The following is a 56,804-nucleotide window of genomic DNA, read 5'->3' on the forward strand; positions in this document are numbered from 1 at the left end:
ATTGAGTACACGCAAACTGACGTCAGGACTGGCTCCCAGCATTTCATCAAAGCTGGGATCGGTCCAGAGGTTCAGGCGGACTACTTTTTTGGGGGTGGCGTTCATAAATCCAGGGTTCGGAAAGGACTATCGGGTTCCACGGGAGACTTCGCATTTCAGGCGAAGCAGTGCCGCGTCTATCCATGATATGTCCAGCGTATCGTTGGCGATATCCGCCATCATCTGCTCCTCGAGTTGATGCTTGGCCGCAGCCGCGTCGTAAACACGTTCCACATCGCCGTATGGAATGCTGAGCAGCCCGTCGTCATCGCCCACGATGAGATCGCCTGGCTCGATGACCATTCCCCCGAGGCCGATCGGCACATTGATCTCGCCCGGCCCGTCTTTGTAGGGTCCGCGATGGGTGACCCCCGCGGCATACACGGGGAAACTGCCTTTCCCTATTACACCGACGTCACGGATTGCGCCGTTGATCACGATGCCCGCCAGACCCTTTTTCTGAGCCGTACTGGTCATGAGTTCGCCGATGATGGCGTTGGTGAGGTCACCGCCTGCATCGACCACAATGACATCCCCGGGTTCCGCCATGGCAATGGCCTTATGCACCATCAGGTTGTCGCCAGGTCGGGTCCTGACCGTGAACGCCGGTCCGCAAAGATTGCCCGCTGCGTGCATGGGCCGCAAACTGGCCCCGCCTGCACTCATGCGCGTCATGACGTCGCTGATGTTGGCCACCGGAATGGCATGGAACTTGTTGATCCAGCTTTTATCGACGCGCCGTGTCAGGTCAAATATTCGGAAACCAAGCATGTTGTAAACCACTCCGATCATCGCTACGTTTGGCCAGGCTGTGGCCGTTCCGTGCCGCAACTCGTCGCAAGAGGGACGAGTCCAGATTAACGAAATTCTAGTAGTGCAACATGCGTTTTTATCGCAATAATTCTGCGGTCTGAACGCAAACAAATTGAGGTAGGCTGGTTGTCAGGAAAACACCTTGCTGGCGTGTTCAACCAGTGCTTGCGCAAGCGCGACGCGTGGCCCTTGCTTGTCCCAGATCAGTCCAATCCGCCGTATGGGTGTCCGCTCGGGCAACGGGATCTTGACGATACCAGTCTTTTGATACCAGATCGAAAATGAATCCGGCACCAGTGAAACGCCCACTCCACGCTCCACGAGCGAGACGATCGTAAGAAGACTATCGATTTCGATTCGTTGCCTGGGAACAATATGGTTATCCTTGAGATAACGGTCCACCAGCTTGCCGCTGTGAGCAGCCCGGTCATAGCGTATGAATGGTTCGTTAAGCAATAAGTCATGCGCATCGCGCCCGGCATACTGCGGAGGTGCGATAACGATAAGCGGTTCTTCCTGCAGGGTGAGCCATTCGCAGGTCTTGTTGATGGCAAATGGCGGCTCAATAACAATGGCGATATCCAGCTGTCCTGCGTGGACCTTTCTGCATAGCTCCGCGGACACCCCATAGGCAATGTAAAGGGACAGCTCGGAGTGCGTACTGCAAAAACCTTCCAGCACGACTGGCAGATGAGTGGTCAGTGCCGAAGGAAACACACCCAGCTTGAACTCTCCGGCCAATGTGCCGGTGCTGGCCACTGCCTGCAAATCCCTTGCATTCTGGATCAGCGCCTTGGCTCTATCGAAAACCCGCAAACCTGCCTCGGTTGGCTTTACCGTTTGGCCGGAGCGCTGTATCAAGGCACAGGCCAGTTCCTCTTCCAGGGTACGAACCCGAGCCGCGACCGCACCAGGTGTCATGTTCAGTCGTCTCGCCGCTTCAGCGATGGACTTGTACTCCACCACTTTGACAAAGCTCTCCAGGTATTCGGTATTCATGCCGCGCTCCTTCGCTTTCGAGCCACCGTAGCGACCCGTATTCCCGCTACCGGGGTGACAACTTTCCGACAATCTGGCGCAGCTTGTCTGCCACTTCCGTGCGCAGGCGCTTTTCCGGCAACACACTGGCGGGGCCGCCGCAGCTCATCACAAAGTAGCCTTCTCCCGTAATGGTCGTGAACGGGGCGGCCACGGCATTGATGCCCTCCTGCCAGTCGCCGATCGCGAAGCAGCAACCCGCAGCCTCCAGGTCGGCGCACGCGCGTTCCAGCATGGCGGGAGTGACCATGTCGCCACCTGGGCCAGCCAGCAATGCCACACGCTCGGCAGGCGTCACGGCGGCGAGATAGGCGCGGCCCATGGCGCTATCCGGGCCCAGACGGTGCCCCACCGGCAGACGCAAGTACAAGGCCGACGAACCATGGATGGCGTCGACATAGGTCATGGCGTGGCCGTCGAAGGCACCCAGGGCGACGGCGCCGCCGGTTTCGTGGGCAAGCTCTTCCATCAACGGGCGGGCAAGTTGGCGCACTTCCAGGCTGGCCAGCAAACCAAAACCCAAGGCCAGCACACCGTAGCCGGGCGAATACCGGCCTGTTTCAGCGTGATAGCGCAAATACCCCTCTTGGGCCAAGGTATAAACAATACGACTTATCGTCGATTTAGGCAGTCCGGTCAGTTGCGCAAGTTCCATGTTGCCCAGAGACTTCACCCCGGGCTCGAAACACCGCAGGACGCGCAAGCCGCGCGCGAGGGCTTCGACGAAATCCGCCGTAGGCTCAGCGCCCTGGACAATTTGCCGCTTGCGCCGGGCAGGACGCGCTTCAGGGTTATTGCCGGAACCGGCAACCGGTGAAGTTCCGACTTTTCCGGAAAAAGTTTGCATTTCATGTCCAGTGCTTTTATATTGCTTTAAAGAATGAAACTGAATTCCATTGTACGGGATTCAATCCATACCGAGCAATCCGAAGACGTACTTTTTCACGCTACATGCACTCGCGTCCTAAAAAGGAAAAAACATGTTCAAAGCAGGAACTCGAATTCTCGCGGCCGCCATCCTGGGGACAATCGTTCAGGCATCCAGTGCCGCTGTATTTCCCGAACGCCCCATCAAAGTGGTCACGCCATTCCCTGCGGGAGGCGCAACCGATGCGCTTGCCCGTGTCCTGACGGAACACATGAGCCAGACGCTGGGCCAATCCCTTATCGTGGAAAACCGGGCCGGCGCCTCCACCACCATCGGCGCTTCGTATGCCGCGCGCGAAAAGCCAGACGGCTACACCGTCCTTCTGGCCACGAACTCCACATTGGTTACCAACCGCTACCTGTACAAGTCGCTGTCCTACGATCCGGATGCCTTCGCGCCCATAGGCATGATTGGCATCGGTCCAATGGTGTTGCTCTCCAGCAAAAAACATGGCTTCAAAACAGTGGGGGATGTGGTCGATCATGCAAAAAAGAATCCGGGCACGTTGAGCATTGCATCGTTCGGGGCTGGAACGTCCTCACATCTGACCTCCGAGTATTTCCAGAAACAGGCAGACATCAAGATGCTGCATGTGCCGTTCAAAGGTTCCACCCAGGCCCTGCCTCAACTGATAGGCGGCGATATCGACCTGTTCTTCGACATGGTCGCCACTGGAATGCCCCAAGCCCAGGCCGACAAGGTCGACGTACTGGGCATCACCAGCAAACAACGCTTATCTTCCTTGCCGGGCCTGCCCACCTTGAGCGAGTCGGGCTATCCCGATTTCGACATGACGGCATGGTTCACGCTGGTTGCGCCCCAAGGTACGCCGCCTGACGTCACGGCGGTTCTGCGCAAGGCCTTGCAATCGGCCCTGAAAGACAAGGCCGTACGCGAGCGCCTCCTGACCATGGGTATCGAACCTGGCGACGGTTCGGCCGATGCAATGGCCAAGCAGGTCGAGACCGAGAAGCCGATCATCAGCGAACTCGTCAAGCGAGCCAACATCGTCGCTCAATAATCAATCAGGGGGCTCGCCCCCATCCTTATTCTTGTTTGCAACACGGAGATATCCATTGCCCGCCGATCACTACTGGGACTTCCCCCACCTGAGCCGCCGCATGCCGGTACTTGCCGCCAATGTCGTCAGCACGTCGCAACCCTTGGCGGCGCAGGCTGGCCTACGCATGCTGCTGGCCGGCGGCAATGCGGTCGACGCCGCATTGGCAGCGGCAATCACCCTCACTGTCGTAGAGCCCGTCATGAATGGGATCGGAGGCGACGCGTTTGCGCTGGTGTGGAATAAAGGCGAACTGCAAGGGCTAAACGCATCGGGTCGCTCACCGGCGGCCTGGACCCCGGAATATTTCGACGGTCGCGACGCCATGCCGGACATCGGCTGGGATACGGTCACCGTTCCAGGACAGGTGGCCGGATGGGTCGAGCTTTCCAAGCGATTCGGCAAACTGCCATTTGCAGACCTGTTCGTGCCGGCCATCACCTACGCGGCCAACGGCTTTCCGGTGTCGCCCACTATCGCCCGCCAATGGGCGCTGCAGGCGCCCAAGCTTGCGGGCCAGCCCGGCTTTTCCGACGCGTTCCTGCAAGGCGGCATTCCCCCCAAGGCCGGCGAGATGTGGCGTTTCCCTGCGCAGGCCCGTACGCTGGAGCGCATTGCCGCCACGCTGGGCCAGGATTTCTACCAAGGCGAACTGGCGGACAAGATTGCCGCCTTCGCCGCCAAAACCGGTGGTGCACTGACTGCTTCCGATCTTGCGCAGCATACTTGCGAATGGGTAAAGCCTATCTCCATGCCTTACCGCGGCGACTACATGTTGCACGAAATCCCGCCCAACGGACAGGGCATTGCGGCCCTGATGGCACTGGGCATGCTTGACGCCTTCGACCCGCCGCAGGAAAACGACCCCCGCAGCCATTTCCACCTCCCCATTGAGGCGGTGAAACTGGCCTTTGCAGACTTGCATGAGCATGTCTGCGATCCAATCACAATGGGCGAGCTTACGGCAAAAATGCTGGATCCCGCGTATCTGCGCCAGCGCGCGCGCCTGATTGATCCGCTGCACGCATCGACCCCGGTGGCCGGTGTGCCGGAACAAGGCGGTACCGTCTATCTGACGGCGGCCGACAGTAGCGGCATGATGGTGTCTTTCATCCAGTCCAACTACCATGGTTTCGGGTCCGGAGTCGTGGTGCCTGATACGGGCATCGCCTTGCACAACCGCGGCCGCGGTTTCTCGCTGGTCCCGGGCCACCGCAACCAGGTCGCGCCAGGCAAGCGGCCACTGCACACCATCATTCCCGCATTCATCACCCGAAAAGGTCAGCCTTTCGCCAGCTTTGGCGTCATGGGCGGCAACATGCAGGCACAAGGACACGTCCAGATGATGCAGCAGCTCGTGGACCTTCAACGTAATCCGCAAGCAGCCGTCGATGCGCCGCGTTTCCGTGTGGAAACCGGGCCACGTGTGATGCTGGAGTCCCATGTGCCTGAATCCGTAACGGCTGCCTTGCGAGCCAGTGGCCACCGCATCGAACCGCAAGGTGCCGACAGCTTGGAGTTTGGATCCGCGCAGGTCATACTGCGACAAGAACATGGCGCTTATGTCGCCGCATCTGATCCCCGCAGAGACGGGCAGTCTGTTGGATATTAAGGAGATAACAATGAAACTGAAGACACCCCTGCGCCACAGCGTCAAGCGCCTGGCCTATGCGGCAGCGCTGACGCTGGCCACAATGGCCACAGCGCACGCCGCCTATCCGGAACGGCCGGTCACCCTGATCGTGCCCTACCCACCCGCCGGCACTACCGATATTGCCGCGCGCACCATGGCCCAGGCCATGGAGGCCAGCCTCGGACAATCCATCGTGGTCGATAACCGCGCTGGCGCGGGGGGCAGCATCGGCATGGGTATCGTGGCCCGCGCCAAGCCTGATGGCTACACCATAGGAATGGGAACGATCGGGACCCAGACGATAAATCAGTTCCTGTACGCCGATATGCCCTTCGATCCCGAAAAAGACTTTGTCCCGATCGCGCTGGTCGTTACTACTCCGAACATCATTGCCGTCAACGCAAAATCCGATGTAAAGAACCTTGCCGACCTGATTGCCAAGGCCAAGGCGGGCAAGAACGAAAAGCTGACGTACGCAACGCCAGGCATTGGATCATCAGTCCATCTGACAGGGGCATACCTCGAGCAAGCAGCCGGCATCGAAATGCTGCACATCCCGTTCAAGGGCGTTTCCGGCTCGCTGCCCGCCCTGATTGGCGGACAGGTCGACGTCTTGCTGGACAACCTGCCCAGCACGTTGGCACAGGTGCAGGATGGCTCGAAGATTCGCGGCATTGCGGTCACGTCCGCCGAGCGCCTGGCATCAGTACCCAACATCCCGACGGTGGCTGAATCCGGTATCGCCGATTTCAATGTCACTGCCTGGTTTGCTCTCTATGCACCCAAGGGCACGCCCAAGGAAGCCGTCGACAAGCTGATCGCCTCCGCAAAAAGCGCACTCGCAACACCCGAGCTCCAGGCCAAATTCACGGCGCTGGGCGCCCAGGCCGGCACGCTCGTGGGCGACGAACTGGCCGCCTTTGAAGCCAAGGAACGCGAACGCTGGAGCAAGCTCATCAAAGACCGCAACATCCAGCGACAATAGTTTCGAATTTCACAAGTTAAAAGGTTTATCCATGAACGGTGCAGACAGTCTTTGCGACACTTTATTGGCCAATGATGTAGACGTATGCTTTGCCAATCCCGGCACATCCGAAATGCATTTTGTCGCGGCCCTCGACAAGAAACCCCAGATGCGTTGCATCCTGGGTCTGTTCGAAGGGGTCGTTACGGGCGCCGCCGACGGGTATGCGCGCATGGCCGACAAGCCGGCCGCAACGCTGCTGCACCTGGGGCCCGGCCTTGCGAATGGCCTGGCCAACATTCACAATGCACGGCGGGCAAACACGCCAATGGTGAATATCGTCGGCGATCATGCTGCGTACCACCTGCAATACGATGCACCCCTCACCACCGACATCGAAAGCCTGGCCAGGCCGATGTCAGACTGGATCCATCGGATCCGGTCTGCTGACGACGTCTCGCCTGCCGCCGCGGCAGCGGTAGAGGCATCGCGCAGCGGACCGGGCGGAATTGCCACCCTGATACTGCCAGCCGATGCAGCATGGACCGATGCCCCGTCCACCGTACACCGTGCCGCCCCGCCCGCGCTCACCCCGGTCGAGGATGATGCGGTGCGCGCGGCAAGCACGGCGCTGCGTAATGGCCGAAAAACGGTCATTCTTCTTTCGGGCAAGGCCCTGCGCGGCGAGGCGTTGAACACCGCCAGCCGCATTGCTGTCAAGACAGGCGCTCGACTGATGGCGCAACAATCGAACGGTCGCGTGGAACGCGGCGCCGGACGGGTCATGATAGATCGCGTTCCGTTCAGCGTTGACCTGGCATTGAAGGCCTTTGAAGACACCGAGCAACTGATCTTAGTCGGCGCCAAGACTCCCGTCGCCTTTTTTGCCTATCCCGGCAAACCCGGTGTATTGGTGCCACCAGCCTGCGACATCATCCCTCTTACCGGCCCGGGCGACGACCTGGCGCAGGGCTTGCAGGCACTGGCCGAGGCGGTTGCCGCGGATAACACCATTGCGCCTCTGACCTCGCAACGCACGGCCGCGCAGTTGCCAAGCGGCGCGCTGAATGCCGCCGCCATTATTCAGGCCATAGGCGTACTGAGTCCCGAGAATGCCATCATTTGCGACGAATCAGTCAGTTCGGGGCGCGACTCATTCAAATCCACCTTCGGGGCTGCGCCGCACGATTTCCTTCAAATCACAGGCGGTGCAATCGGCATAGGCATCCCGTTGGCAACCGGCGCAGCGGTGGCCTGCCCCGACCGCAAGGTGATCCTGATGCAGGCCGACGGCAGCGGCATGTACACCTTGCAGGCGTTGTGGACCCAGGCACGCGAACAACTCGACGTCGTGACCATCATCTTCGCCAATCGCAGCTATGCCATCCTGCACAACGAGCTCAAGATGGTGGGCGCAGGTGAACCCGGTCGCAATGCACGGCGCATGCTGGACCTGGACAATCCTACTTTCGATTGGGTTCTTATGGCGAAGGCGTCGGGCGTGGACGCCGCCAGGGCGACCGATGCCCGATCATTTATTGACCTGCTGCGTTCGGCTCTGGCGCGCAAAGGTCCTTTCCTGATCGAAGCCGTCATCTAGCTACCTGACGGCGCCAAGACGCGCGCCCTGTCAGGATGACGGTGCCCAGCCTTGCGGAAAGACCGGCAGCGCGCGCTTGTGAGCCGAATTGCGGTAGGTGCGCACTATGGTCTCGTACGCCTGTTCCGATACGTCTTTGCCCTCGAGGAAATCGTCGATTTCACCATAGGTGACGCCAAAGGCGTCCTCGTCCGGTTTCAGGGGTGCAAGAGTCTCAAGATCGGCTGTGGGCACTTTATGCACCAGGGAGTCCGGCGCACCTAATTCGTGCGCCAGCGCGCGCACGCGTCGCTTGTTCAAGCCGGCCAACGGTGTGATATCGGCCGCGCCATCCCCGAATTTGGTGAAGAACCCCATCAAGGCCTCGGCCGCGTGGTCGGTGCCGACGACCAACCCGCTATGCGCGCCGGCCACGGCATACTGCGCAATCATGCGCTGACGCGCCTTGATGTTGCCCAGCAGGAAGTCCTGGTGCCCCTCATCGCGAAACGACACTTCGGCGCTGACCAGTTCCGCCAGCATGGCGTCGCTGGCTGGCTTGATATTGACCGTCAGTATTTGATCCGGCTGGATCACGTCGAGCGAGGCCTGTGCGTCTGGCTCGTCGCGCTGCTCGCCATAGGGCAAACGCATTGCAATAAAAGTAGCGGAGTGTCCTCGCTGGCGTGCCAGCGCGGCGGCGCGCTGCGCCAGGCAGCCGCCGACCAGAGAGTCGACGCCGCCGCTGATGCCGAGAACAAGCGTGTGCAGGCCGGTCGTGATCAGGTAATCGGCAAGAAAACCGACCCGGCGCTCAACCTCGTGCCCGGCATCGAAGTCGCTGCTTACAAACAGCTCGGTAATTATGTCGCGCTGGATGGCGCGATGTTCGGGAGTCAACACGATTCTTCCTTTCCGGTTTGGAGTATCAGACAAAGGGGATGGGGCAGATGCGCGTGCGCAGAAGGGTATGATACGCCAGGTCGAATCAGGATTTATTCAAATAATGAGCTCCACGCCTTCGGCGACCCTTGTGCTGGTCGCCACCTTGACTGTGCAGTCGCTGGTGGCCATGGCCTTGCTGACATTGCCAGTCGTCGCTCCCGCCGTCGCCGGATCCCTCGGAATTTCCGCCGCCTACGTAGGCCTGTATATCGCGCTGGCCTATGCCGGGGCCATGACCGCCAGCCTGCTGGCGGGCGGTGCCGTCAGGCGCTTCGGTGCCATTCGTTCCAGCCAGATAGGCCTGCTCTTGTGCGGTACGGGCGTGGCGGTATGCACAATCGAATCCCCGGTCGCCATGGCGATCGGTGCAGTGCTGGTTGGCATGGGGTACGGACCCATCACGCCAGCGAGTTCGCATCTCCTGGTCAAAAGCACTCCGGCGCATCGCATGTCGCTGGTCTTTTCCATCAAGCAGACAGGTGTGCCATTGGGCGGCGTGCTGGCGGGCATCATCGTTCCCAGTCTGGCCGAAGCGACAAGCTGGCAGTGGGCCTTTCTGGCCGTGGCCGCTGCCAATCTACTATGCGCCATGGCAATACAACCCTTGTGTGCCGCGCTGGACGCCGACAAGGATGGCAAGCAACGCATTTCGGTGGGTAACGGGCTGGCCGGGCCGCTCAGACTGGTATTCAGCCATCGCAGCCTTACCGTACTGGCTGCCGTTTCCTTCCTTTTTTCCATTACACAGCTGTCGCTGACGACCTATCTGGTCACTTTTCTACATGAAGACTTGGGCATGGGTCTGATCGTCGCCGGCTTCGTGCTGGCCATTGCACAGGCGGCGGGTGTGGCGGGCCGCCTGTTATGGGGCTATGTGGCGGACCGCTACCTTGGACCGTCCAATATGCTGGCCGTCCTTGCCATACTGATTGCCCTCTGCGGCATTGCCACGGCACTGCTCCAATATACGGACTCGATGCTGCTGCTCATCGTGGTGCTATCCGTCTTCGGCAGCAGTGCGGTTGGGTGGAACGGCGTCTACCTCGCCGAAGTGGCCCGGCAGGCACCGAAAGGACAGGCCAGCATGGCAACCGGCGGCACGTTGGCCATGACCTTCCTGGGCGTCGTGATCGGCCCGCCTTTGTTCGGTCTGGTGGCGGGCACCTTTGGCAGTTATAGCCTGGCCTACGCAACATTGATCATTCCCGCGGGACTCTGCCTGTGGCTGTTGCTGCGTTACCGATCTGCCTTCGTCACGTAGCCAACGCGTAACGATGGGCGCCCTGCGTCAGCATCTGTGCCAGATGGCGGGCGGCAGGCCCCGCCGCCGCGCCATTGCCGAATGTCAGGTACAAGGACACACGGCGGGTCTGTCCTTCGTTCAGTGGCAAGGGCCACAGACTGCCTTGTTCCAGCTGCTTTTGTATGACATGTCGAGGCAGCCATGCGAAACCAAGACCATCGGCCACCATGGCGGCCGATGTCTCCATGCCGGTCACGGTCCAGCGGTGGCTGGAACCCAGCCAACCTTCATCGCGAGGTTGCAGCGTACCGGAATCGCGCAACACGATTTGCATCTCGCGCTTCAGGTCGTCGCTGGTCAATGGCCTTCCGATCCGATGCAGAGTGTGGCCGGGATGCGCCACCGCAACGAACTCAACATCCAGGAGCAGGTCTCCGAGATACCCTGACGGTACACGCGTACCAATCAGGACGTCGGCACGTTGTTCGAGCAGGGCCTCATCGGCGCCCGATAGCACCACCTCACCGAGCTGGATCCGCGTCTGACCCACCTCCTGGGTGAACTGGTTCAGGGCTTGCAACAACAGAGCCGTAGGAAAGGCCACGTCGACCACGACACGCAGTTCCGCCTCCCACCCCTGTTCCAGGCGACGGGCCAATTGTTCCAGCTTGTGGGCATCAGCCAGCAATTCGCTGGCTTGGCTCAGCAAGGCTTTACCGTTGGCCGTGAGACGCGCCTTGCGTCCTTCCATGACGAGAAGGTCGACACCGATCTGGTCCTGCAATCGCGCCGCCATGTAGCTGATGGAAGACTGGCTTCGGTGCAGGGCCTCGGCCGCTTGGGCATAACCGCCATATTCCACGATGGCCTGCAGTACACGCCACTGTTCGAGTGTGGTCCTGAGCATGCGCATGATTATCCCCAAGTCGAAAAAAACATCTATTTTATCGATACATACGTAGCAAATTTTGCGTTTATTTATCTAAAAACAAAATAATATAATAGAGGCATTGGAGCAAGTCTCCTTCTTTCCTGGAGCACCTCATGCTGGAAATTCGCAAAGCCTCTGATCGCGGCCATGCTCGACACGGCTGGCTGAACAGTCATCATACTTTTTCATTTGCCGAATACTACGATCAACAGCACATGGGCTGGAGCCATTTGCGCGTTATCAACGACGACACGGTGCAGTCCGGCGAAGGCTTCGGCACGCACGGTCACCGCGATATGGAAATCATTTCCTATGTGCTCGAAGGCGCACTTGAGCATAAAGACTCGATGGGGTCCGGGTCGGTGATACGACCCGGCGATGTGCAGGTCATGAGCGCCGGCACAGGCGTGCGCCACAGCGAGTTCAACCATTCCCGGACTGAACCTGTGCATTTCCTGCAAATATGGATAGTCCCGAAGTTTTCGGGCTTAAGGCCCAACTACCAGGAGAAGCACTACAACGAGGCGCAGAAACGGGGCAAACTGTGTCTGGTGGCTTCGCCCGATGGCAGCAACGGTTCACTGGCAATTGCACAAGACGCCCGGATGCTCGCGGGGCTGCTGGACGGCAGTGAACGCGTTGACTACGCGGTCGCCCCCGGACGACATGCCTACCTGCATGTCGCCCGCGGTGCGCTTACGCTGAACGGACTGGCCCTTGAAGCGGGCGACGGCGTAAAGATTGCCGACGAAACCCAGCTTGTGCTGGCCGACGGCAACAACGCCGAAGTGCTGTTGTTTGACCTGGTCTAGCAGACCTGGTCTAGAACTTGTCCAGGACGGCGCCGGTGCTGGCGGTAGACGCGTTGAAGGCAAATTTAGCCTGTACCCCTCGTGTATACCGAGGCGCTGGCGCCTTCCACTTGGCCAGCCGCGCCGAGATTTCGTCTTCCGGCACATTCAGCTGCAGCAACTGTTGATGGGCATCGATAGTGATGGAGTCGTCTTCTTCCACGATGGCAATAACGCCGCCTACCGCCGCCTCGGGTGCAACGTGACCAACCACCATGCCCCAGGTACCGCCCGAGAACCGTCCATCGGTGATCAGGCCAACTGAATCACCAAGGCCTGCGCCGATAAGTGCGCCAGTGGGCGCCAGCATTTCGGGCATGCCGGGGCCACCCTTGGGGCCCAGATAACGCAGCACCATGACATCGCCGGCTTTTATCTTGCCGTCGAGTATGGCCTTCAATGCCGATTGTTCGTCATCGAAAACACGGGCCGGACCGGTGATGACCGGGTTCTTCAAGCCCGTGATCTTGGCCACGGCGCCTTCTGGCGAGAGGTTGCCTTTGAGTATGGCCAGGTGCCCTTCCTTGTACAGCGCCTTCTCGATAGGGAAGATGACTTTCTGATCCGACCGGGGTGTACCCGGAATGTCTTTGAGTACTTCCGCAATGGTTTCGCCGGTTATTGTGATGCAATCGCCATTGATCAGTCCGGCGTCGAGCAGGATCTTCATGACCTGCGGTACGCCGCCAGCCTGATGGAAGTCCACCGCCAGGAAGTGCCCGCTGGGTTTCAAATCGCAAATGACCGGTACGCGCCGACGTACGCGTTCGAAGTCGTCGATGGTCCATTCGACGTCCGCAGCGTGGGCAATGGCCAGGATATGCAGCACCGCATTGGTGGATCCGCCAGTGGCCATGATGACGCTGACCGCATTTTCGATGGATTTGCGCGTAACGATATCGCGCGGTTTGAGATCCTGTTGTACCGCTTTCAACAAAACGCGGGCGGACTCGGAGGCCGATTCGGTTTTCTCGTCGTGCACATTGGCCATGGTCGACGAGTAAGGCAGGCTCATGCCCAGCGCTTCGAAGGCCGAACTCATGGTGTTGGCGGTATACATTCCGCCGCAGGAACCGGGACCGGGAATGGCATGCAATTCGATCTGCTTGAGCTCGTGGTCGCTCATGCGGCCCGCGGCGTTCTCACCCACGGCTTCGAACACGCTGACGATATTCAAGTCTTTACCGTTCAAGCGGCCGGGAAGAATGGTGCCACCGTATACATAGATGGCCGGCACGTTGGCGCGCAGCATGCCCATCATTCCACCCGGCATATTCTTGTCGCACCCGCCGATGACGACCACCCCGTCCATCCATTGACCCTGCACACAGGTTTCAACGCAATCGGCGATAACTTCGCGCGAGACCAGCGAGTATTTCATGCCCTCGGTGCCCATGGCCATGCCGTCGGAAATAGTGGGCGTACCAAACACCTGCGCGTTGCCGCCGGCGGTCTCGATGGCTTCTATAGCCGCATCGGCCAGTTTCTGCAAACCGCTATTACAAGGCGTAATAGTGCTGTACCCGTTGGCCACGCCTATCATGGGCTTGTTGAAGTCTTCTTCTTTGTAGCCCAGCGCATAGTACATGGATCGGTTCGGGGCCCTTGCGGCGCCCTGGGTGATGTTTGCAGACCGCAGAGGTTTGGTTGTGCTCATTTCTTTCCTTTCTGTATTGGAACCGTGCACGGCGTAGCGTGAGTCGAAACGAAGAGTTTACCTCCTAAGTCGGCCAGCGTCGCCGCGATTGCGCGAGCTGCATAGATGGGAACCGACGAAAACTTGATCCAGGTTAAGGATGGCTGCCATCCCTTGTGTAATGATCCGCAATCGTTAATCATTCTCATTTATATTATGTTTCCTGTTGGAAAGTTTGCAGGACGATTTGCGAAAGCCTTGACGTTGATCGTGTTCTACGCTGCCGCAGCCAAGCTGCCAGCACATGCTGCCCCATACCAAAAGCTCACCTTGGCAGGTCCCACCGCCGTGGTCACTTTCCCGCTCCTGCACATGGTTGAGACGAAGGCCCTGGGGCAATACACCGACAAGCTCGAGTTTCGCCTTTGGCAAAGTCCCGATCAGCTACGGGTGCTGCTGGCAAAGAAAGACATCGATTTCAGCGCAGCGCCCAGCAACCTGCCGGCCCTCATGGCCAATCGCGGAGATCCCGTGCGGCTGTTGAACATATCCGTATGGGGCATACTTTGGCTGGTCAGTCGCGATCCCGACATCCATGGTTTTTCCGATCTCGCGGGCAAAGAGCTGCTGGTTCCCTTCCAGCGCGACCTTCCTGCTGTGTTGCTCGACACCTTGCTGGACGCCCAACCTTTCGAACCCGAAAAGTCTCCGATCCTGCGCCGCACACGCGATTCGCAGGACGCCATTGCCCTGATGCTGACGGGCCAGGGGCAGCACGTCCTGCTGGTCGAACCCACCGCCTCGTTGCTGATGTCGCGCAATGCACAGCAAGGCGGCGCCCCCTTGTACCGGGTCCAAAGCCTGGAAGCCGCATGGCAACAAAGCTTTCCTGACCAAGCTGAATTGCCGCAGGCCGGCGTCATGGTGAACTCTCATAGGGCACATGACCTCGAACTGAGCCGTGCGGTCGAACAGGCCTATGCCCATTCTGCCGCATGGTGTTCCAGTAACGCCCTGGATTGCGCCAAAATGGTTCACCGCCATATCCCCCATCTGCCGGTGCCCGCCATCGAAAGCGCCATCAAGGTCACCCGTCTGGATAGCCGGCCCGCCAGCAGCATACGGCCACAGCTTGAAGACCTGTATCAGCTGCTGGGCAAGCAGAATCCGCAAGCCATCGGAGGCCGTCTGCCCGACCCAGGGTTCTACGGTCCATGATTCCATCCAACTTGCGTAAACCGGAGCGCACATCCCGGGGCTGGTCCGCGCTTGGCATACTGTTGATACTGGTGGGCTGGCAAATCGCCGCCCACTACCTTGGACCCATGCTCATGGCCACCCCTGCCCAGGCGCTGCAGGCGCTGGGTGCGCTGGTCAACAGCACAACATTCTGGCAGAACGCCAATGCCAGCCTGACGCGCATCGCGCTGGGAGTCGGCACGGGTTGCGCTATCGGCTTCGGCTTGGGTGTTTTGGCGGGCCACAACGCAAAGTTGCGCGGATTGCTCGAGCCGCTGCGCTGGCTCCTGATGGCAATGCCGCCGGTGGTCGTCGTGGTCCTTGCCATGCTTTGGTTCGGTCTGGGCTCGTCCATGGTCATTTTCATCACAGTCTTGATGATGGCGCCCGGCATGTACGTGAACACGGTCAAGGGCATGCAATTGGTCGACCGCTCACTCGTCGAAATGACCCACGTATATCGCTATGGCGCATGGATGCGGCTGCGGCATCTGTATTTGCCCGCGCTGGCTGCCCCGCTGACGGCTGCGCTGCTCATTGCGACCTGCGGCGGCGTGCGCCTGGTCGTCATGGCGGAAGTGCTGGGCGCGGAAAGCGGAGCCGGATTCGCATTGGCCAATGCCCGCAGCACTTTCGACAGCGGCGAACTCTACGCCTGGGTCATTCTGATTCTTGGGCTGGTCGCCGCACTGGAATTCATGCTGTTGCAACCTCTGCAACGGCGTCTTACACAATGGCAAGAACCCCGGAAAGAGCATGCTCGAGCTTAAACAGGTATCCCTCAAGTTCGGGACTAGCCAAATCCTGAACGCCATCGATTTTCGTCTGCAACCAGGCGAACGCGTCGGCGTGCTGGGATCGAGCGGAGCAGGAAAAAGCACACTGCTTAAGCTGGCTGCAGGGCTTTTGAAGCCCAGCCATGGCACCTATCTGAACGCCTACCGCCATCCCCTGTTGGTATTCCAGGAACCCCGCCTGCTGCCATGGCGCAGTATTCATGACAACATCGAAATTCCACTCCTGGCGGCGGGGGTTCCCAGGAAAGAAGCCCGGCTGCGCGCCATGCACTGGCTCGAACGCGTCGACCTGCCGGATGCAGGCAAGGCATGGCCCGCCGAGCTCTCGGGCGGCATGGCGCAGCGCGCCGCACTGGCACGCGCCTTTGCCCTGCAACCCGACCTTCTATTGCTGGATGAACCGTTCAGTGCGCTGGACCCCGCGCTGCGCGTCGCCCTGAGCCGCCTGTGTAACGAGTGTGTCCGGGACACCGGCGCGGCTTTGCTATGCATCAGCCACCACCCGCATGAGCTGGTCGAAATGGTCGACCGCTGCGTGTTGATCGCCGGCGGCAAGCTTCAGGCCTTCGACTTCGAGGATGCCAGAAACAGTCAGTCGCGCGCGGCAACTGCACACCTTCTGCATCAGACCTTGCTTCGTCAAGAAACACCAGGAGCCGATCAGACCAAAAGGACAGTCGCGTGAGCTACCCGGTACTCTTAACCATCCACTTGTTTGCCGCCATCATGTTCGTTGGCACGGTTTTCTTCGAAGTGCTGATCCTGGAGAACATACGCAAGCATCTACCGCGCGAAACGATGCGCGCCCTGGAAATCGCCATCGGCACACGCGCCCGAGCCCTGATGCCCTGGGTACTTCTGGTGTTGTACAGCGCGGGCATCGGCCTGGCCTGGCACCATCGCGCCGCACTGGACCATCCATTCGATAGCAGTTTCGGCTTGTTGCTTACCGTAAAAATCGCCCTGGCCCTCAGCGTGTTCGGCCACTTCATCACCGCCATGACCCTGCGCCGCAAAGGCAAGCTGCGCACTGTCCATTTCCAGCGCATTCATCTCAGCGTCTTCTGTCATATGGTCGGCATCGTGGTGCTGGCCAAAGCCATGCTCTACCTTCACTGGTAATTCAAATCCCTCTAAAAACGAGAAAACGCTATGCCTGTTATCCCGCTATTCCCACGCTTCGCCTTCAGCATGGCCCTGAGCTCGCTCTGGCTGTCCTGCGTTCATGCCGACCCGGTCACCACGCTGGCACCGGTCGTGATCTCCGGCCAGGCCGACGCCTCGCCGCTGCAGCCCGGGTTCAAAGAAGAGCAAGCCAGGCTGGCCCGCGTGGCGGGCGGCACCAACCTGATCGAGCCACAGAAGGAAGTTCGCCTGGTCACCCTGCGCGATGCGCTGGACTTCCAGCCCGGCATCGTTGTCCAGGACTTCTTCGGCGGCATAGACCAGCCTCGTCTGAACATTCGCGGCTCAGGTGTGCAAAGCAATCCGGTTAATCGCGGGGTGCTTCTGATGCAAGACGGCCTACCCCTGAATGAAGCCGACGGATCATTCGTCATCGGCCTGCTCGAACCCCGCAACGCACGCCTTATAAGCGTGCTTCGGGGCGCCAATGCCCTATCTGCAAGCGCAACGACGCTTGGCGGTGAAATGGACTTCCGGTCCTTTACCGGTGCGCAGAACAACGTCCTTAGTGTCGAGGGCGGCAGTTTTGGTCGGCTGGGTCTGCATGGCGCCAAGGGGTTCCAGGGCGACCAGCTGGACGGACGCCTGAGCATCAGCCACGACAAGGCAGAAGGCTATCGCCATCATTCCGACTCCAAACGGACCAGCGTCCAGGGCAACTTCGGCGTACGTGGCGATATTTTCGAAAATCGTACATATCTTTCATATACCGATCTTGATTTCGACATCCCCACCGTCGTTCCGAAAGACCGCATGTATCAGGATCCCCGCGAGGTCATGGGTGATCGCCCCGGCGACGCCCCCAATGTCTACAATACCAACCCTCATCGCAAGACCGAACAGGTACGCCTGGCCAATCGCACTTATTGGGGAACAGATGACGTGAACCAAACCCTGGGCGTCTATTGGCAGAACACGGACGATACCTTCACGGAGCCTTCTGGTTCCACCAGAACGGATAGCAACACCTACGGCGCCCAATGGCAACTGGGTGGCAAATGGAATACCGTGGACTACCGCATGGCGCTGGATTGGGCGCGCAGCGACATGGACCGCGATCTGCATAGCATGAACCCCAGGTCCGGCGCCCGGATCCCCGGCTCGACACGAAACTATGATCTGCAGGCCGAAAACCGCAGCGCACTGGTCGGATTGCAATGGCATGTCACACCGGAATGGAGCGTGGTCGGCGACCTGAAATACACACAAGCCGTGCGCGATGCCCGGAATCAAGGTAATGGGCAAAGCCTGGACCAGGACTGGTCATACGCCAGCCCGAAGCTAGGTCTCATCTGGGCCCCGAGCGACAAGCTGCGCCTGTTTGCCAATGTCAGCCGCAGCAACGAAGCGCCCACCTATTGGGAGATCATTGGCAGCAGCGGCATGAACAAGCTCGACCTGCAACGCGCTTCAACGTATGAGATCGGCGCCGACGGCAAGTTCAACAGCGGCGATTACGCAAGCAACTGGTCGCTTACCCTATACCGCAGCAACGTCAAAGACGAACTGATGAGCTTCACGGATGGTTCGGGTTACGGTCCCAGCACCACCATCAACTATACCGACCGCAGCCGCCACCAAGGCATTGAAGCAGGGTTGAACGGCACGCTTCCAGCGCCTGGCGCTGGCGCTTTCGATTACCGCCTGGCCTACACGTTCAGCGACTTTCGCTTTCGCGGCGGCAACTTCAACGGCAATCAGATCGCGGGCGTGCCGCGCCATCTGATCAGCGCAGAGCTCTTATACCGCATAGGCGGCCTGCGCTTTGGTCCGAATCTGCGCTGGATGCCCACCGAGACCGAGACCAACCACTTGAATCTGGACGGCACGCAGCAGGACCCGTACGCCCTGCTCGGCTTCAAGGTGGCCTACGAACATGACAAGCACTGGAGCGCATGGCTGGCCGCCGACAACATCACGGACAGGCAATATGCCAGCAGCTACGTCATCCGGGCCACGCCACCCTCGGCAAATGCGCCCGGCTACCTGCCTGGCAATGGGCGTAGCGTCAGTGCCGGGCTAAGCTACAAGTTCTAGACAACGGTGGTGCCAAATCAGCGGCATTACCGCATAATGTCTTCCGGAAGCAGCCAACCAGGGAGGACGCCTTTACCCTTGGCCTTGCGCGCGAGGTGGCCGCATCGCATATAACCGGCACCGTGGTGCAATGCGCGGGCGCACTGTAAGCCGACAGAATTGCACTATATTGTTGGGCATATCCACATTCTTGCCTGCCCGCCATGAGCTTACCCGCCGTAGAAGTCTGTCCTTCCATCGAACTCCGTGACGGAGACCTCGCCCGGAAGCTGCCCGTCACACACAACAACGAAGCCAGCACCGCTTTCTTCATCCGCTATGAGGGGCAAGTACACGGCTACCTGAACCGCTGCCCTCATATGGGCTCGGAGCTGGACTGGGAAGGCAGCGTTTTCACCCGTGCGGGAGACCAGCTGATGTGCGCGCGTCACGGCGCCACGTTTACACCCGACACCGGTGTATGCACGGGAGGGCCCTGCAAGCCTAGCAAGCTGCTTGCATTGAAGACATCCGAAGACCAACGCGACGGCCGGCAGACCGTACTCTGGTGGCCAGAAGGAAAGACCATTCCCAGGAACTGATTGCGGCATGCAATGCGCGGCATGCAATGCGCGGCATACATTGCCTCGAACATAACGATAGCAACAGGAGACTCAGTGAAACAGGCTGCTTCATCAAACATGGAATCCTCCCCTCTGCGCAGCGACATCCGGCTGCTTGGAAAAACGCTGGGCGACGTTGTCAAGGAATGCGAAGGCAAGGCTATTTACGACGTCATCGAGAAGCTGCGCCGCGCCGCGGTCAAGTTCCGCCGTGAAGGCAACGAAGTCGACAGCAGAATCCTGGAGCGGCAGATAAGCAGACTCGCCGACGGTGAAGCCAACTCCGTGGCCCGCGCCTTCAGCTATTTCCTGCACCTTTCCAATATCGCCGAGGACCGCGACCAGAACCGTCGCCAGCGCGAGTACGAATTGCACGGCGCCACACCGGCGCGCGGCAGCCTGCAACATGCCCTGGACCTGCTCAAGGAAAACGGCATAGGCAGCCGCAAGGTGCTGCGTTATCTTGAAGAAGCGTGCATTGTGCCGGTGCTGACCGCTCACCCGACTGAGGTGCAGCGCAAAAGCACACTGGACCTGCACCGTGAAATAGCCCGTCAGCTTGCGAACACAGGCGCCACGCTGACACCTTCCGAAAAACTGCTGACCGAGCAACGATTGGCCGGGCTGGTTGCCGCGCTGTGGCAGACCCGCATGTTGCGCAAGCAGAAACTGACGGTGCTCGACGAAATTGACAATGCCCTTACCTACTACACCAGCACATTCCTGACGACGATCCCGCGCATTTACCAAGACCTTTCGACCCGACTGCGCCGACCCGGACGTACCGTGTTCGACATCAACACGGCGCCGTTGCCAGCGTTCCTGAAGATGGGCAGCTGGATCGGCGGTGACCGCGATGGCAACCCCAACGTTGATGCCTCCACGCTGGAACAGGCTCTTTTGAGGCAATCAACGCGGGCCTTGCAGCACTATCTCATGGAAATTAAAAACCTCGGCACCGAGATTTCCATTTCACAGTCCCTGGGCACAGCCAGTCCGCAGCTGCTGGCGCTGGCGCAAGCCAGCCAGGATCCATCCCCACACCGCCTGGACGAACCATACCGGCGCGCCTTCATCCACGTCTATGCACGGTTGGCGGCCACCGCGCTGGCGCTTACCGGCCGCCAACTGGCGCTACGGCCCACCTACCCGGCACCGGTCTATCCCGACCCAATGGCCTTCCAGACCGACCTGCAGGTCATTGCCGACTCACTGCACCAGCACCATGGATCGCTCATCGCGGCCTTGCGCCTGTCGGGCCTGCTTCAGGCCGTCAGTATTTTCGGCTTTCATCTAGCGACTGTCGACTTGCGGCAAAGTTCGGACGTGCACGAACGCGTGCTTACCGAATTATTCGGGGCAGCCGGCGTGCAATGGAACGGAAAGGCCGTTGACTACGCTGCGATGTCCGAAGACGATCGCAATGCACTGCTGCGCCACGAGCTGCGGCAAGTCAGGCCACTGGTATCGCCCTGGATCTCCTACTCGGCCGAAACCGAGAAAGAACTGGCCATTCTGCGCGCCGCAGCCACCATCCGCCAGACATATGGCAAAGACGCCATCCGGCAAACCATTGTGTCGCACACCGAAACCCTCAGCGACCTGCTGGAGGTGCTGGTATTGCAACAGGAAACGGGACTTATCTCGCCCGCCTCGGGGGGCGCCAGCCACAAACCCCAGGACGGCCTGATGGTCGTCCCGCTGTTCGAAACCATCCCCGACCTGATGCGCGGATCCGACATCATGGCCGACTGGCTGGATCTGCCCGAGGTCGCCACACGGGTGCGCTACGCCCAGGACGGCATCCAGGAAGTCATGCTGGGCTACTCCGACAGCAACAAGGATGGCGGCTACCTGACCTCGAACTGGGCCTTGTACCGCGCCGAACGGCAACTCGTGCGCGTTTTCAAGCAACGAAAAATCCGCTTGCGACTGTTCCACGGCCGCGGCGGTTCGGTCGGCCGGGGGGGCGGATCCAGTTTCGACGCCATCCTCGCCCAGCCGCCGGGTACGGTCCATGGCCAGATCCGACTCACCGAACAGGGCGAAGTCATACAAACCAAGTACAAAGATCCTGAAGTGGGACGCTGGCACCTTGAGAATTTTGTGGCCGCAACGCTGGAGGCCAGCCTTGCTCCGAATTCCGCAGCATCCAAGACCGAAGACGACAATATGGCGCAGTTCGGCGCGGCCCTTGAATTCATGTCGGATGTCGCCCAACACAGCTATCGCGATCTGGTCTACCAGACGCCGGGTTTCAATGACTATTTCTTCGCCTCCACGCCCATACTGGAGATCGCCGGCCTCAATATCGGATCCCGGCCGGCATCCAGGAAAGCCAGCCAGAAAATCGAAGACCTGCGCGCCATCCCCTGGGGCTTTTCGTGGGCACAGTGTCGCGTGATGCTGACTGGCTGGTACGGCGTCGGTACGGCGTTGCGAACCTATCTTGAAAAAGGGTGTGAAGGCAGCCCGGCGACGTCCGGCGAACGAGTGACCCAGTTGCAGCAGATGGCGCAGGTCTGGCCTTTTTTCAGGACCTTGCTCTCGAATATGGAGCAAGTGCTGGCCAAGACCGATCTGGGCATCGCCCGGCGCTACGCCGACCTGGTGCCCGACAAGAAACTGCGCGACCGCATTTTCGGTCGGATCGAACAGGAATTCGCCCTGACGCTGGAAATGTTCCAACGCGTTGCCCAACACGAACTGCTGGACCAGGACGCCTTGCTGAAGGCCGCATTGGGAGAACGCTTCGCCTACATCGATCCCCTCAATCACCTGCAGGTCGAACTGCTACGGCGCCACCGCTCGGCCCGTCCAAGGCGGGACCGGGATGACGATGGCGAAAGCCGTACGCAGCGCGCCATTCACATGACCATCAATGGCGTTGCGGCGGGGTTGCGAAACTCGGGATAAAAAGGTCCGCGCCAGCTCGCGACGACACAGACGCCACGGACCGCTTAAATCATGCTCTCGCCGTCCTTGCCGGCAGCGCGCAGATCTTTGATCAGCGCGACAATCAACACAAGAAGTACAGCCGCGGAGATTACGGGCCAGATAAGGATGTACGTAGTTAACACTAGAGCTGACATATCTATTTTCCTTTAAGCGTTGGAGGGGAGGGGGTCAGCCACAGGGCGAAACGCCGGCTCGACCCCCGCCGCGGCGTCTTCGTCGGTATGGAACGACGTGACGCGTATGGCGAGCTGATCAAAATCGAAGCGTTCCTTGCTGCGCCAGCTCATTGCCGTACACACCATGGCGCTGACGCCGTAGGCGGTCAGCGAGCTCAACAAGACGGCATAGTCTCGAAGGAAACCTAATGTGTATGGCAGCGAGCCAGCGATGACGGCGACGCCAACGATAATGGAGATCTTGCGGTTGAAAAAGGCGAACGTCATCAGCCCGACGACAACACCTGCACCGACCGAGGCGCAGAATTCAAAGAAAGACGCCACGGTGCCGTGTATGGGGATAAGCTGGAATCGGGAGATGGTGAATAAGGTCACGGCGCAGATAACCGACGTCGTAAAGGCCTTATTGGTGACACGATTCCAGTAAAAACTGATGATGACGGGAAACACGATGGCGCCCCACAACGCCCCGACGAATACCAGCATGACAAGAATGTCCAGCCGCAGGCTGGCGAATACCACGCCCAGCATCGTAGCCACGATCATGGTAGCGCGGCCCCACCACAACATGCGTTTGGGGTCGGGCTTGCCACGCGCCAGGTTCTTGCCATAGATGTCGGTCATCATGATGGACGACAAGGCCGACAGATCGGAATCGGCCGTGGACGACAGCGAACCAACCACAAGAATGAAAAACAGCGCAATGCCGAAAGGCGGCAAATAGGTCGACGCCATCTGCGGAATGATGTTGTTCATATTGCCATCGGCGGGCACCAGGCCGACAAACAAGGCAAGCATGCCCAGCATGCCCAGGCCGATCACCACGGCACCATAACCGACCGTCGCAGTGAGGAACGTGGACTTTATCAGGTCTTCCCGCACCGCAAACAAGCGTTGTGCAATCGTTTGATTGCCGATGGCATAGGCCAGCACAGCAACGAAGTACGGCGCTCCTTGCTCGAGAAGCGCTTTGGTCGAGAAAAAATTCGACTGCTGGTCCGTCAGGTTCGACATATTGGCCATCAGCATATCGGTGCCGCCGGCGTTGAAGAAGATGATGGGAATTATCACGACCGCCGCCAGTATCATCGCAATCAGTTGTGCAAAGTCAGTCATTACCGATGCCCTGAAACCCGACCACAAGGTGTAAGACAGCACGCCCAGTCCGGCGATCAGCACGCCCTGTATGAAACTCAATGGGCTCAGTATTGAGACGAGCGCACCCGCGGCGGTGAAATTGACCATCAGGCTGATGCAACTGCCAATCAGATTGGAGCCAGCCATGATCAACTGGCTGGAAGTGCCATGCCGGGCCTGGATCACCTCGGCCAGCGTATGCGCCTTGGGCGCGAGTTTTCGAAAACGCTTGCCGAAGGGATAGATGAACATGATCATCAAGGCGCCCCACAGACCATAATGTATAGGCCCTGAAAGCCCGTACTTATAGCCGGATGTCGCACTGGCATAGAAAGAGGCTGCCCAGATCCAGGTGGCTATCATGCTGGCAGCGGAGAGCCCGAATCCCACGGCGTTGTTAGACACCATGTAGCCGTCTACGTTTTCCTTCTTCTTGCCTATTAGCAAAGAAAGAAGGAATGTCGCCCCGTAGAATCCGAATAGCAATAAAAGTGCCGTAGAGGTCGACAGCTGAAAGAATGCAGTTTCTTGCATGCGTGGTGATCCTTATATGTTCGTAATCTATCTGTTTCGTGAAGTACAGTGATCAAAAAAAAAGGCCGTTTCCCATTTAAAAAAAGGACGGCATGAATGCCGGCAGCTGTCAGGCAGCCGGCGCTGGAATTGCAGCAACGAGCAGCAACGGTACGCTCACCGCCACCGAATTGATTGGCGTTGCGAGATCGACAAGGTGCAAAGTTGGTTAAGCAGCGACCAACTTGATGGGTCCGCGGCCAAGCTGGCCGGGCATGGTGTTTCGGCTGAAAGCCGGACCGCTGTGCAGCGGCCTGATGAAGAACTGCTTCAAACGTCAAGCCGCAGTTTAACGTGTGCAGCGCACTGCGTCCACAGCGGGCCAGATGACGGTAGTCGTTCGAGCCGCAAAAACCGTATGATGGGCTAACGGAAAATTCTTTCTAAAAGCGGGAATCGCAATGACAGACTCCATCACCATTGCCACCTTCCTTGATGCCATGCAACCACCGTCGGCCGTCACGGCCGACCGGCGCCACGCGGCCATGCCTGGCATCACGGGCGAGGGCAGTTTACCTTCCGCATTTCCGCTTACCGCCTTCGCCGTGGCCGCCATTGGCACCGCCGCACTGGCTCTTGCCGATTACGTAGACACGCGCTTCGGCCATTCTCCGGCAATCAGCATAGACCGGCGGCTCGCTTCATTCTGGTTCGGTACATCGCTGAGACCTCAAGGCTGGCAGATTCCCGCGCTGCGCGATCCCGTCACAGGCGACTATCAGGCTCGCGACGGGTGGGTACGGTTGCATACCAATGCTCCCCACCATTTGGTTGCCGCCCTGTCAGTACTGGGAACACGCGCCGATCCGGGCGAGGTGGCACGGACGATAGCGCATTGGCACGCCGCCGAGCTTGAAGACGCCATCGTCCGTGCAGGCGGCTGCGCCGCCACAATGCATGGCAGGGACGACTGGCTCAGGCACCCTCAGGGACAAGCAGTACGGGGCGAGCCCGTCATCCATGCCGAAGAGGCGAGCAAAGGACGGACGGATCAGGATACGACGTCCCTTGCACGCCCCCTGGCCGGCGTCAAAGTGCTGGACCTGACCCGTGTGCTGGCCGGTCCAGTCGCCACGCGATTCCTGGCGGGATACGGTGCCCAGGTGCTACGGATCGACCCGCCATTCTGGACCGAACCGGGCATGGTGCCTGAGGTCACGCTGGGCAAGCGTTGCGCACAGCTCGACCTGCGCAAGGCCGCAGACCTCGCCCGCCTGAAAGAACTGCTGGCTCTCGCAGATGTCGTCGTACACGGCTATCGCGGCGATGCGCTTGACGGCCTGGGACTGGGCACACAGGCGCGCCATGCCCTGCGACCAGGACTGGTGGACGTGAGCCTGAACGCCTATGGCTGGACGGGACCGTGGCGCTCGCGTCGCGGCTTTGACAGCCTGGTGCAGATGAGTGATGGCATTGCCAGTGCCGGCATGCGCTACTTCGGCCGCGACAAACCTACTCCCTTGCCCGTACAAGCGCTGGACCACGCCACTGGCTATCTCGTGGCGGCGGCGGTCCTGCGTGGACTGACTCGGCGCGAGCAGGGTGGATACGGTTCCGTCAGCAGGCTGTCCCTGGCACGCACTGGCGAACTGCTGGTATCACAACGAGGCGGCGCATTGACGCAGACAAGAGGGGAAGATCATGCGATGGAACCGGAGACCGCCGCCGATCATGCCGTCGATATAGAGCAAACCGACTGGGGCCCAGCAAGGCGGCTGAAACCGCCTTGCGAACTGGAAGGCATACCCATGCGGTGGGACCTGCCGGCAACGGCGCTGCGCAGCAGCGCCCCGCATTGGGCGTAAGCTGAGCTCAGCCGTCTGTACGCGGCGATTTCCCTGGAAACCGCTACCACCGCGCCCCGAAAACTTCGCGCAACTCGGTGATCTGCAAATCCGTCAGTGGCGCCGGCGCATTGATCGACTGGCGACACGCCAGCCACAAGGCGGCTGTTTCCTCCAGCTCTTCCAGGGTGGCCATGGCCGCCGCAGGGGTGTCGTGCCATACGTTGGGGCCCAGCCTCTCGAGCATCACCGATCGTATCGGGCAACCACGCTGGCCGTATGCCGTAATGGCGGCCTCGACCAGATCGGCGCAAGCTTGTGCGCCTGGCCGGTGATACGGAATAAAGGGTACGTGACCCACCTTCATGACGAAGTAAGGTGTCAATGCGGGAATCCATTCCGGCCCGGTGGCTCCTTGCAACGACAAGCCGACGCAGGCCGTGCTATGGGTGTGGATGACGCACGCGGTATTGGCGTCGAATGCGCGGGCGCCCCGGTAGATTTGTCGATGCAAGAGGATGGTCTTGCTGGGGCGGTCGCCACTGACATGGACTCCGTTCTGGTCCAGCTTCGACAATGCGGCCGGATCCAGAAAGCCCAGGCAGGCATCAGTGGGTGTAATCAAGAAGCCGTCATCGAGCCGAAGGCTGATATTGCCAGCGCAAGCGTGCACATAGCCGCGGTCGAACAGACTCTTGCCTATCCTGCACATCTCGTCCCGCGCTTTACTCTCGTGCATCAATGCTCCTCACTCGTTGACAACGACAAACGCTTTTTCAAAAAAATCTTCAGTGCCGAAATTTCCTGACTTGAGCGCAATATGGATGCCAGCGCTACCGCCCACCGTCGTTCGCGCGTGGCACCATGGCACGCCCGGGTCGATCTGGCGGCCTATCTGAAGTTGCGAAATACCCAGGGCCTGCACGCAGGCACCGGACGTTTCGCCGCCGGCCACGATCAACTGCCCTACTCCACCTTCGACCAGACCGCGTGCAATCGCCGCCATGGCATCTTCTATCATGGCGCCTGCTTCGGCCGCGCCCAGCCTGGCCTGCACGGCTTTGACGGATGAAGAATCAGCCGTGGAATAGACAAGCACGGGACCGGCATCCAGCAAGGGCAGTGCTTGCGCCAGGATACGGCCCACGGCATCATTGTCCGCCGCCACTTCTTGCGGGTCCAGCGCGAAAGCCGCGTGACCCGCCTTGATGAAGGATGCCACCTGCGCATTGGTGGCAACCGAACAGCTGCCGGACACGATGGCACGCGCACCCTGGGGCGCGGGCAGTGCGCAGGCTTGGCTGCTGGACGCAATCCCGAAATTCTGCGGCAGTCCGATGGCCACACCGGAACCGGCTGTCAGGAGCGGCAAGCGCCTGAGCGCGGGACCGATATTCATAAGGTCCCGGTTACTGAGCGCATCGACAATGGCGATTCCCACGCCCTGGCTGCGCAGCAAATCCATATGCTGTTCCACAGCCGCCGCGCCCTGCTGCACGATGGAATAATCGATCAGGCCAACCTTGCGCTGGCACTGTGACTGCATGACGCGAACCAGGTTTGGGTCCGTCATGGGCGTGAGGGGATGATTCTGCATGCCGCTCTCGTGCAGCAACACGTCGGCCACAAACAGATAGCCCTTGACAACGGTGCGCTTGTTGTCCGGAAAAGCCGGCGTTGCAATGGTGAAGTCAGTCTCCAGCTCGTCCATGAGCGCTTCGGTCACCGGTCCTATATTGCCCTCTTTTGTGCTGTCGAACGTAGAGCAATATTTGAAGTAGATCTGCTGGGCGCCCTGCGCCTGCAGCCATCGCAGCGCAGCCAGCGTATCGGCAATCGCTGCTTCGGCCGGAATGGTTCGCGACTTCAACGCGATGACCACGGCATCGACGTCGGCTGACAAGGGATGACTGGGCACGCCTATCGCCTGCAACACCCTCATTCCGCCCTGGACGAGGTTATTGGCCAGATCTGTGGCGCCTGTGAAGTCGTCGGCTATGCAGCCCAATTTGATGCTCATGTCGAATCCGTATTAGGGTTTTACAGGCACGAACCGGCGACGCCCGCGTCGAAATTTGGGCAACAGTCCCCAGCCTCCCAGCCCAAAAGCCAGGACCATCAGTGTTGAAACCAGGCCATTGCTAAAAAAGATGGAGAACAATCCTTGCGAAAGCAGCATGGATTGGCGAAACGCGTCTTCCATTTTGTCGCCTAGCACCATGGCAAGTATAAGCGGCAAAGAACGGAATGGTGGTCAGCGGCAGGATGGCGGCGTGACGAAGCCGAGACCAGGCGATATCGCTACGCGCGAAACATCGAGCAGTCGCGATGGAGCAGGGCCGTCGCGGAAAACGAGCAAATCATGGAAGCGCTGATGCGTCGGGATGGAACGCTACTGCGGGAACTTTTGCGATCCCATCGCAGCAAAAGGATGGGAAGTCACCCGCGCGCTGCTGGCTGCCGAGCTTCTTTGAGACGGAGCCCGACGATCATGAGGCTGGCCGTCCACGCCCAGCCTCTTTCACCGCGACTGTTCAAGAGCCGACTTTGCAGTCCTTGACAATGATGTTACTGACAGCCGTGTTCTGGCCGTTTACCATCTGCGACGCATCCTGTGTAAGCATAGTGCCGTTAACGCCACTCACGTTGTCAGCATCGAACTTCTCGGTCGTCCATGTGTAGCCATTGCCACGGAAGGTGTTGCCCACCATGTCGGCATTGTTGGTCGTTGCACGCGTCAAGTCCACCACCTGGTTTTGATACACCACCTTGGCCGCCAGCGGTTCCTTGCCCTGGAAGGTATATTGCACGCTCAGGGGCTGATCACCGCCGGAGCCGCAGCGATACTCGACGGTTTTCTGCGACAATTCCCGTGCGTCCTCTGGCGTTCCGCAAGCCACTAGGCCCGCACACAGGACCACACCGCTTAGTGCTAATAGATTACGCTTCATGGAAAATCCTTTAAAGTTCCAGGCACCGTGCCTGCTCGTGAATTTTTTATACCATTGCTTCACGGGACGCCTGTAAGCGCAGGTATCCAATTGAGGCGTCCTAAGACAGAATAAAACGGATTACGCGCGATGCTTTCAAAACCAGCCAGCCCGATACCGCCAGCCGATCACCAACCGTATGACTATCGCTTGCCCTCGCCGGCGGCAGCCTCGTTTTGTCTCGCGTTGCATCAAGTATCAATACCCTGTTGCTCGCGTGCCCCACTATTGAACAAACGACAACTCAGGGCGGAAAGCTGAACGATGTCTTTTTTATCAAGCCGGACTGCGGTCCGCATTGCGGCTGGCGGATACCTTCTTTTGTGGACGGTACTGGCGATCCGGCCCGCACACCGTGATGACTGGGTGCTGGAGAACGTGCTCGTGCTGGTCCTCGCGTTCCTTTTGGCGGCCATGCGCCGCTGGTTCCGCTTCTCGAACGCGTCGCTGCTGCTGATTTTGCTGTTTCTGGCACTGCACACCGTCGGGTCGCACTACACCTACGCAGAGGTTCCCTACAACCTGTGGTGGCAGTCGCTGACGGGGCATACCTTGAACAGCGTGCTGGGGTGGGAACGCAACAACTATGACAGGGTCGTGCATTTTTCCTACGGCCTGCTGCTGGCCTATCCCATACGGGAATTTTTCCTGCGTGTCGTGGAAGTACGAGGTTTCTGGGCTTACGCCCTTCCGCTGGACTTTACGCTGAGCACCTCGGCACTGTACGAATTGATTGAGTGGGGCGCGGCAACGATATTCGGCGGCGAGCTAGGCATGAATTATTTGGGTACCCAGGGCGACGTGTGGGACGCACACAAAGATATGGCCCTGGCAGGACTGGGCGCCCTGATTGCCATACTGATCATTGCAGCGCTTACTGCGAAGACACGGCGAGACTTCGCGTGGGAATGGTCCCAGCAGATGAAAGCTGGCCGTGCCCCAAACCCTATGTGACCCAGGGTCTTAAATCGCACATACTTATCGGCCATACGGCCTATTTTTGCTAGCAGATACGTCAAGGGGTCAAATTGCGTTCGAACGCGTGCGCTTGGCAACCATAGTCGCAGGCCAGTGCACCGGCTATCGCCTTCATCATGCAAAAAAACTAGGGCAATTCTGTGCAGAGAACGACGAGGCCGGTGGACTGGATGTGCCTTTTCGTTTTTTTTAAAAAGGTAATTCACCCTCGCGGTCTGGCTGGCTGGCGCCCACATGTATACGATTGCCCATCAGTTCTCGAATTGCGGCAGCTCGCTGACCTTAGGAAAATAATATGGAATCATTTGATGTGGCCGTCATAGGCGGCGGTAACGCCGCACTTTGTGCGGCAATTGCAGCATATGAAAACGGCGCCAGTGTAGTCGTACTCGAACGGGCACCCAAAGAGCATCGAGGCGGCAACTCCGCCTTCACCGGCGGAGCCTTCCGCATTGCCTATCGCGGCGTGGACGACTTGCTCACCCTGGTTCCCGACCTGCACCCGGACGAAATCAGCAACAGCGACTTCGGTACCTATGACGAAGATCAATTCTTCGAAGAAGTCATCGCCATGAGCGGGTATCGGGCGGACGCGGATGTGCTGGAAACGGTAGTGTCGCAAAGCCTTCCCACCATGCAGTGGTTGCGCCAGCATGGCGTGCGATTCATGCCCATCTATGGCCGCCAGTCCTTCAAGGTGGACGGCAAACAGAAATTCTGGGGCGGCCTGACCGTTGAAGTGTCCGGCGGCGGCCTGGGTTTGATGGAAAGGCTCTATGCCAAGGCGGAACAGCTCAATATGGATCTGCGTTACGACGCAAGGGCCACAGCCTTGAGTCGAGAGGGCGATGCCTGGATCATCGAGTCCGCCACAGGCCACGCCAAGACGTCCATCCGTGCCAAATCGGTCATTCTGGCCACCGGCGGTTACCACGCCAACGTACTATGGCGCGCCAAGTACCTTGGGCCCAACTGGGACTTGGCCAAGGTACGTGGTTCGCGCTACAACACCGGCGACGGAATCAGCCTCGCATTGGACGCTGGCGCGACACCGCATGGCAACTGGACCGGCTGTCATGCCGTCTTCTACGACTTGAATGCGCCGCCCTTCGGCGACATCAATTTACTGAATCAGCAAAAAAACTATTTCACACTGGGCATCGTCGTCAATGCCGACGGCAAGCGCTTCGTCGATGAAGGGCTGGATTTTCGCAACTATACGTATTCGGGCATGGGCGCCCGCGTATTGGCCCAACCGGGCGCAGTTGCCTGGCAAATATTCGATGCCAAAAGCATAGACCTGCTTCCGGACGAGTATCGCGTGAAGCATGCCACCCGCATCACCGCCGATACGCTCGAAGAACTGGCGGCCCGGCTTGACGGCATCAACCAGCGGGCCTTCCTGCAGACAGTGCAAGATTACAACCGCTCGATCGATCAGGCGGTTCCCTTCAATCCGGCCGTCAAGGACGGGCGATCCACTGCAGGCCTGTCGATTCCAAAATCGAACTGGGCGAATCCGATCGACACCGGCCCATTCGTGGCATACGCCGTCACCTGCGGGATCACCTGCACCTACGCCGGTGTCAAGGTGAACACTCAGGGACAGGTCCTGGACGATAGCGACCACGCCTTGCCGGGCCTCTACGCGGCCGGTGAAATGGTGGGCGGGCTTTACTATGTCAAGTACGCCGGCGGCGTCGGGCTGACGGCAGGCTCTGTGCTGGGCCGGATTTCAGGCAAGCACGCCGCCACGCATGCCGGCTCCGTGCCGCCAGCCGTATAACCAAGGGGTTTCACTATGGATTTGCAGACAGAGCTTGTTATCGTCGGAGGCGGCCTGGCGGGTTTTTCGGCCGCACTCGAGGCGGCGCGATTGGGACACCAGGTCATCCTTCTGGAGAAACAGGCGGAAACCGGCGGATCTTCCGCCATGAGCGGAGGATGCCTGGCATTTGCCGGCACGGATCTGCAACGTGACAACCACATCGAAGACTCCAGCGAGCTGCTGTTCAACGACTTGCGCGAGGTCGGCCAGTTCGAAAACGACGAGTCACTGGTGCGTGTCTATGTGGACAATCAGCTCGATACCTATGAATGGCTAAAACAGGCCGGCGTGCAGTTCGGCCGGAATATCGAAGCGTCCTCGGGTCAGTCCGTGCCGCGGGTGCATAACGTGGACCCCGCCGATACCGTGCGCACTATCGCCGCACGTGCCAAGGAAACCGGCATGGTGAACGTGCTTGCTTCGGCGGCCGCACAGCGTTTGATACGCAATCCCCATACCGGCCGCGTTGAAGGCGTCAGCGTCCTTCACGACGGAAATACGTTCACGGTCCGAGGTAGCCTGGGTGTGCTGCTGGCGAGCGGCGGTTTCTGCCGCAATGCCGAATTGGTCCACAAGTACGCGCCTCAATACGACGACGCCGTATTCATCGGAGGCGAAGGCAATGTCGGCGATGGGCTCAAGATGGCCTGGCAAATCGGTGCCGACAACCGGGACATGATTTACATCAAGGGTACTTACGGCAAACATCCCACCGATGAGACCAACCACCACAGCTGCCTGGCCGTCTACAAAGGCGCCATCGCCGTGAACCAGGATGGGAAGCGGTTCGTGGATGAGTCGATCTCCTATAAGCTGCTGGGTGATGCCTGCATACGCCAACCCTATGGAACCACGTATCAGATCCTGGACCGCAGAATCCTTGAAAGCGGCGATAACCTGACACGCATTCTTGACCTGGAGCGACGGCTGGAGGAAGGCCTGATGATAGAGGCCGACACACTGGAACAACTTGCCGCGCTCATTGAGGTGCCGGCGAAAGCCTTGCTTGAAACCGTCACATCGTATAACGCCTATGTCGATGCAGGCACAGACCCCGAATTCGGACGCCAGCATCTTGTCCACCAGTACGGCGACCTGGTCCGTATCGAGCAGGGTCCTTATTACGCCTACCCGTCCACGGCCGCCGTGTTTGGCACCTATTGCGGCCTGTGCATAGACCGTGACATGCGTGTGCTGGACGTCTATGGCGATGTGCTGGAAGGCCTGTATGCCGCCGGAGAGATCGTGGGCGGCCTGCACGGCGCGGCCTACATGACAGGCACGGCGCTGGGCAAGGCCGCCATCTTCGGCCGCGTCGCCGCCCGCACGGCGACCGCCGCGGCAAGTTAGGGAGACGCGCTACATGCATATCGCCGTAATGATCGCGGGCGTCGCCGACCCCAAGCGCCCTATCGAGCGGCCATCGTCGGGCAAGTGGGCTGATATCGTCCATACGCCAACCACGCCATTCAAGCTGAGTCCATTCGACGAAGCGGCCCTGGAAACAGCGCTCAAATTCCGCGACCGGGATCCAGGCACCCTGATTACCGCCCTGGTCACCGATGGGTCGTCCGACCTTGCATTGATGCGGGCCGTCGCAGCGTATCGCATTGATTACGTGAGGGGCCTTTGTCCCCCGGTGGGCCAACGAGGCAATCCGGCATGGTTGGCGCGCCACGCGCTGGCCGCCATGCACCAACCGGACAGGCCCGTTGATGCACTGCTGATCGGCCGCGAACACGGCGACATGGACGATGGCATGACGGCGGCATACCTTGCTGAATATTGGGCTTGGCCGTTCGTAAGCCAGGCCCTGCACGCCCGAAGTATCGACGATGGAAAACTGCAGTTCGAGCGCGTCTCGACCGGGCAGGACGAATCCATCGTGGTGCCCATGCCCGCCTGTGCCAGCATCAGCAACGACAAGAACAATCGCTTGCGCCACCCGCTCATGAAAAACGTGATGATGGCCAAGCATCAGCAGTTCATGGTGATCGCACCGGACACCACGGATGCAGATACCGCGATTGCCGTCATGCACTGCGAACCGCCCGCCACCTCCCCCCGCGGCCATACCCCGTGCCGACTGCTTCAGGGTTCAATTGCGGAACAGGCCGGCGCACTGGTCTCCTATTTGAAATCGTCGTCATCCTCAGCCGAACCCCATGCAAACTGACCCGCCTCGCAGCGTTTACGCACTGATTCCCATCACGCCAGTCATGACGACTGCCGACTATGCCCCGTTGGGCGTGGCACGCGCGGTGGCACAACGTTGCGGCGGCAGTGCCCGAGCTGTCCTGATCGGCGATGCGCCCGACGCCATTGAACATGCCTGCAGGCTGGGCCTGGACGCTGTCTGGGTCATCCCCCCGACTGCGGGGCCATTGCAGCCCCATCAGATCGCCGAAATGTTGGCCGACGCACTGTCTTCTTACGAAGCCGGCCACTACACGAACGACAGCCTGTTTTTGGTGGCAGCGGGCTCAGTCGGCGAAGAGATCGCAGGCAGACTGGCGGCCAAGCTGAAAGCCGTCCCCCTGGGCAAGTGCAAGCATTTCGCGTTTGACCCCGAGGGCAGGATGTCTGTGCAACGCAACGCGTTTGGCGGACGCCTGGAAATGACACTGGATTGCCACGAGGGCCCCTTCGTGGCCGCAGTACGAAAAAGCGACGAGGACAGCGCCCCTGAGATACCGGACACCGTCGACACCGCCGTACACCACCTTCCTTATCGGGAACCCAAGCAAACCGCCTACGACATCCTCACGCAGCCGCGTGCCGAGGAACACGCCGGCCTGGAAGGCGCCAGGCTTGTCGTCTCAGGGGGACGCGGGATGGGCAATGACACAGGGTTCACGGCTCTCTATGAACTGGCGGCACGACTGGGCGGAGCGGTGGGCGGTAGTCTTCCTGCCATCGACGCCGGATGGGCTCCGGTGGCGCGCCAGGTTGGGCAATCGGGAAAATATGTGTCGCCGGAAATCTACCTTGCCATCGGCATTTCCGGTACCCCGCAGCATATGGCGGGAATCGATCCTCATACGAAGATCATTGCCATCAACAAAGATCCGGACGCCGCGATCTTCAAGATGGCCCACATAGGCGTTGTGGCGGACTGGCAGGAATTGCTCCCGGCGCTCACGCACGAGTTGGACAAGACAGGTCACTGACAATGGGCGTTTGAGCTCAGTCGGAGGCCGGGCCGCCGGAGAACTGTTCTTCTCCACGACTGAACGCGCCTGTCGACGCGCGGACATGGTCGACCATCGCATCGGTGGGCTTCGCGTACAAAAGCCGCCTGCTTACATCGAAACATCCCGCTGCGCGGCCGCCGGCAAAAAACGCGGCATGATGAGCGAGCGCGCTTCGTGCAGGGCAGGATCAAAAAAAATCCGAGGGCGAAGGCATCATAGCCCGCCTCCTGTGCCACTACCGCCGCCTCGCAAACCTGCTGTGCATTGAGCAGCCGCAGCCCCGCCCTGCTGTTCACGTCCATGGGTGCTGTGGCAGGTGGATACGTACCGGGGCGCAAGCCATGGACCACCACGGAAACATCCGGCCCAACGACAGCATTGGCGTGCGATTGCAAGGTTTCACCGTACAACGGAAACTCATTAAGGTCGGTAAAACTTGGTGCCATAGTCTCAACATTGTCTCCTCGCTGACGGCAATTATTATCGAAGGCCAGGACTTTCTGGCCGACTATCATCATAGTCGGGACGCAGCAGCCCAACATTCGGAAAATATGAAAAGCGTTTTCGTCCACGACGATTGCCGCCGCCAACCCCGGTCTATAGAATCGTCTACACCGTGTCGCCTTGAGGCTCACGTCTAAAGCCGCCACCCCAGAATAATTATCGAGAGACACTCAAATGTATAGACACACGTCGAAATCTCGCCATCTCGCCAAGCACGGACTCGTATTGGCCGCGCTTGCCCTCTGCCCGCTCATTATGCCGGCCCCCGCAATGGCGGAAAAATTTCCAAGCCGACCGGTCACGATGGTTGTGGGATACCCACCAGGAGGATCCAACGATATCGTCGCACGCATCGTCGCGCCGGCACTAGGCGAAGCGCTGGGCACAACCATCGTCGTCGAGAACCGGGCCGGCGCAGGCGGCATCATAGGCGCTGGCCATGTCGCCAAGGCGAAACCCGATGGCTATACTGTGCTGCTCTCCAGCGTCAGTCCCGTGGTGCTGACCCCGCAGACCATGACCAAGGCGCCATTTGATTCCATGAAGGACCTGACCGCCATCAACACCGTTGGACTCACACCCGAGGCAATCGCCATCGGACCGACGTTGAAAGTGAAAAGCCTGAAGGAGCTCCTTGATCTTGCACGAAGCAAGCAAATCACGCTGTCTTCGTCGGGAGCGGGCGGCCTTCCACACCTGACGATCGAGTTGCTTAAGCAGGCATCCAAGGGCAACATCGTCCACGTCCCCTACAAAGGCGCTGGTCCTGCCGTTACCGATACCTTGGCTGGCCACGTGGATGGGATCGTCATGGACCTTCCCCCTCTGTATGCGCTGATCAAAGACGGTCGCCTGAATGCGCTTGCGGTTACCAGCGAAGATCGGGTGAGCTTCCTGGCCGACGTTCCGACGGCGCGGGAAGTACTTCCCAACTTTAATGTAGTGAACTGGATTGGCGTATTCGCCCCGGCGGGAACTCCTGCTGATGTTCTCACGCAAATAGACGAAGCAATTAAGAAGACCATTGCACGGCCGGATGTGAAAAAGCAACTCGAAAACGTCGCCGTCGTGCCATCCGTCCTCGCGGGGCCGGAAGCATTCCAGAGCTTCTTCGCCACGGAATACAAGCGTTGGGGCGCAGTCCTCAAAGAAGCGGACGTTGCAATGAGTAATTAGTCCGGCGCTGTCCTTGCAAAAAAACCCCTTGAGCCTGTGTACCAGGCGGCTCAAGGGGTTTTTTATTAGGTGTACAGGTTAAGGGTTGGCGAATACCACGGTATCAGTCGTTTCGGTTTTGCAAAAGCGAGCAATGCTCTGGATAGAATTGGCGTGCTCTTCGGCGCTGTGGGCGGCGCAGGCATCCTCCAGCAGAATGATCTCGTAATCTCGATCATGTGCATCGCGAACGGTGGCCTGTACGACCGCCTGTGTTGATACGCCAGAACAATAAATGCGTGTTACACCCTGCGCGCGGAGTTGCGCTTCAAGCGTAGTGGAATAAAAGGGGCTCACGCGATGCTTGACCACATCGATATCGCCGGGGAGCTTTTCGAGACCTGGATGGATCTCTGTACCCCACGTGCCCAGTTTGAACAAGCCGCCCTTGGGTGCACCTGAGAAGATCGGGGACGCAGGCGGACATTCCTGATATTCGGGTGAAAATCCAACGCGCACGAAACCGACCAACACACCGGCCGCGCGGGCCTTCCTGATCGCGCCTGCCGTCTTGGCAATGATGTTGCGCTCGCGGACTTGTTCGCCCATCGGCCCCTTGCCGCTGGGGCCATCATCGTGCACCAGGTCATTTTCCATATCGAGCACCAAATAGATAGAACGAGGCTGTTGCATAGTGTTTTTTCTCACAAGTTGTTGATTAAAAAAGTGTTCAGTCGCACCAGATGCCGCCATTGACATCGAGCGTTTCCCCAGTAATGAAAGCGGTATGCGGCGATGCAAGGAACACAACGGCCGATGCAACTTCGTCGGCCGCTCCCATGCGACCGACCGGTATCAAGTCCTTCAGGGACTGCGGAAAATTTGTTGTCATTGCCGAGGCCACCGGCCCGGGCGCGACGGCGTTCACCGTAACCCCGGAATTGGCCAGTTCTTTGGCAAGGAAAGCGGTCATGATGTGCACGCCGGCTTTGGAAACGCCATATGCGACATTGCTGGCGCGGTCCTGTTCGCGCGGGTCCAGCCACGGACGAGGATTCCCGCCATTCTTGCCGATCACCGAACCGAGATTCACAATACGGCCAAAGCCCTGGCTGCGCATGTGCGCCATTACCGCCTGGCAGCACAAAAACGTGCCTTTCAAGTTGATATCGATGACCCTGTCCCACTCTTCCTCTTGAATTTGCTCGGCGCTTCCCGTCGATACGACGCCCGCGACATTCACCAGTATATCCAGTCGTTCGTAGCGCCTGATAATGTCATCGACACAGCGCCTGACGTCGCTGCGTGTCGTCACATCCAGGGCAACGTACTCGATTCCTGGCGCGGTCTCGACGGAGTCCTTTATAGAGATGTCGGCAGACACAACACGTGCGCCGCAGGTTGCGAGAGCCTGCGAGACAGCCCGGCCTATCCCGCCGCTGCCACCGGTGACGAGCGCAACGCGGCCCGCCATAAGTTCAGAACTGTACATACCACTCCTTGTCGGCAATAGGAATCAGGTCGCAACATGGCCGGAGAGCACGTTGCATGCTGGAACAGGAGTCGCTCATACCGGCGTACCGCCGGAACACAGGACTGCCTGCTTGACTTGCCCGGCGATTGCTGCATTCCATGCCGATTCGGCCACGCCGTCCAGTCCAGCGTAGCGGAAGCACTCGAAGAACTTAAGCCTGACCGCTGGCGCATCCATGTGCAGGTCCTCGAGCGCGAAAACATGACGCTCGACCCCGTCACCGCGCTCGAGGGTAAGCACCGCGGCGGGGTGGCCCGGATTATCCGGAAGATTCTCTTCGATTTCGATGCGCCCGGCCATATCCAGGACTTGCGGGTCACCCATGATTTTTTCTCCCAGGCCTTCCAGAGTCGGCGCGCCCCGCACGAGCGCAAACGCGGTCATGAAAGGAATGCTGTACTTCGCATCCTGCAAGGTCACGGGACGCTGGCGTTGTGGCAAGGGACGACAAAGGCGCGCGGCGGACGCGTTGACGGCAACACGCACACGCGTGACCTGCGACAGACCACCTTTCTTGCGCGCCGCAAGCGCGACGGCCACATAAGGATGTGAGAGCCGACAGCTTGGCCAGGGTTTGATATCGACGTCACAACAATGCCATCTGGAAAAGTCCAACAGGGCCGTACGTTGTTCCGCCCGCAACGGCCCCCCCAGGTAGAGGCGAAAAAGGCCGGCTGCGCCATCGAGCGCGCCCTCGGGGCCTGTGACGCCCGCTTGCGCCAGCAGAGCTGCCTGCAAGCCGCCTTGCGCGGCAAAAGCGGGATACACGGCGCGCGCCGTGGCCCCCGTCCCGAAGCCAGCCTGCTTCCCGCCCGCCGCCTGCATATAGGCCAGGCCTATGCCCGAGACCAACTGGCTTTGTGAGAACCCCAGCGCAATACCGGCGGCAACGCTGGCAGCGACGTAGCCAAGCAACTGGGTCAGGAACCATTCCGATCCGGGTCCGTCGCCCTTGGGCGCGCACACGACGCCGAGGCGACAGATCAGCTCGCTGCCTATCGCGACCGCGTCGACCAATGTCTCGTCGGTGGCCCCGGCGATCTCCGCCGCCGCCAATGCGGCGGGTACGATCACTGCAGCCGGATGAAGTCGGCCCGTATCGTGGATATCGTCGTAGTCCAGAATATGAATCAGCGAGGCATTGATGAATGCCGCCGCGGCCGGCGAGGCCGTGCCACCGCCTATCAGGCTGCAGTCGCCCTTGCCTGCCAGGAGCGTTTGCGCGGCGGTGACTTGCCGTGCCAGTTCGGTCGCGCGCGCCGCTGTGCCTATTCCCAATGCATCGGCAATGTGCAGGCGAGCACTGTCGCGTACCGCCGGCGATAGCCCATTGGCGAGTTCGCGGGCAACGCTCTGCACAATGGCAACGCTGAGCGCAACGTCCATGGTTTCCCCTTTGCCGCCGGCCATCATTGCGGGGAATCCGCAATATGTTGGGCTGCGAGCCTGCCGAATACCAAGCCTTTCAGCACCGACGTAGCACCTGTGTAGTTCGTGTAATACATACCTACCGTCTCGCCAGCGGCGTACAGGTTGGCCATAGGCATGCCGTCGGTATCAAGAACCTGCCCCGCCGAATTGATTTTCAATCCGCCGAAGGTGAACACGTTAGCCGAAATAATGGGATAGGCAATGAACGGGCCGTGCTCCAGCGGTCTTGCCCAGTTCGACTTCGGGGGCGTCAAGCCCTGCGTTGCAAGACCGTCAATATGGAGCGGATCGTACTTGCCGTCTGTGGGGCAACATTCGTTATAACGTCGGACTGTTTCGGCCAGCGCCCCAGCCGGCAGCTTTAGCTTTTCCCCCAATGCTTCAAGGGTGGCGCCTTCGATGGCGGGCTGGTCCGTCCGGATGGCCAAACGGTAGTTAGGGACGTCCTTCACCTTTTCGTCGAGGATCACATACGCAATGCCTTCTTCCTGCTCGTAGATCCGGCGGGTGACGCGTTCATAGTAAGCGTCTACGGTCCCCGGGCCTTCATCTGTGAAGCGCTTGCCGCTCTTGTTGACCAGTATTCCGTATGGGAAAATAAACACGGCGGGTTCGGAGATGCCGGAACGCGGATCTACCGGTTCCGCGTGGTAGCTCCCGAATTCACCACAAGCTGCCGCCCCCGCATCGAGCGCCATTTCTATGCCTTCACCACGGTTGTAGTAGCCGCCTTTGCAGACCGGCCTGATATATACCGAGCGTGGACCCAGATATTTGGCCAGCATCTCCGGGTTGCCCTCGAATCCGCCGCAGGCCAATACCACTTGTCCCTTGAAGCGTATGCCGCCCTCACCCTGCGTTTGGGCGACAATGCCCTGCACCGTCCCGACCTCGTCCGTGATCAGGCGGCGCGCGGAGGTGTTATAGAAGAACGTAACGCCCAAGGCCTCGGCACTCGCGGCGAGCGCTTCGACAAGGGCTTCGCCGCCACCCACCGGCAATAGCCGGGGCTGTGTCTTGGTAAGGAATGCCGTGGGCAGAAAGTCAAACTTGACACCCAGCCCTTGAAGCCACTGTATGGTGCCCGGAACATGATCGGCAAAGCTGCCGATCAGTTCTGAATCGGGTATGGCAAGCGATCGAGTGATGTGAGACCACGAAGCGCTGTCCTGGCCCATTTCGGCCGTCATGTCTGGATCGACATAAGGACCGACGTTTTCGGCCAGGTGCGTTTCAAAATCGTCGGCCACCTCATCGATGGCCTTCATTCTAAGGTAGGCTTCGGTAAATCGGCTTTGCCCGCCCCGCTCCTCCCGGGAAGCGCGTTCCAGCACTGCCACGGTCAGTCCCTGTTCCGCTGCGGACACGGCAGCCGATAAACCTGCGACGCCACAACCGGCCACCACCACATCAAAAGACTTCTCCATTGGTCCACCTTATAGAATAGTTACTGCCGTATCACACGGTACACTTGAAGAGTTTAGGGCCTCGCGCCCGATTGATTTAGGCGCTCGCGCCTAATGATCTATTAGAAAAAAGTGAAAGGAGGCGTCATGGACAGGCTATGGGGAATGGAAGTGTTTCTGCGGGTGACAGAGTGCGGCAGTTTTTCCCGCGCCGCCGAATCCCTGGACCTCGCAAATGCCACCGTGACGTCCAGCCTGCGCAACCTGGAAAAACATCTTGGCGTTACGCTGATCCAGCGCAACACGCGTCATCTGCACCTCACGGAAGAAGGACGCCTGTTCCTGCCCCGCTGCCAGGAAATATTGAAAGCGGTTGCGCAGGCCGAGTCCGACGTCAAGCTCAATGCCACCGACATCGCCGGGCCGCTACGCATCGAGGCTCCCTTCGCCATCGGGCAAAGTCTGATCTGTCCCGCGCTCATCGAGTTCACCAAGCGCCATCCCGATTTATCGGTTTCCGTCACGCTGACGAATCACCCGCAAAAGCTGATTGAACGCGGTACCGACGTGGCGATACGCATGGACAGGATTGAAGATGCGGATCTGGTGGGGCGCCCTATCTATGAAGCGAGGCACATCATTTGCGGCGATCCCGCCATGGTCAAAGCGATGAACGTGTCGCATCCGAATGACATCGACCCAAAGCGCTGCCTGGGGCTATTCGAAGAAGGCCACAACGCGCCTATTCCCTGGACGCTCAGCGATGCGGATACCGAATGCACGATCCGGCCGCAAGGGGTACTCAATTTCAACAACACGCAGGCGCTGGTCCAGGCGTCCCTGCAGGGTATGGGCCTGATTCATGTACTGGATATTTTCGTGGCCGATTTAATCAGCCAGGGAAAGCTGGTAGAACTCTTTCCCGAATGGGACACAAAAGTCCGCACGTTCCATGCGGTTACGGTCAAGTCACGCTTCACGTCGCCTAAGGTGCGCGCCTTCATCGACTACCTGCTCGATGTATTCGACGCGCGCCGCAGGCCTAGTGTCAAGACACTTGTCGAAGTGGGTCCAGTCCGTAAAACGAAAAAATCTCATTGACCCGGTCCATCTCTGGAAGCTTGTGGTAATACCCGGTACGGCACGGCTTCGTGCCGCAGAATTTACGCAGGTCCGCCATCGCTTCGGCCTGCTTTATCCATGTAGCCAGTGAATCCAGAACCGGGACGCCGTCCACTTCGGACAATCCATTTTGCGCCAACAGGATATTCATGGGCGCCTCACCCGGAATAATGACTTCGGCGCCTTTGGCAATCAGTTTTCGTGCTGCGACACGGAAGCGTTCAATAAGCTCTGTGGGGTCTTCAAAACCCTTCAACACGTCGTTGAATGTGAAACCTACTGGCATCGCACCGGCAAAACGCGAGGCCAGGCCGTGTCCATGTGCGTTCTGCTCGATCAGGTCATTAAGGTCGTCGATAAAGACCAGCACCCCGAACTTTCTTCCCAGCATGCAGGCGGTCAGCATCGCGGACTCGCCATAGGCAACGACCGGTATATCGACCAGACCGCGAATCTCGCGCAGAGCCGGTTCCGGCAAGGTGCTGATGGCGAACACATCATAGTCCTGACGCTGCGCCTCTACGGCCGCCATCATGAACTGCAACCCATGTATGTATTGCAGCGACGCATGGCGTATGTCGGAACCGGGGTAATTGGACCGGTATGTTCCCGGGTGCATGCCATGCATGTCTATCTGCGTACCAGGACGCGCAATGCGCGAGAAATGCGCTTTCAGGGCGTCGTTATATGCGCCCAAATCACTCAATACCGTAAAGCTCTGATGCCAAATTTTCATGAAACACACCGAAATTTGATTAAAAGAAGATAGGCTCGCGCCAGGTGCCCTGCGCCAGGTTGCCCTGCGCCGGGTTGCCCCGCGCCTCAATTCACTTCGACTTTTGCGCGGTGAATTACGTCTGCCCATTTCGCGACTTCTGACTTGAAGAAGGTCTGGAAGTCGCGCGCGGAGGATCCAACCGGTTCGGCACCCACGCCGCGCAACGTGGCGCTGACCTCAGGCGTCCGTACCGCATCGCTGGCAGCCTGGTTCAACGCTGCAACGATGGGTGCCGGCGTGCCGACTGGGACAAAAAGGCCAAACCATGAGGTCGCGTCGTAGCCGGATACGCCTTCTTCATCCAGGGTCGGGATATTGGGCGCCGCTGCAGAGCGCTGCTTGCTGCTGACGGCCAGCGCCCGCAGCTTTCCAGCCTGGACCAGCGGCAACGTGGTGATTATGTTGTCGAAAGTAAGCGGCACCTGCCCGCCCAGCACATCGGCCATGGCGGGTGCGGCGCCCCGATAGGGCACATGCGTCAAGTCGAGGTCAGCACGGCTGGCCAGGAGTTCGGTGAACAAGTGCGCGCCCGAACCGTTGCCGGCGCTGGCGTAATAGACCGGATTACTCTTGTCATTGTTCTTGCCCGCCTTGATCAAGTCGGCAACCGATTTGAACGGCGAGGCCGGATTCACAACCAAAAGAAACGGTGCCGAGGACAGCTGTGACACCGGCGCCAGATCGCGCGACGGGTCGTAATTTAATTTCTTGTACAGGCTGCCGTTGATGGCTAGCGAGATCGTGCCAAATAGAACGGTGTAGCCGTCAGCCGGCGCCTTGGCCACCGTATCGGACGCAATATTGCTGGCGGCACCCGGCTTGTTCTCGACAACGATAGGCTGTTTCAGGCGCAGGGACATTTTCTCGGCCACTGCACGGGCCGCAACGTCCGACGCGCCGCCTGCAGGAAAGCCCACGACCAGACGAATCGGCCTCTCCGGGTATTGTGCTTGGGCCTGGGCAGCAACGCCGGCGGTGAATGTCAGTAAGACAGCCGCTGTCACTGCCAGCACCCTGCGTCGGTCTTCCATTGATGGTTTCATAGTGTCGTCCGTAAAAGCATTGCCGCCATTCTGCTCGTTCAGGCCCGAACGGAACATAGACAATTCTCGAAGACGTTATTCATTTAACTTGAATGATCTTCCTGCCAAGGCAGCCATGCACAAGCGGCATCCGGGCACGCGGCAACGATTCATTTTTTTCGAAAATGCTATTCGCCGTCTGCCACTTTCAATGCACCGCAGCGATTGCTAAAACGGACAACACATGGCCAGCTTGGAATCGAGATGGCCAAATGCCCCCGAAAGCCCACTGACCTATTACGGCTTTCGAAGTCAGAACAAAATCAAAGGTGTCCGGAGACGATATGACCCTATTCAAAAAAGGTGGGCAGCCACGCGCTGCCAGCACGTTCATAGGCCATCCTGGGCTATGGCGAACAAGCCTGGCGACGTTATTCGTCAGCAGCGTGTTACTCGGCAGCGCAGCCGCCCAGGACGCTTACCCATCCAAAGCGATCACCATCGTCTCTCCATTTTCAGCTGGAGGTGGCACCGATTTCCTTGCGCGATTGCTGGCATCCGAACTTGGCAAAGCTACCGGGCGGACCGTCCTCGTTGAAAATCGTCCCGGCGCGAACGGGATGATAGGTTCCGACTACGTCGCCAAAGCACGTCCCGATGGCTATACACTGGTACTGGGCACCGTGGGCACTCATGGCATAAATCAGGCGGTATATGACAACGTTCCCTACGACACCGTAAAGGACTTCTCCCCGATTTCCTTGATAGCCCGTACGCCGATGCTGGTTCTGGCGAACCCGTCCGTCAAGGCCAACAACGTCGGCGAGCTCATCGAATTGGCCAAGCACCAATCCGCTCCGATGATCTTCTCATCGGCGGGCGTCGGTAGCGTCGGGCATGTGGCGGGCGAACTGTTCGCACAGGAAGCTGGCATCGAATTGCTGCACGCACCCTATAAAGGGGCAGCGCCTGCCGCCATCGACCTGGTGGGCGGCCAAGTCCCGCTGATGTTCGGAACGCCGGTTTCAACCGCTACGTACGTCAGTGCGGGCAAGGTGAAGATACTGGGTGTGACGTCGGCCCATCGTTCCCGGCTGGTCCCTGACGTGCCTACGTTGAACGAACAGGGCTTCAAAGATTTTGACGTCAGTACCTGGTATGGCCTTCTGGCCCCGGCCGGCACGCCACCGCCTATCGTCCAACTGCTTGCCCAGAAAACCAGGACATTCCTCGCCGACCCCCTCATCCAGCAGCAACTGTTGCAACAAGGACTGGAAACTGTCGGCAACTCGCCAGAAGAATTCAGTGAACTGATCCGGGCCGAAGTAAACAAGTGGGCGAAAGTCAGTATTCCCAAGTAACTACGGCATCCAAGCAATTCAATACTCATTCACTTCGGAGACACCATGAAAAAACAATGGCTGGCAACTGCCTTATCGATAGCTGCCCTCTCGTTGGGCCCGGGCGCCCCCACATTGGCGCAAACGGACGCCTACCCCGACAAGCCCATACGCATAATCGTCCCATTCGCCGCCGGAGGCAGCACCGATATCCTGGCCCGGATGGCGGCAGACACGATCTCGACCGCCTTGAAACAACCGGTCGTGGTCGAGAACCGCGCCGGCGCCAGTGGCAATATCGGCATGGAAGTGGTGAGTAAAGCTCAACCGGATGGCTACACGCTGCTGTTCACCAGTACCAACCTGACGCTAAACCCCGCCGTCATTGATAAGGTCCCGTATGACCCCGTGCGCGACTTTTCCGGCGTCACGATGCTGGCGTTTGCGCCCTTGCTGCTGGTCACCCGGCCCGACTTCGCAGGCGGAACGCTTTCATCCTTGATCAAGCATGGCCAGGAAAACCCCGGAAAACTTAATTTCTCGAGCAGCGGAGCCGGCGGCGCGCCTCATCTTGCAGGAGAAATGCTTAAACTGCGCGCTAACATCGACATGACCCATGTGCCCTACAGCGGCGCCGCACCCGCGATCACCGACATTGTATCGGGGCAGGTACAAATGACGTTCACGACTTATGTGTCGGCCCGCGGCATGCTGCAGGCTGATCGACTGAAGGCTCTTGCCGTGGCCAGCGATGAACGGCTGCCGGTGCTGCCGAACGTACCCACGTTTGCCGAAGAGGGTCTGCCCAACTTCGAAATAGGCACGATGTTCGGCTTGCTTGCGCCCAAAGGTACGCCTAAACCCGTCATCCACGCGATTTATGATGCCATAAAGACGGCCTCGGCAAGCCAGGCATTTCAGAACAGGATCACCGAACAAGGTGCCAGCGTCGTGGTGAACACGCCGCAAGCATACGATGCCTACATACGTGAAGACGTCAGCAAGTGGTCCGGACTGATCAAACAGATTGGGAAAGTCTCTACTAACTGATCGCTGATCCGGCGTGCTGGCGCCAGGCCCCCAGGATCGCCAACGGGGGCAAAACACTGGAAGGCCCGGCACGCCATACTGGCTCCTCCCTCATGGCCTGATCAATCATCGGATGCCATACCGCGCTGATCACGCAGTCAGAGCCGAGCAGGTAGGTTCTGGCTAGCCATGCGCCATCCGGCGCCCGTAGCGAAGGCACATTCCCGGTAGTGCAGTCAAGCCCGACACGGCTCAAGTCCGAAGGGAAGACGAGGCCAGCCGCCTTCACGAATGCTTCTTTCAATGTCCACAACATATAAAAGCTCGTATGCTGCGCTAACGGATCATCCTGTCCAAGCAGCCAATCGATTTCGGTGGCGTTACATGCCCATTCCGCGAGCGCCATAACGCGACGTGGCCTTATCATTTCCATATCGACCCCGACTTTGCAGGCTAGCGGCGCTTGTGCCAGTACCGCATGTCCGCGACTGTGACTAAGCGATTCAGCCCGGTCATCGCCTTCCCGCTGTCGGCATGCGCGCAGCAACGCTCGGCTGACTTGCCAGTCGAGTTCCGCTTTGGGACCCCGCTCGCGCGCCACTCGGGTCGAATCGTGGAGGGAAAGTGCATTCAACGAGTAGTAGGCGCGGGCCGACGGCTGCGCGAAGGTAAGCAGAAGTTGCTGCGGAAAGAACGCATTTAACATTTATTGAAGGCAGGAAGTGTACGACGGAGGCGGAATGCGCGTGAAGGCCCAGTATAATCGCGCGCTATGGTGACATTCTCGATCGGACAATGGCGAGCCTGGGCGCCGGAAATGCGCGACGCAGAAAGCTGGATGCAATGGGCAGCCCATCCTTATTGTCCTCTGGCCGACTACGAGTCGCCCCCGCTGGGTTTCCTGACTCCCATGCAGCGGCGCCGTCTAAGCCCTATGGCTCGGATGGTATTCGACTGTGCCTGGCCGCTGGCGGATAATCGACCGCCCATGCCTCTGGTTTTCGCCTCACAGCATGGCGAAACCACACGCAGCTTCGCGCTGCTCCAGGCAATGGGCCGCAATGAAGGTCTATCACCGACCTCATTCGGCCTGTCGGTACACAATGCCATCGCAGGCATGTGGTCGATCGTCCGCGGCGACAAGACTGAATCCATTGCGCTGTCGGTCAATTCAGACGGCCTGGAACATGCTTTCATGGAAGCCGCCTTCCTGCTGCGCCGGGGTGCCCGATCAGCCCTGGTGGTGCTGGCTGAAGAGCGCCCACCTCCGGCCTATGTCCCCTGGATCGACGACGTACCGTTCTCTTACGCCGTGGCCTTTCGCATAGAGCGAGGAACGCAATGGCGACTGGAACGACACCAGGATGAATCCAACATCCCCCAGCTGTGGCCCAATTCACTGAATTTCGTACGCCATCTTTGCCTCGGATCACCGTCGCTGCTCAATACCAGCGGTGATCGCCATTGGCTCTGGACGCGGACGGCATGACCACACCCCGCAAACAAGATGCGTGGCACTGGCGCCTGGTAGCGACCGGCATGGCATTCACATTGTTTGGCCTGGGTGGTCTGTTCTTGCGTGGGGTTGTATTCCCTCTGCAACAGGCATGGCCCACGGATGTCAGCACGAGGAAACGCCGCGCTCGACGCACCATTCATCAGTCCTTTCGCTGGTTTGTGCGCTTCATGGTGTACACAGGCATCCTGAGAATCGAGGTAATCAATGGCGAGCGACTGGGTGGACCCGGCCAGATGATCATCGCCAACCACCCATCGTTGCTCGATGTCGTATTCCTTATTGCCCAGCTCGACAATGCAAACTGTATCGTCAGGCACGGCCTCGCTACCAACGGTTTCACACGGGGGGCAGTACATAATGCGGGATACGTCACAAATGACGAAAGCTTCGATATGTTCGACCGTGCGGCTCAGTCCTTGCGCGACGGAGAGACATTGATCGTGTTTCCCGAGGGAACACGAACCCCACCCGGCAACTTGCCCCGGTTTCACCGCGGTGCCTGCGCCATTGCGCTGCGCGGCGCCCGATCCATCGTTCCAGTGGTCATACACATGAGTCCACGCAGCCTCGGCAAGGGAGATCCATGGTATCGAATACCATATCGGCGCATGCACTACCGGATTGTCGTCGGGGACGCACTGGACCCGGCTCAATGGGCCAGCCGCCACTCACCGCCCATCGCGGGGCGCAGGATGAACGATTACCTGCATCACTATTTCCAACAGGAATTGACAAATGAAGCAACTGGAACTCGAGATCAAGGCATTGATTATCGAAACACTTGATCTTGAAGACATCGGTCCGGAAGATATCGACAGCGCCGGCGATTTGTTCGGCGATGGCCTGGGACTTGATTCCGTGGATGCGCTGGAACTTGGGCTCGCGTTGAAGAAACGCTACGGAATCACCGTCGATTCCGAAACACGTAACATGCACCATCATTTCGCGACCGTTGCGAACCTGGCGGAATTCGTCGCCGCACAGCGCGGCCCGACCGATCGCGGCCCGACCTCACCGTAGGAGCAATGAATGCAAAGTCGCGAAGAAATCTTCAGTCGGCTCTGTGATGCACTGGTTGAACTGTTCGAGCTCGACCGCGATCGCATCACGGCCGATGCAGACCTGTATTCCGATCTCGAGATCGATAGCATCGATGCCATTGACCTGATCGACCATATCAAACGCGAGACCGGGCGCAAACTGGCCGCCGAGGACTTCCGCTCCGTGCGGACTGTCCAGGACGTCGTCGAGGCGGTATGGCGCAAGCAGGACGCCCCCGCATGAGGCATGGAGTGGCCGCCGCCCTGCTGATCGCCGGCGTCGCTTATCCCTTTGCCGTTTATTTCGGCCTGGAATACCTGAATGCGGCATGGTTGGCGCTTCCGCTCGCCCTGCTGTGGCTGGCGCGTGCCATCTGGACACCGGCATGCCAACCCGGGGGCCGCGTGCTGGCGGCCATCGTCGTCGTTTTCTGCGCGGCCATGGCCTGGGCAAATTCGGCCGCCTGGTTGCGCGCCTACCCCGTGTTGATCAATACCCTCCTGTTCATTGTTTTCGCCGGCAGCCTTCGCCACGGACCGCCTGTCATCGAACGCCTGGCGCGCATGCGGCATCCAGAGCTGCCCCCGCAGGGCGTACGCTATACACGCCGGGTCACGCAAGTGTGGACCGGTTTTTTCCTGGTCAACGGCACCATTGCTTCCTTAATGGGCTTATGGGCGCCGTGGAACTGGTGGACCGCCTACAACGGTTGCATCAGCTATATCATCATGGGATTGCTGATGGCGGGCGAGTGGCTGCTGCGACCGCCATCAGCCAAAGGGCTCGCGCGCCGATGAGCTGGATTCCGTTGCAGCACTTGCTGCTTGCCGCTCAAGCGCAGCGTCGAATTGCGTCGGCGCCCGAAATCAATCATCTGACGTTCGCAAACCGTTGCCTGGCGGTAGCCGGCGCCTTGCATGCAAATTCCGTACGCCGTGCTGGCCTGTGGTTCGACGATGCGGCCGAACTGGCCGTGGCGTTGCTGGCGTGCTGGCGCGCGGGCGTAACGGCCGTATTGCCTGGTGACGCCCACCCTCATACGCTTTCCGCGCTGGATGCCGACGTCGATCAATGGTTGAGCGACAGGCCGTTGCCTGGACTGGCCGACGAGCGAGTCTTTTCTGTGTGCAAGCTATCTGGTCACATGGCTTTGCCGGCGGCAACGCTTGACCCTGGAGTCGGCCTGGAACTGAGCACATCCGGATCCAGCGGCCTGCCAAAGCGCATCATCAAACAATGGTCACAACTCTGTCAAGAGATCGAGGCGCTGGAACGTCAATGGAACTGGGCCGACAGCCCCGCGTGCGTCCTGGGCAGTGTGAGTCCACAGCACATGTACGGCCTGTCTTTCAGAGTGTTATGGCCGCTATGCGCCGGGCGCAGCATTGAGCGCGGCCAACTGGTCTTCCCGGAAGATATCCAGGCGGCGAGCTTGCGTGATGAACGCGTTGTCTGGATTACCAGCCCCGCTCTTTTGCGTAGGCTGGGGGATAGCTCCGAATGGCGCGACCTGGCGGGTGCGATCACTCAGATCTTCTCCTCGGGCGGACCTCTGCCCCCCGAATTGTTCGAGGCGCTGCACGTCAAGCTGGCTTGCCGGCCGACCGAGATCTACGGCAGCTCGGAGACCGGCGCCGTTGCATGGCGCGAGAAAGATGATTACTGGCAGCCGCTACCCGGGGTCGCCATGAGCGTGGTGTGCAATGGTGCGCTCAAGGCACAATCGTCCTGGATCGCTACCAGCGATGAACAGACATCGGATGCTGCGCTATGGCATGGCGGCAAGTTCGAGCTGCTCGGCCGACTTGATCGCATTGTGAAAGTTGAAGAGAAGCGCATCGCCTTGCCAATGATAGAACAAGCCCTGGCCCATCACGAGTGCATCGCCGAAGCGCGTATCGGTCGCGGACATGGAGTCAACCGCCTGACAGCGCTTGCGGCACTGAATGCGCGAGGTTTGCACCGATTACGCAATGGTGGACGCAAGGCATTGATATCGTCCTTGCACTCGCATTTAGCCGCGCGCTTCGAACCGCTGGCCATTCCACGCCATTGGCGCTTCCTGCAGCAACTGCCATGGAACGCACAAAACAAACTGCCGCAAGATGACTTTGATCGGGCTGCGGGGCCGCGTCCCACCGTGCCTGTCATCCGTGCCTTACCTGGCGCAAGCGGCGATGAACGCCGCTACGCATTCGAGATTCCCCTGGATTTGGCGCACTTTTCCGGACACTTTGTCAGCACCCCTGTTGTGCCGGGCGTCGCCCTGATAGGATGGGCCATGATGCTGACGCAACGGGATCTGCGGCCGGAACTTCAATTCGGCGGCATGGAAGCATTGAAATTCCAGTTGCTATTGCGGCCAGGCGATACGGTGGAGCTGAATCTTGAATGGAACGCAACCCGCGGCAAACTGTACTTCGAATACAGAATGGCCGACGCGCCTTGCGCCTCCGGCCGCATCATGGCGGCCTATTAAAATGAGCTACCGTGCCTGCGCCGTTATTCCCGTCTACAACCATGGAAAAACGATCGCATCGGTTGTGGCGCGCCTGCACGATCATGGCCTGTCCTGCATACTGGTCGACGATGGGTCCGAACCGGAATGCGCGCGGGTACTGGAGAATCTCGCTCAGTCGGATCCAGCGGCCATTGTGCTGATTCGACGTCAGCGTAATGGCGGCAAAGGTGCTGCCGTTGACGACGGCATGCACAGGGCCCAGGCCTTGGGTTACACGCATGTCTTGCAAATCGATGCAGACGGACAACACGCACTCGGCGACGTTCCGGCATTTCTGGCAGCTTCTCGAGACCATCCCCAGTCCGTGATATGCGGTGCACCAATCTACGGTGCCGACATGCCGCGCAGCCGTTATTATGGCCGCTGGCTGACGCACGTTTGGGTTTGGATAAATACGCTTTCGTTCGAGATCCGCGATGCCATGTGCGGGTTCCGGCTCTACCCCCTAGCCAGCGTCATTCCGGTACTCGAACAGCACAGCACTGGCCAGCGAATGGACTTTGACATTGGCGTACTGGTGCATTTGCACTGGCGCCGCATCCCAATGCGCTGGATAGCGACGCGTGTCAACTACCCCCGGGACGGCGTGTCGCACTTCAAGCTGTGGCGCGACAATGTCCTGATCAGCCGGATGCATGCCATGCTGTTCCTGGGCATGCTGGTGCGCGCGCCGGCACTGCTGTCGCGACGTCTGAGCCGCAAGAGGGTGTCATGATGCACTCGCCTGACCTGGACAAGCGGCATTGGGCCCAGCAACCGGAGCGCGGCAACTTATTATTAATGCGCATCACCGCCTGGCTATCGCAACGGCTGGGCAGGCGCGTGACCGCTCCGATAGTTTGGCTGGCTGTGATCTACTTCTATGTCTTCGGCAGGCGGGCGCGCCGTAGCATTGCCCAGTATCAGCGTCACTTGCAGGCCAGCACGCCAGCAACTCGACTGTTCCCGAGCCATGCAGCCGTCTATCGCCAGTACCTGGCTTTTGCTCATGCCTTGCTGGACAAGCTGGACTGCTGGCAAGGGAAAATCGACCTTTCCGCTCTGGATATCGTCGATTCCAATCGGTTGCACGAGCAAATGGGTTCCGGCAGGGGCCAGGTTCTTGTCAGTTCGCATTTGGGAAACATGGAGATTTGTCGAGCCCTCGCCCGCAAGAACAGCCGGGCAGTCATGAATATACTGATCCATGACAAACATGCGCGGCATTTCAATCGCCTCCTCCAAGACGCGGGCGCGGATAATGTACGCCTGCTTCAAGTCAGCGAGCTGGACCCGGCCACAATGCTTGTATTGAGCGAACGAATCGAACGCGGGGAGTGGCTGGTTATCGCCGGTGATCGCATCCCCCTGCATGGCGCGCGGACGACGGAAGTTAACTTCCTCAGTGCAACAGCCCAGTTGCCGCAGGGACCATGGTTATTGGCGGGACTCCTGCGCTGTCCGGCCAATCTTATTTTTTGTACCCAGCATGGCGCACGATTTCAAGTAACGCTTGAGCGCCTGGCAAATGACATTACCTGGACGCGCACGACACGCCATTCGCAGGTCCAGCTCTGGGCGCAGGCCTACGCGGATCGCCTCGCAGAGCATTGCCGAAAGGCTCCCCTGCAATGGTTCAACTTTTTCCCTTTCTGGAGCCCGCATGCGTAAACGCGGCATATACAGCGTCAGCGTCGATATAAAAGTACCGTTCTTCGACGTCGACATGATGCATGTGGTGTGGCATGGTCACTACGTCAAATACTTGGAAGAGGCCCGTTGCGTTCTGCTGGAATCCATAAATTACGGATACGAGGCCATGCGCGATTCCGGCTACTCCTGGCCAATCATCGACCTGCAATTGCGCTACATGCATCCGGCGGCCTTTGGACAGGCCCTGACCGTGCGCGCCGAACTTGTGGAATGGGAAAACCGGTTGAAAATTCACTATCTCATTCAGGATGCCAAGACAGGAACACGCTTGACCCGCGCCAGTTCGGTACAAGTGGCGGTTTCAATTGCCAGCCGGACCATGCAGCTGTCCTCGCCCGACTGCCTGTTGCAGGCCGTGGCGCGCATTGATCCGTCACGAGCGACGGAATGATGTGGCGCTCATTCTGGCGGACAGCTCTTGCCATCACACTGACGACGCTTTCATGGCAGGCGTGGGGCTTTGACCTCGACGATTTGCAGGCCCAGCTTCAATCGGCAAACGTAGTCCGCGGCAACTTCATCCAGGAGAAATTCCTGCGCTCGCTACCTCAGCCTCTGACAAGCCAGGGAACTTTTACACTGCTTGCCGGACAAGGCTTGCTATGGCGCGTACAAATCCCTATAGCGATCGATATGCGCATTACGGCAGAAGGCATCGCCCGACGCGGCGGCGCCCCACGCGACGGCGCCCGACGCGACGTGAACGATACATGGCAAGCCCTGCCGGCAAAGAGCAGCAGCGGGCGTGAAACCAGATTATTCCTGGCCGTACTGGCGGGAGACACTCAGGGCCTCAAAGACAACTTCGATATTGTCATCGAAGGCGAATCACAGACATGGAAGCTGGCGCTCACACCCCGTTCCGCGTTACTTAGGCAGGTTTTCGACCGCATCGAGATTTCGGGCGGTCAACTCGTCAACACCATTGAAATGATCGAAACGCAAGGTGACCGCAGTGTGCTGCGCATGATGGACGCCAAGGCAGCAACGCATATTAGCGACGAGGAGCGGCGTGACTTCGCCAATTGAGCGCTGGATGCCCAGGCTATTCCTGACCGCGCTGGCTTTGCTCGCCGCGGCGGCGGCATGGCAATGCCGTAATGGGTGGCCGGTATCGGCCGACTTGATGGATTTGCTGCCCCATGTCCAGAAAGACGATATCGCGACACGAGCTGAGGAGCGCATTCAAGAGCCGCTAAGCCGGCAGCTTATCGCTTTGGCAGGCCACGCCGATCCTGCCCGTGCCGTCGAGGTCGCCCTTGGCGTGGCAAACGAATGGCGCGAAAGCCGCTTGTTCACCACCGTCGAGGTGGAAGTGAAGCTTGACGTCGCCGCGGTTCGATCACAACTCCTGGCAGCGCGTATCGCCGCGTTGCCAGCGGCTGACCTCGAACTGCTCGAGACAGATCCAATCGGCTTCACCACGCGACGAGTCCGGGAACTGATGGATCCGTTTTCGGCGACCAGCCTGGTTCCCACTGACCAGGATTGGCTCGGATTGACCGGGCGTGCCCAGGCAGCTTTTGCCAACTCAAGCGGCTCGCTCGTTTTTGACATGGCCAGTGGCACACTTCAGGGGCACTCACCCGACACAACATGGGTGCTGATCCGCGCTCAAACCGATGGCGATGCCTTCGATCACGCCATCCCCGAGCACATCGGCGCATTGGTCGCACGAAGTCGTCAGCAGGTCCAATCTGCGGATGGCGACCTGATCGCCACTGGCGGTATGCTGTATGCTGCCGCCGCGCGCGCGCATGCCATAGGGGAAAGCCGCTCAATCGCACTCGCCTCGATCATTGGCATACTGTTGATTCTGCTGGCATCGCTGCGCCGACCGCGTGCCCTGCTCGCCTTCATGCCGGTTCTCGTTGGCATGTTGACGGGCTTTGTGGCCTGCGTAGCGCTATTCGGCACCATCCATGCGTTGACAATCGTCATGGGAGCCAGCTTGATCGGCGTCGCCATCGACTATCCCATGCATTGGCTGGGAAAAAGCTACGGCATGGCGTCGTGGGAAGCCTGGCCTGCGATGCGCCGGGTCCGTACTGGCCTGACACTGAGTCTGACCACTTCCCTGATAGGCTATCTGGCGTTGGCCTTTACCCCTTTTCCAGCGCTTACGCAGACAGCAGTGTTTTCCGTTGCCGGCCTGCTTGGCGCTTATGCATGTACGGTGTGCCTGCTACCGGCCTGGTTCAGGAATTGGCAACCCGCGCCCAGTGCGACGCTGCTGAGAGGCTCCGCTGCCCTACTGGCCACGTTAAGCAGGATCAGCGCCCGGCGCACCATGCTGCGACTGTGCCTGGTTGCCGCCGCTCTCGTTTGCGCGTTGGGCATAGCACGCTTGAGCGTCCACGACGACTTGAGGCTCTGGTTTTCATTGCCTCAATCCGTATCCGACCAGGCGAAACAGATCGGGAAAATCACGGGCTTCATTCCGACCAGTCAATTTTTCCTGATACGCGCACCGAATGAGGATGCCCTGCTGGAACGCCAGCAAGCGGTGGCCGAACGGCTCGACAAACTGATCGAGGCTGGCAAGCTGGGAAGCTATACGGCGCTCAGCCAATTAGTGTCGCCAATCGCCAGCCAGCTCCGTGTACGCCAGGCCCTCAATGATCTCGCCAGCAACAAGCACGCGCTGGGTCAACTGAGCAATTTGGGCATTCCACTGGACGTTCTGAAAGAACACGTCGAAGCGGTCGCCGCCCTCCCCGCCGTGACCCTTACCACTGCGCTTGCCGGCCCCCTGAGCAAACCATGGCGAATGTTGTGGTTGGGTGCGGCCGGCTCAGGTGGGACCGCCGGCGGTGCGGCCGGCTCAGGTGGGACCGCCGGCGCTGCGGCCGCCGGGGTAGCCGGAATGATCACCCTGCATGGACTGCAAGACGTCGATGCTTTGCAGGCCGTGGCTCGCGGCATCCCGGACACCCTTTTGATGGATCGCAGCGGCGAACTCAATGCCATGTTCTCGGACACGCGGGTCGTGGCCGTCGAGCTGAAGCTCGCATCCTATGTAGTCGCCGGCCTTCTGCTATGGATCTTTCTTGGACGTCGCGCAAGCTGGCGCATTCTGGCGGTACCATTGGCCGCTACGGTATGCAGCTTGGCAGCGCTTGGCTATATGGGCCAGCCACTCACGCTCTTCAGCCTTTTCGGTCTATTGCTGGTCACTGCCATTGGCGTGGACTATGCCATCTTCATGTACGAGCAGGTGGCTGGGCCGACGGCCAGTCTCGTGGGCGTAACATTGGGCGGCGCCACGACATTGCTATCGTTTGGCCTGCTCGCGCTCAGTACAACCCCTGCGGTCTCCAGCTTCGGGGTGTCCGTGGCAATCGGCGTCTTCTTCTCACTTTTGTGGGCCCCATGGGTCCACATATCTATTTTCAATAGAGAACCTTATGCAGCAACATGAAGTCGTCGTTATTGGTGCGGGGCCGGCTGCTCAATTGCGATTTGCCTGCGCATTGGCCGGTACCATGCTGCTGGCCAGTTGTGCTGGCCAGCGCGCCCTGCCCCTGCACATACCGGAGCTTGACTTGCCGCGGCGGGTGCATCTCATTGAA

At 59.5% G+C, this 56,804-nt stretch carries 55 protein-coding genes (2 of these 55 running past the window's edge); 35 read left to right on the forward strand and 20 right to left on the reverse strand.

Annotated features, from left to right (window positions below; translation table 11 throughout):
• The 4 genes from CR155_RS13985 to CR155_RS14000 form a co-directional block, all read right to left on the reverse strand.
• Positions 1 to 105: the 5' portion of a hydroxyacid dehydrogenase gene (locus tag CR155_RS13985; protein ID WP_102070650.1), read on the reverse strand. It extends 930 nt beyond the left edge of the window; 105 of the gene's 1,035 nt are visible here — the first part of the coding sequence; the start codon lies at positions 103 to 105; its stop codon lies off the left edge, out of view.
• A gap of 21 nt (positions 106 to 126) precedes the next feature.
• On the reverse strand, positions 127 to 810 hold the full coding sequence (locus tag CR155_RS13990) for an RraA family protein (RefSeq protein ID WP_102070717.1): 684 nt from the start codon (positions 808 to 810) through the stop codon (positions 127 to 129).
• Between the two features lie 171 nt (positions 811 to 981).
• Positions 982 to 1,851: a LysR family transcriptional regulator gene (locus tag CR155_RS13995; protein ID WP_102070651.1), complete on the reverse strand. Its 870-nt coding sequence runs from the start codon at positions 1,849 to 1,851 to the stop codon at positions 982 to 984.
• A 46-nt stretch (positions 1,852 to 1,897) separates the two neighbouring features.
• A complete protein-coding gene (locus CR155_RS14000; RefSeq protein WP_102070652.1) occupies positions 1,898 to 2,737 on the reverse strand; it encodes an IclR family transcriptional regulator in 840 nt (279 codons plus the stop codon).
• A 133-nt stretch (positions 2,738 to 2,870) separates the two neighbouring features.
• Between CR155_RS14000 and CR155_RS14005 the strand changes: the two genes are divergently transcribed.
• The 4 genes from CR155_RS14005 (at position 2,871) to CR155_RS14020 (ending at position 8,075) form a co-directional block, all read left to right on the forward strand.
• Entirely contained in the window at positions 2,871 to 3,839 is a 969-nt protein-coding gene (locus CR155_RS14005; RefSeq protein ID WP_102070653.1) for a Bug family tripartite tricarboxylate transporter substrate binding protein, read from the forward strand.
• Between the two features lie 100 nt (positions 3,840 to 3,939).
• Complete coding sequence (locus CR155_RS14010) at positions 3,940 to 5,490, forward strand: gamma-glutamyltransferase family protein (protein WP_102070654.1); 1,551 nt, start codon at positions 3,940 to 3,942, stop codon at positions 5,488 to 5,490.
• A 10-nt stretch (positions 5,491 to 5,500) separates the two neighbouring features.
• The gene (locus CR155_RS14015) at positions 5,501 to 6,496 is read left to right on the forward strand and encodes a Bug family tripartite tricarboxylate transporter substrate binding protein (protein ID WP_102070655.1); all 996 of its coding nucleotides are present in this window, start codon (positions 5,501 to 5,503) and stop codon (positions 6,494 to 6,496) included.
• 31 nt (positions 6,497 to 6,527) lie between these two features.
• Positions 6,528 to 8,075 (forward strand): acetolactate synthase large subunit, encoded by a 1,548-nt coding sequence (locus CR155_RS14020; protein WP_102070656.1) that lies wholly within the window; start codon positions 6,528 to 6,530, stop codon positions 8,073 to 8,075.
• A 30-nt stretch (positions 8,076 to 8,105) separates the two neighbouring features.
• Here the strand turns inward: CR155_RS14020 and nadE are convergent, their stop codons facing one another.
• The gene (gene nadE / locus CR155_RS14025) at positions 8,106 to 8,957 is read right to left on the reverse strand and encodes an NAD(+) synthase (protein WP_199171762.1); all 852 of its coding nucleotides are present in this window, start codon (positions 8,955 to 8,957) and stop codon (positions 8,106 to 8,108) included.
• A gap of 103 nt (positions 8,958 to 9,060) precedes the next feature.
• Here nadE and CR155_RS14030 point away from each other — a divergent pair, with 103 nt between their 5' ends.
• Positions 9,061 to 10,260 carry an MFS transporter gene (locus tag CR155_RS14030; RefSeq protein WP_102070719.1) on the forward strand — a complete coding sequence of 400 codons (1,200 nt, stop codon included), beginning with the start codon at positions 9,061 to 9,063 and terminating at the stop codon, positions 10,258 to 10,260.
• Here CR155_RS14030 and CR155_RS14035 read toward each other — a convergent pair.
• Positions 10,253 to 11,155, reverse strand: coding sequence for a LysR family transcriptional regulator (locus CR155_RS14035; RefSeq protein ID WP_102070657.1), 903 nt, complete (start codon positions 11,153 to 11,155; stop codon positions 10,253 to 10,255). The two genes, CR155_RS14030 and CR155_RS14035, sit on opposite strands and share 8 nt — an antisense overlap.
• A 131-nt stretch (positions 11,156 to 11,286) precedes the next feature.
• Between CR155_RS14035 and CR155_RS14040 the strand changes: the two genes are divergently transcribed.
• Positions 11,287 to 11,985 carry a pirin family protein gene (locus CR155_RS14040; RefSeq protein ID WP_102070658.1) on the forward strand — a complete coding sequence of 233 codons (699 nt, stop codon included), beginning with the start codon at positions 11,287 to 11,289 and terminating at the stop codon, positions 11,983 to 11,985.
• A gap of 10 nt (positions 11,986 to 11,995) precedes the next feature.
• Here the strand turns inward: CR155_RS14040 and ilvD are convergent, their stop codons facing one another.
• Entirely contained in the window at positions 11,996 to 13,681 is a 1,686-nt protein-coding gene (gene ilvD, locus CR155_RS14045; protein WP_102070659.1) for a dihydroxy-acid dehydratase, read from the reverse strand.
• A gap of 105 nt (positions 13,682 to 13,786) precedes the next feature.
• Here ilvD and CR155_RS14050 point away from each other — a divergent pair, with 105 nt between their 5' ends.
• From CR155_RS14050 to ppc, 7 genes are all read left to right on the forward strand, one after another.
• Positions 13,787 to 14,878: a substrate-binding domain-containing protein gene (locus CR155_RS14050; RefSeq protein WP_233214285.1), complete on the forward strand. Its 1,092-nt coding sequence runs from the start codon at positions 13,787 to 13,789 to the stop codon at positions 14,876 to 14,878.
• Complete coding sequence (locus tag CR155_RS14055) at positions 14,875 to 15,669, forward strand: ABC transporter permease (protein ID WP_102070660.1); 795 nt, start codon at positions 14,875 to 14,877, stop codon at positions 15,667 to 15,669. The genes CR155_RS14050 and CR155_RS14055 overlap by 4 nt, the downstream gene beginning before the upstream one ends.
• On the forward strand, positions 15,656 to 16,381 hold the full coding sequence (locus CR155_RS14060; protein WP_102070661.1) for an ATP-binding cassette domain-containing protein: 726 nt from the start codon (positions 15,656 to 15,658) through the stop codon (positions 16,379 to 16,381). The genes CR155_RS14055 and CR155_RS14060 overlap by 14 nt, the downstream gene beginning before the upstream one ends.
• Positions 16,378 to 16,818 carry a CopD family copper resistance protein gene (locus tag CR155_RS14065; protein WP_102070662.1) on the forward strand — a complete coding sequence of 147 codons (441 nt, stop codon included), beginning with the start codon at positions 16,378 to 16,380 and terminating at the stop codon, positions 16,816 to 16,818. The genes CR155_RS14060 and CR155_RS14065 overlap by 4 nt, the downstream gene beginning before the upstream one ends.
• A 30-nt stretch (positions 16,819 to 16,848) precedes the next feature.
• Positions 16,849 to 18,918: a TonB-dependent receptor family protein gene (locus tag CR155_RS14070; RefSeq protein ID WP_102070663.1), complete on the forward strand. Its 2,070-nt coding sequence runs from the start codon at positions 16,849 to 16,851 to the stop codon at positions 18,916 to 18,918.
• 203 nt (positions 18,919 to 19,121) lie between these two features.
• Complete coding sequence (locus tag CR155_RS14075; RefSeq protein WP_102070664.1) at positions 19,122 to 19,499, forward strand: Rieske (2Fe-2S) protein; 378 nt, start codon at positions 19,122 to 19,124, stop codon at positions 19,497 to 19,499.
• A gap of 99 nt (positions 19,500 to 19,598) precedes the next feature.
• Positions 19,599 to 22,436 carry a phosphoenolpyruvate carboxylase gene (gene ppc / locus CR155_RS14080; RefSeq protein WP_233214303.1) on the forward strand — a complete coding sequence of 946 codons (2,838 nt, stop codon included), beginning with the start codon at positions 19,599 to 19,601 and terminating at the stop codon, positions 22,434 to 22,436.
• A gap of 44 nt (positions 22,437 to 22,480) precedes the next feature.
• Here the strand turns inward: ppc and CR155_RS21095 are convergent, their stop codons facing one another.
• On the reverse strand, positions 22,481 to 22,612 hold the full coding sequence (locus CR155_RS21095) for a putative transporter small subunit (protein WP_233214287.1): 132 nt from the start codon (positions 22,610 to 22,612) through the stop codon (positions 22,481 to 22,483).
• A 12-nt stretch (positions 22,613 to 22,624) separates the two neighbouring features.
• On the reverse strand, positions 22,625 to 24,325 hold the full coding sequence (locus CR155_RS14085) for a sodium:solute symporter family protein (protein WP_102070665.1): 1,701 nt from the start codon (positions 24,323 to 24,325) through the stop codon (positions 22,625 to 22,627).
• A 440-nt stretch (positions 24,326 to 24,765) separates the two neighbouring features.
• On the opposite strand from CR155_RS14085, the gene CR155_RS14090 reads away from it, so the two are divergent.
• Positions 24,766 to 26,169: a CoA transferase gene (locus CR155_RS14090; protein ID WP_233214289.1), complete on the forward strand. Its 1,404-nt coding sequence runs from the start codon at positions 24,766 to 24,768 to the stop codon at positions 26,167 to 26,169.
• Between the two features lie 43 nt (positions 26,170 to 26,212).
• Here the strand turns inward: CR155_RS14090 and CR155_RS14095 are convergent, their stop codons facing one another.
• The 4 genes from CR155_RS14095 to CR155_RS14110 all read right to left on the reverse strand — a co-directional run bounded on the left by CR155_RS14095 (position 26,213) and on the right by CR155_RS14110 (position 29,099).
• Positions 26,213 to 26,887 carry a class II aldolase/adducin family protein gene (locus CR155_RS14095; RefSeq protein WP_102070666.1) on the reverse strand — a complete coding sequence of 225 codons (675 nt, stop codon included), beginning with the start codon at positions 26,885 to 26,887 and terminating at the stop codon, positions 26,213 to 26,215.
• Between the two features lie 9 nt (positions 26,888 to 26,896).
• Positions 26,897 to 28,168 carry a 3-oxo-tetronate kinase gene (gene otnK / locus CR155_RS14100; RefSeq protein ID WP_102070667.1) on the reverse strand — a complete coding sequence of 424 codons (1,272 nt, stop codon included), beginning with the start codon at positions 28,166 to 28,168 and terminating at the stop codon, positions 26,897 to 26,899.
• 12 nt (positions 28,169 to 28,180) lie between these two features.
• Positions 28,181 to 28,351 (reverse strand): hypothetical protein, encoded by a 171-nt coding sequence (locus CR155_RS14105; protein ID WP_199171768.1) that lies wholly within the window; start codon positions 28,349 to 28,351, stop codon positions 28,181 to 28,183.
• A 331-nt stretch (positions 28,352 to 28,682) separates the two neighbouring features.
• Positions 28,683 to 29,099 carry an ACP-like domain-containing protein gene (locus CR155_RS14110; protein WP_102070669.1) on the reverse strand — a complete coding sequence of 139 codons (417 nt, stop codon included), beginning with the start codon at positions 29,097 to 29,099 and terminating at the stop codon, positions 28,683 to 28,685.
• A 303-nt stretch (positions 29,100 to 29,402) separates the two neighbouring features.
• Here CR155_RS14110 and CR155_RS14115 point away from each other — a divergent pair, with 303 nt between their 5' ends.
• The 6 genes from CR155_RS14115 to CR155_RS14140 all read left to right on the forward strand — a co-directional run bounded on the left by CR155_RS14115 (position 29,403) and on the right by CR155_RS14140 (position 36,818).
• Positions 29,403 to 30,092, forward strand: coding sequence for a DUF2238 domain-containing protein (locus tag CR155_RS14115; RefSeq protein ID WP_102070670.1), 690 nt, complete (start codon positions 29,403 to 29,405; stop codon positions 30,090 to 30,092).
• Positions 30,093 to 30,411: 319 nt separating this feature from the next.
• Entirely contained in the window at positions 30,412 to 31,902 is a 1,491-nt protein-coding gene (gene tcuA, locus CR155_RS14120) for an FAD-dependent tricarballylate dehydrogenase TcuA (RefSeq protein WP_102070671.1), read from the forward strand.
• Between the two features lie 15 nt (positions 31,903 to 31,917).
• Entirely contained in the window at positions 31,918 to 33,294 is a 1,377-nt protein-coding gene (locus tag CR155_RS14125) for an FAD-dependent oxidoreductase (protein WP_102070672.1), read from the forward strand.
• Between the two features lie 13 nt (positions 33,295 to 33,307).
• Positions 33,308 to 34,120: an electron transfer flavoprotein subunit beta/FixA family protein gene (locus CR155_RS14130; protein WP_102070673.1), complete on the forward strand. Its 813-nt coding sequence runs from the start codon at positions 33,308 to 33,310 to the stop codon at positions 34,118 to 34,120.
• Positions 34,110 to 35,114, forward strand: coding sequence for an electron transfer flavoprotein subunit alpha/FixB family protein (locus CR155_RS14135; protein WP_102070674.1), 1,005 nt, complete (start codon positions 34,110 to 34,112; stop codon positions 35,112 to 35,114). The genes CR155_RS14130 and CR155_RS14135 overlap by 11 nt, the downstream gene beginning before the upstream one ends.
• Positions 35,115 to 35,912: 798 nt before the next feature.
• The gene (locus tag CR155_RS14140; RefSeq protein ID WP_158238279.1) at positions 35,913 to 36,818 is read left to right on the forward strand and encodes a Bug family tripartite tricarboxylate transporter substrate binding protein; all 906 of its coding nucleotides are present in this window, start codon (positions 35,913 to 35,915) and stop codon (positions 36,816 to 36,818) included.
• A gap of 78 nt (positions 36,819 to 36,896) precedes the next feature.
• Here CR155_RS14140 and CR155_RS14145 read toward each other — a convergent pair whose 3' ends face one another.
• From CR155_RS14145 to CR155_RS14160, 4 genes are all read right to left on the reverse strand, one after another.
• Positions 36,897 to 37,490, reverse strand: a complete 594-nt coding sequence (locus CR155_RS14145; protein ID WP_102070676.1) for a cysteine hydrolase family protein — start codon at positions 37,488 to 37,490, stop codon at positions 36,897 to 36,899.
• 37 nt (positions 37,491 to 37,527) lie between these two features.
• Entirely contained in the window at positions 37,528 to 38,289 is a 762-nt protein-coding gene (locus tag CR155_RS14150; protein ID WP_199171764.1) for an SDR family NAD(P)-dependent oxidoreductase, read from the reverse strand.
• Positions 38,290 to 38,364: 75 nt separating this feature from the next.
• A complete protein-coding gene (locus CR155_RS14155; RefSeq protein WP_158238280.1) occupies positions 38,365 to 39,717 on the reverse strand; it encodes an MmgE/PrpD family protein in 1,353 nt (450 codons plus the stop codon).
• 23 nt (positions 39,718 to 39,740) lie between these two features.
• Positions 39,741 to 41,189 (reverse strand): FAD-dependent oxidoreductase, encoded by a 1,449-nt coding sequence (locus CR155_RS14160; protein ID WP_102070678.1) that lies wholly within the window; start codon positions 41,187 to 41,189, stop codon positions 39,741 to 39,743.
• Positions 41,190 to 41,315: 126 nt separating this feature from the next.
• Between CR155_RS14160 and CR155_RS14165 the strand changes: the two genes are divergently transcribed.
• Complete coding sequence (locus CR155_RS14165; RefSeq protein WP_102070679.1) at positions 41,316 to 42,269, forward strand: LysR family transcriptional regulator; 954 nt, start codon at positions 41,316 to 41,318, stop codon at positions 42,267 to 42,269.
• On the opposite strand, the gene CR155_RS14170 is transcribed toward CR155_RS14165, so the two are convergent.
• Both CR155_RS14170 and CR155_RS14175 read right to left on the reverse strand, forming a co-directional pair.
• On the reverse strand, positions 42,217 to 43,026 hold the full coding sequence (locus CR155_RS14170) for an aspartate/glutamate racemase family protein (RefSeq protein WP_102070680.1): 810 nt from the start codon (positions 43,024 to 43,026) through the stop codon (positions 42,217 to 42,219). The two genes, CR155_RS14165 and CR155_RS14170, sit on opposite strands and share 53 nt — an antisense overlap.
• An 86-nt stretch (positions 43,027 to 43,112) precedes the next feature.
• The gene (locus CR155_RS14175; protein WP_233214290.1) at positions 43,113 to 44,111 is read right to left on the reverse strand and encodes a tripartite tricarboxylate transporter substrate binding protein; all 999 of its coding nucleotides are present in this window, start codon (positions 44,109 to 44,111) and stop codon (positions 43,113 to 43,115) included.
• A 323-nt stretch (positions 44,112 to 44,434) separates the two neighbouring features.
• Between CR155_RS14175 and CR155_RS14180 the strand changes: the two genes are divergently transcribed.
• Positions 44,435 to 45,451 (forward strand): Bug family tripartite tricarboxylate transporter substrate binding protein, encoded by a 1,017-nt coding sequence (locus tag CR155_RS14180; RefSeq protein ID WP_102070681.1) that lies wholly within the window; start codon positions 44,435 to 44,437, stop codon positions 45,449 to 45,451.
• Between the two features lie 45 nt (positions 45,452 to 45,496).
• Positions 45,497 to 46,480: a Bug family tripartite tricarboxylate transporter substrate binding protein gene (locus CR155_RS14185; RefSeq protein WP_102070682.1), complete on the forward strand. Its 984-nt coding sequence runs from the start codon at positions 45,497 to 45,499 to the stop codon at positions 46,478 to 46,480.
• On the opposite strand, the gene CR155_RS14190 is transcribed toward CR155_RS14185, so the two are convergent.
• Positions 46,473 to 47,165: a 4'-phosphopantetheinyl transferase family protein gene (locus tag CR155_RS14190; RefSeq protein WP_102070683.1), complete on the reverse strand. Its 693-nt coding sequence runs from the start codon at positions 47,163 to 47,165 to the stop codon at positions 46,473 to 46,475. The two genes, CR155_RS14185 and CR155_RS14190, sit on opposite strands and share 8 nt — an antisense overlap.
• Positions 47,166 to 47,276: 111 nt before the next feature.
• Between CR155_RS14190 and CR155_RS14195 the strand changes: the two genes are divergently transcribed.
• The 12 genes in view from CR155_RS14195 to CR155_RS14250 are tightly spaced (at most 9 nt apart) and all read left to right on the forward strand, a layout consistent with a single transcriptional unit that may run on beyond the window.
• Positions 47,277 to 47,948 carry a beta-ketoacyl synthase chain length factor gene (locus CR155_RS14195; RefSeq protein WP_233214293.1) on the forward strand — a complete coding sequence of 224 codons (672 nt, stop codon included), beginning with the start codon at positions 47,277 to 47,279 and terminating at the stop codon, positions 47,946 to 47,948.
• Positions 47,945 to 48,763, forward strand: coding sequence for a lysophospholipid acyltransferase family protein (locus CR155_RS14200; RefSeq protein WP_102070685.1), 819 nt, complete (start codon positions 47,945 to 47,947; stop codon positions 48,761 to 48,763). Before CR155_RS14195 ends, CR155_RS14200 begins: the two co-directional genes overlap by 4 nt.
• Positions 48,714 to 48,998 carry a phosphopantetheine-binding protein gene (locus CR155_RS14205; protein WP_102070686.1) on the forward strand — a complete coding sequence of 95 codons (285 nt, stop codon included), beginning with the start codon at positions 48,714 to 48,716 and terminating at the stop codon, positions 48,996 to 48,998. The genes CR155_RS14200 and CR155_RS14205 overlap by 50 nt, the downstream gene beginning before the upstream one ends.
• Positions 48,999 to 49,007: 9 nt before the next feature.
• Entirely contained in the window at positions 49,008 to 49,262 is a 255-nt protein-coding gene (locus tag CR155_RS14210; RefSeq protein ID WP_102070687.1) for an acyl carrier protein, read from the forward strand.
• Positions 49,259 to 49,816: a COG4648 family protein gene (locus tag CR155_RS14215; protein WP_102070688.1), complete on the forward strand. Its 558-nt coding sequence runs from the start codon at positions 49,259 to 49,261 to the stop codon at positions 49,814 to 49,816. Before CR155_RS14210 ends, CR155_RS14215 begins: the two co-directional genes overlap by 4 nt.
• Positions 49,813 to 51,498 carry an ApeI family dehydratase gene (locus tag CR155_RS14220; protein ID WP_102070689.1) on the forward strand — a complete coding sequence of 562 codons (1,686 nt, stop codon included), beginning with the start codon at positions 49,813 to 49,815 and terminating at the stop codon, positions 51,496 to 51,498. The genes CR155_RS14215 and CR155_RS14220 overlap by 4 nt, the downstream gene beginning before the upstream one ends.
• A gap of 1 nt (position 51,499) precedes the next feature.
• A complete protein-coding gene (locus CR155_RS14225; protein WP_102070690.1) occupies positions 51,500 to 52,255 on the forward strand; it encodes a glycosyltransferase family 2 protein in 756 nt (251 codons plus the stop codon).
• A complete protein-coding gene (locus tag CR155_RS14230; RefSeq protein ID WP_233214295.1) occupies positions 52,252 to 53,190 on the forward strand; it encodes a lysophospholipid acyltransferase family protein in 939 nt (312 codons plus the stop codon). Before CR155_RS14225 ends, CR155_RS14230 begins: the two co-directional genes overlap by 4 nt.
• Positions 53,183 to 53,623 carry an acyl-CoA thioesterase gene (locus CR155_RS14235; protein ID WP_102070691.1) on the forward strand — a complete coding sequence of 147 codons (441 nt, stop codon included), beginning with the start codon at positions 53,183 to 53,185 and terminating at the stop codon, positions 53,621 to 53,623. Before CR155_RS14230 ends, CR155_RS14235 begins: the two co-directional genes overlap by 8 nt.
• On the forward strand, positions 53,620 to 54,261 hold the full coding sequence (locus CR155_RS14240; protein WP_233214297.1) for an outer membrane lipoprotein carrier protein LolA: 642 nt from the start codon (positions 53,620 to 53,622) through the stop codon (positions 54,259 to 54,261). Before CR155_RS14235 ends, CR155_RS14240 begins: the two co-directional genes overlap by 4 nt.
• Positions 54,245 to 56,653: an MMPL family transporter gene (locus tag CR155_RS14245; RefSeq protein WP_102070692.1), complete on the forward strand. Its 2,409-nt coding sequence runs from the start codon at positions 54,245 to 54,247 to the stop codon at positions 56,651 to 56,653. The genes CR155_RS14240 and CR155_RS14245 overlap by 17 nt, the downstream gene beginning before the upstream one ends.
• Positions 56,640 to 56,804, forward strand: the beginning of a protein-coding gene (locus CR155_RS14250; protein ID WP_102070693.1) for a DUF3261 domain-containing protein. Its footprint extends 411 nt past the window's final position; the window shows 165 of its 576 coding nt (coding positions 1–165); the start codon lies at positions 56,640 to 56,642; its stop codon lies beyond the right edge, outside the window. The genes CR155_RS14245 and CR155_RS14250 overlap by 14 nt, the downstream gene beginning before the upstream one ends.

Source organism: Pollutimonas nitritireducens, from assembly GCF_002849615.1.
In the GTDB taxonomy this organism is placed as follows: domain Bacteria; phylum Pseudomonadota; class Gammaproteobacteria; order Burkholderiales; family Burkholderiaceae_B; genus Pollutimonas; species Pollutimonas nitritireducens.

Bases quoted from the DNA above. Each gene is read 5' to 3' on its own strand.
- tcuA (WP_102070671.1), top strand. From the start codon at position 30,412: ATGGAATCATTTGATGTGGCCGTCATAGGCGGCGGTAACGCCGCACTT.
- CR155_RS13990 (WP_102070717.1), bottom strand. From the start codon at position 810: ATGCTTGGTTTCCGAATATTTGACCTGACACGGCGCGTCGATAAAAGC.
- CR155_RS14145 (WP_102070676.1), bottom strand. From the start codon at position 37,490: ATGCAACAGCCTCGTTCTATCTATTTGGTGCTCGATATGGAAAATGAC.
- CR155_RS14225 (WP_102070690.1), top strand. From the start codon at position 51,500: ATGAGCTACCGTGCCTGCGCCGTTATTCCCGTCTACAACCATGGAAAA.
- CR155_RS14175 (WP_233214290.1), bottom strand. From the start codon at position 44,111: ATGAAACCATCAATGGAAGACCGACGCAGGGTGCTGGCAGTGACAGCG.
- CR155_RS14240 (WP_233214297.1), top strand. From the start codon at position 53,620: ATGATGTGGCGCTCATTCTGGCGGACAGCTCTTGCCATCACACTGACG.
- otnK (WP_102070667.1), bottom strand. From the start codon at position 28,168: ATGAGCATCAAATTGGGCTGCATAGCCGACGACTTCACAGGCGCCACA.
- CR155_RS14020 (WP_102070656.1), top strand. From the start codon at position 6,528: ATGAACGGTGCAGACAGTCTTTGCGACACTTTATTGGCCAATGATGTA.
- CR155_RS14035 (WP_102070657.1), bottom strand. From the start codon at position 11,155: ATGCGCATGCTCAGGACCACACTCGAACAGTGGCGTGTACTGCAGGCC.
- CR155_RS14030 (WP_102070719.1), top strand. From the start codon at position 9,061: ATGAGCTCCACGCCTTCGGCGACCCTTGTGCTGGTCGCCACCTTGACT.
- CR155_RS14015 (WP_102070655.1), top strand. From the start codon at position 5,501: ATGAAACTGAAGACACCCCTGCGCCACAGCGTCAAGCGCCTGGCCTAT.
- CR155_RS14205 (WP_102070686.1), top strand. From the start codon at position 48,714: ATGAAGCAACTGGAACTCGAGATCAAGGCATTGATTATCGAAACACTT.
- CR155_RS14075 (WP_102070664.1), top strand. From the start codon at position 19,122: ATGAGCTTACCCGCCGTAGAAGTCTGTCCTTCCATCGAACTCCGTGAC.
- ilvD (WP_102070659.1), bottom strand. From the start codon at position 13,681: ATGAGCACAACCAAACCTCTGCGGTCTGCAAACATCACCCAGGGCGCC.
- CR155_RS14165 (WP_102070679.1), top strand. From the start codon at position 41,316: ATGGACAGGCTATGGGGAATGGAAGTGTTTCTGCGGGTGACAGAGTGC.
- CR155_RS14105 (WP_199171768.1), bottom strand. From the start codon at position 28,351: ATGGAAGACGCGTTTCGCCAATCCATGCTGCTTTCGCAAGGATTGTTC.
- CR155_RS14000 (WP_102070652.1), bottom strand. From the start codon at position 2,737: ATGCAAACTTTTTCCGGAAAAGTCGGAACTTCACCGGTTGCCGGTTCC.
- CR155_RS14095 (WP_102070666.1), bottom strand. From the start codon at position 26,887: ATGCACGAGAGTAAAGCGCGGGACGAGATGTGCAGGATAGGCAAGAGT.
- ppc (WP_233214303.1), top strand. From the start codon at position 19,599: ATGGAATCCTCCCCTCTGCGCAGCGACATCCGGCTGCTTGGAAAAACG.
- CR155_RS14110 (WP_102070669.1), bottom strand. From the start codon at position 29,099: ATGAAGCGTAATCTATTAGCACTAAGCGGTGTGGTCCTGTGTGCGGGC.
- CR155_RS14050 (WP_233214285.1), top strand. From the start codon at position 13,787: ATGGGAACCGACGAAAACTTGATCCAGGTTAAGGATGGCTGCCATCCC.
- CR155_RS14230 (WP_233214295.1), top strand. From the start codon at position 52,252: ATGATGCACTCGCCTGACCTGGACAAGCGGCATTGGGCCCAGCAACCG.
- CR155_RS14115 (WP_102070670.1), top strand. From the start codon at position 29,403: ATGTCTTTTTTATCAAGCCGGACTGCGGTCCGCATTGCGGCTGGCGGA.
- CR155_RS14210 (WP_102070687.1), top strand. From the start codon at position 49,008: ATGCAAAGTCGCGAAGAAATCTTCAGTCGGCTCTGTGATGCACTGGTT.
- CR155_RS14160 (WP_102070678.1), bottom strand. From the start codon at position 41,189: ATGGAGAAGTCTTTTGATGTGGTGGTGGCCGGTTGTGGCGTCGCAGGT.
- CR155_RS14060 (WP_102070661.1), top strand. From the start codon at position 15,656: ATGCTCGAGCTTAAACAGGTATCCCTCAAGTTCGGGACTAGCCAAATC.
- CR155_RS13995 (WP_102070651.1), bottom strand. From the start codon at position 1,851: ATGAATACCGAATACCTGGAGAGCTTTGTCAAAGTGGTGGAGTACAAG.
- CR155_RS14180 (WP_102070681.1), top strand. From the start codon at position 44,435: ATGACCCTATTCAAAAAAGGTGGGCAGCCACGCGCTGCCAGCACGTTC.
- CR155_RS14125 (WP_102070672.1), top strand. From the start codon at position 31,918: ATGGATTTGCAGACAGAGCTTGTTATCGTCGGAGGCGGCCTGGCGGGT.
- CR155_RS14185 (WP_102070682.1), top strand. From the start codon at position 45,497: ATGAAAAAACAATGGCTGGCAACTGCCTTATCGATAGCTGCCCTCTCG.
- CR155_RS14010 (WP_102070654.1), top strand. From the start codon at position 3,940: ATGCCGGTACTTGCCGCCAATGTCGTCAGCACGTCGCAACCCTTGGCG.
- CR155_RS14135 (WP_102070674.1), top strand. From the start codon at position 34,110: ATGCAAACTGACCCGCCTCGCAGCGTTTACGCACTGATTCCCATCACG.
- CR155_RS14190 (WP_102070683.1), bottom strand. From the start codon at position 47,165: ATGTTAAATGCGTTCTTTCCGCAGCAACTTCTGCTTACCTTCGCGCAG.
- CR155_RS14170 (WP_102070680.1), bottom strand. From the start codon at position 43,026: ATGAAAATTTGGCATCAGAGCTTTACGGTATTGAGTGATTTGGGCGCA.
- CR155_RS14140 (WP_158238279.1), top strand. From the start codon at position 35,913: ATGGCGGAAAAATTTCCAAGCCGACCGGTCACGATGGTTGTGGGATAC.
- CR155_RS14235 (WP_102070691.1), top strand. From the start codon at position 53,183: ATGCGTAAACGCGGCATATACAGCGTCAGCGTCGATATAAAAGTACCG.
- CR155_RS14090 (WP_233214289.1), top strand. From the start codon at position 24,766: ATGACAGACTCCATCACCATTGCCACCTTCCTTGATGCCATGCAACCA.
- CR155_RS14150 (WP_199171764.1), bottom strand. From the start codon at position 38,289: ATGTACAGTTCTGAACTTATGGCGGGCCGCGTTGCGCTCGTCACCGGT.
- CR155_RS14055 (WP_102070660.1), top strand. From the start codon at position 14,875: ATGATTCCATCCAACTTGCGTAAACCGGAGCGCACATCCCGGGGCTGG.
- CR155_RS14040 (WP_102070658.1), top strand. From the start codon at position 11,287: ATGCTGGAAATTCGCAAAGCCTCTGATCGCGGCCATGCTCGACACGGC.
- CR155_RS14200 (WP_102070685.1), top strand. From the start codon at position 47,945: ATGACCACACCCCGCAAACAAGATGCGTGGCACTGGCGCCTGGTAGCG.
- CR155_RS14085 (WP_102070665.1), bottom strand. From the start codon at position 24,325: ATGCAAGAAACTGCATTCTTTCAGCTGTCGACCTCTACGGCACTTTTA.
- CR155_RS14070 (WP_102070663.1), top strand. From the start codon at position 16,849: ATGCCTGTTATCCCGCTATTCCCACGCTTCGCCTTCAGCATGGCCCTG.
- CR155_RS14130 (WP_102070673.1), top strand. From the start codon at position 33,308: ATGCATATCGCCGTAATGATCGCGGGCGTCGCCGACCCCAAGCGCCCT.
- CR155_RS14005 (WP_102070653.1), top strand. From the start codon at position 2,871: ATGTTCAAAGCAGGAACTCGAATTCTCGCGGCCGCCATCCTGGGGACA.
- CR155_RS14195 (WP_233214293.1), top strand. From the start codon at position 47,277: ATGCGCGACGCAGAAAGCTGGATGCAATGGGCAGCCCATCCTTATTGT.
- CR155_RS21095 (WP_233214287.1), bottom strand. From the start codon at position 22,612: ATGTCAGCTCTAGTGTTAACTACGTACATCCTTATCTGGCCCGTAATC.
- CR155_RS14220 (WP_102070689.1), top strand. From the start codon at position 49,813: ATGAGCTGGATTCCGTTGCAGCACTTGCTGCTTGCCGCTCAAGCGCAG.
- CR155_RS14155 (WP_158238280.1), bottom strand. From the start codon at position 39,717: ATGGACGTTGCGCTCAGCGTTGCCATTGTGCAGAGCGTTGCCCGCGAA.
- CR155_RS14215 (WP_102070688.1), top strand. From the start codon at position 49,259: ATGAGGCATGGAGTGGCCGCCGCCCTGCTGATCGCCGGCGTCGCTTAT.